Raw genomic sequence first — 57344 nt, 5'->3', positions numbered from 1 at the left:
AAGCCCAGGTTATCGACGACGTGGGCGCATTTTTCCGCGCCACCTGCAACGCCCACCACACGGCAACCCTTGATCTTTGCTATCTGGCCAACAGTGGCGCCAACCGGGCCGGAAGCTGCAGCGACCACGACAGTCTCGCCGGGTTTGGGCTCACCTATTTTCAACAAACCCGCATAGGCCGTGTATCCCGGCATTCCCAAAATACCCAAGGACCAGGAAGGATTTTGCGGGTTCTTGCCCAAGTTTACGACCATTGACCCGTCCGAGATCGCATAATCCTGCCACCCGCTACCAGCCAGGACGTAATCACCCGGCTGATATTCTTCGATATTGGAAGCGACGACCTCTGCGACGACCTGACCGGTCATTTCTTCACCAATCTTCACAGGCTCGGCATAGGATTTTGCATCGTTCATCCGGCCACGCATGTAGGGATCAAGCGACAGATACTCTGTCCGCAGCAGCATTTCACCCTCACCGGGGACCGGCACGTCTGATGTTTCGAGACGCAGTGTATCGGCATCCGGGGCACCAATCGGACGTTGGGCAAGGACGACCCGGCGGTTTGTGTCGGTAGTTTGTGTCATTGGAGTCTCTTTTCAGGATGAATGGTTGAGATGCAGGCGGACATCGACGTTGCCGTGCAAGGAGTTGGAGTACGGGCAAACCTTATGCGCGGCGGTCAGGAGAGATTGTGCCTCGGTTTCAGACAGGCCGACGATGTTTGCATAGAGATCAACATCAAGCCCAAAGCCACCGCTTTCGAGGTGCGCTAAGCCAACTTCAATTGTTGTCGAACCCGCGGTTGGCACCAATTTCATGCACTGCGCCACCCTCAGCATCGCATTGTCAAAACACGCGCTGTAGCCAAGCGCAAAAAGCTGCTCGGGGTTCACGCCTTCTGTCTTGCTGCCTGGAGGCACTGTGTCGACCTGAAAGCTACCGTCATCGAGTTTGCTGACGCCAGAACGCCCACCAGTCGCTGTGGCACTGGTTTTGTATAAGATTTTCAAGAATTTTCCTTTGAGTTTTGAGAAGGCGGAGGCAACAAAAGCTCGGTTGTTTCCATGGCATTCAGAAACGGGTCGCGTGTACGTGACAGCTTCGCCATCAGGCTCGCGCCCAACCACATCTCGTACAGCGCCGGGCCAAGCAAATCCGGCTGGACGGATTGAGATATTGAGAGGTCCGCCTGCCCGTCGATAATCGCTTGAGAAAGGCGTGCACCAATCTGTCGAGTTCCCCTCTCAAGTATGGAACGCATTTCATCCGAGACGTCTGATATCTCTGCGCCAATCTTCACGATCAGACATTGTGCGCAGGCATCTCCCGATGTTTGCGTGCTGATCCAAAGGGAACAGTAGTGCATCAATCGCGCACGCGCATCGGGGCCATCGACGCTTAGTATCTCGTCAAGCCGGAACAGGTATTGCGTCAGGTATTGCTCAAGCAGCTGGCTGCCAAAATCTTCTTTCGAAGAAAAATAGTGGTAAAACGACCCTTTGGGCACCGCCGCGTTTTTTAGCAACTCGTTCAGCCCCATACCCGCAAATCCCCGTTGGGCAACGAGGCCTCTGCCAGTGCTGAGAATGTGGTCTTTGGTGGAATCTGTACGAGATTGCATATGGCTTGATGCATGCAAATAGACCAGTCGTCTAGTACTTTCATTCATCTCCACGGAGCGATGCCGCGACGTGAAGTCCTGGACCGCCCTGATTGCGGCAATTACGCTGCGGGACAGCCAATAGGCGCCATACGAAGAGGCGGTGAGAAAACTCATTGCTGCGGTCTCTTGCGTTGAATTCATTTTTGCAGAACGGCCAGGACATCTTCCAGCTACGCCAGAGTTTGCGGATAATGACCACTTTCGACAGTTGTCGCTGACCAGCCGGGGTTTCCACACAGATTCAGGACAAAGCTTAAATTCACTGCACTTGCACAAATGGCAACTTGGCGCGCTTCGCTGACGTCAGAACAGTCCACCCGCGAGTGGGGCTTTAAAGCCAAGTTCGGCGTGAATTGCGGCGGTCGCGCCATCAATGTTCATCGGCTTAGCGCTCCGATGTGACACCAATATACTCCGGCAGATAGCGTGGTGGCATTGGCCCTTTGTTCCGGCCGCCCAGCTGCATCTGCTCCCAGCCATGAGACAAGACGCCGACCGAGCGGGAGAGACAGAACAGACCGCGAGAGAGCGGGGGTGGAAAACCCAGCTCGCAAAAGATAACAGCCGTGGCCCCATCGATATTCATTGCGATCTCGGTACCGCGCTTGCGTCCAATTTCCGCCTGAATTGCCTCACCGATGTCGGCAAACCGCCCATCCACCGTACCAGACATGGCAGCCTCGCGCACCAGCGCCATCAACCGCGGGGCGCGGGGATCGACGGGCTTGTGGAAGCGGTGGCCAAAGCCCGAGACAATCTTGCCATATTCCTCACGCCAGGCGGCGATACCGTCGCGGACGGCAGCGTCCTGTTCAGCGCCGTCATCGATCCGTTTAGCAACGTCGAAATAAAGCTCGGCGCATTGTTCACCAGCGCCGCCATGGACGTCACCCAGCATGTTGACCCCAGTGGCCATGACGTTGTTAAGCCCTAGCCCGCAGGTCGCGGCCATACGAGCGGCGGCAATCGAAGGCGCCTGCGGACCATGATCCACGCCCGCCACCAGCGCACATTCAAAAAGTGCCGCTTGTTCTGACGTTGGCATATCGCCCCGCACCATGAGCCAGATCATCTGAGCAAAGCTAACAGAACCTATAAGGTCCTGGATCGGGTGGCCGCGAAAGGCGATCCGCCCTGGCGCCATATCGATAATTGCGGTGCGCCACCAATGGCGAATGGCATCTGCATCACTGTTTCCCGCGGGCTCCGTCATATCGCACCTTCCTTTGCCAGTTTTTCAATGTCTTCTGGTGAAAGCCCTAACTCGCTCCAAATTTCAGTGTTGTGCTGCCCCAATGTGGGCGGTGGTGCATCGACGGTGGGCGCGCTACCGTCCAGTTTGATCCCGGTCGTGGCCACCTGAATGTCTCGTCCGACGCCGGGGACGTTTTCAAACTGGCCGAGGAATCCGCGGTCTGCCACCTGCGGCATTTCCAGTACTTCCGGTACTGTCAAAACCGCTCCCGACGGAACACCGATGCTATTGAGCTCTTTGGCCCAGTCGCGCGGTGGTCGGGTCTTTAACACGACCTCAAGCTCTGTTTTCAGAGCCAGCCTGTTGCGTTTGCGATCCTCACGCGTGGCATATTCAGGACGTTCGCGCAGCACGGCCAAACCCAGGTGGTCAGTCAGAAGCTCCCATTGCTGGTCCTTGTTTGCGGCGATGTTGATTAACCCGCCCCTGGCCTCAAACGCGCCGGAAGGCGCCGAAGTGGGATTCTCATTGCCGTTGGCGGTCGGATTGACGCCCGCGATCAGATAGTTCGACACCACCCAGCCCATTGTCGCCAGCACCGATTCCAGCATCGAAACATCAATGAATGTGCCGCGCGGATTGGCGTTTAGGGCAGATGAAATCGCGAAGGCTGCGGTGATACCACCCACGGTGTCTGCCACCGGATATCCAACGCGCAACGGCGCGCTTTCGCCATCCCCGGTGATCGACATCACACCCGACGTGCCCTGGATAATCTGGTCATAGGCCGGGCGGTGGATCCACGGGCCCTCTTGGCCAAAGCCGGAGATGGCACAGTAGATCAGCGTCGGATTGACCTCCTTTAGGGTCTCGTAGCCCACGCCTAGGCGCGTCATGACGCCGGGCCGGAAGTTTTCCACCACGACATCTGCCGTTTCGACGAGTTTTAGAAAGATCTCTCGACCCCGTGCGTTCTTCAGGTTGACTGTGACCGATTTCTTACCCGCGTTCTGGGCCAGAAAGGACACGCCCATGTTGGCCTTGTTCAGTTCTGGGTCGGCCCCCAGTTGGCGGGCAAGATCGCCTCGGCCAGCGGCCTCGACTTTGATAACTTCGGCCCCTAAATGCGCTAGGTGGTGGCAGCAGAACGGACCGGCCAGCACGTTGGTCAGATCAAGAATGCGAATGCCCTTCAATGGTGCCTGCCTCATTGCCCACGCCCCTCGTGCACAACCTTGGCTGCGGTGAAGAACTCGCGGCAATAGCTGCCTTTTTCTGGCGCGCCATAGGAGGATCCTTTTCGGCCCGTGAATGGTGCGTGAAAATCCATACCTGCCGTGGGCAGATTGACCTGTATCATGCCTGCCTCGGCGTTCTGTGAGAAATGGTCGATCTTGGCCGCATCCCGCGTGACGATACCCGCAGACAATCCAAATTCGCAGTCGTTAGCGGTGGCAAGGGCGGCATCATAGTCCGGTACACGCAACACGGCAGCAACCGGGCCAAATATCTCGTCACGTGCCACGGCTGCCTCAGGCGACACATCCGTAAACAGGGCCGGAGCAAAGTAATATCCGGGGGTTTTGGATTTGACCTCGCCGCCACCCGCAACAAGTGTTGCACCGTCATCCGCGGCTTGAGAAACGTATCGTCTGTCGATAGCCAACTGCGCCTCACTGGCCACCGGGCCTATCTGGGTTTCCGGCGCGCGCGCATCACCGATCCTGAGGTCATTTATTGCCGCACAAAAACGGTCGACAAATGCGTCGTGAATTCCCTCTGTAACGATCAGGCGGGACGAGGCCGTGCATCGTTGCCCGGTAGAGTAAAAGCTGCCCTGTAAAGCGCAGTGAACCGCCAGATCCAGATCTGCATCATCCAGCACAATCAATGGGTTCTTGCCCCCCATTTCAAGCTGCATTTTGGCCCCGCGGGCGAACAGCGCAGCCCCCATATTGCGACCAACAGGCGTGGATCCGGTGAACGTGACCCCGGAAACTTTGGGGTGTGTCACGATCGCTTCCCCGACCTCACGGCCTTTGCCCATCACAAGGTTGAACACACCCTCGGGCAGGCCTGCACGGGCAATGATGTCCGAGAGCATCCAAGCTGATCCGGGTACCAGCTCGGCAGGTTTGAACACGACCGAGTTGCCGTAGGCCAGAGCGGGCGCAATTTTCCATGCTGGGATCGACAGTGGGAAATTCCAAGGCGTTATCACGCCGACAACGCCAATTGGCTCGCGCAGAACTTTGAGAGACACACCCTCGCGCAGAGATTGGTAAGTGTCGCCGGTTGCACGATACGCTTCGGCTGCGAAATATTTGAACAGATGTCCAGACCGATGTGCTTCGGCCTTGGCCTCGGCCAAGGTTTTGCCCTCTTCGCGGGCCAGCATGTCGCCCAGCTCGTCCACACGGGCAAGGATCTCCGACCCGATCCGGTCCAGCGCTTCAAACCGGGCCAGAGGCGACGTCGCGCGCCATTTCGGGAAGGCGGCAGCGGCGGCCTCAATCGCATCAACCGTCTGGCTGGCACTCGCCTGCGCGTAATGGCCAATCGTATCGTTCAGATCAGACGGGTTGATATTTAGGGACGCATTGCGGCCAGAGGCCCATGTTCCGGCGATATAGTTGGGAAAGGAATCTACAGTCATAACACTTCCTCAAGAACTGGTCGCCACCCGATATCTTCATGCCGGTGGTCCACAGTGTTCACGTAAAAATAGGTCGGGCCATGATAGCCCCGGCATACCCGCCCATCGGCGCGGTTGGCGACAGGTTCGGCCGTCCAACTGACCGCCCCGAACCAGTTCCACAAACGGTTATGAGGCGAGGTCAGGTGATCCGGGCTAAGCGGGTCTGCACTATTGGCCGGGCCCGGCTGAGGCGCGTTCGACACGGCGGTACCGCCCACCAACGCATCCCATTCATTGGGCCCGGTCGCCCCCTGAAAGGGGTCGTCACAGGGCATATCACCGCCGGTAAGCAACCGGCAACGAAACGGCCTGCCATCAATCGACACTTCTGTGCCAAAGACATACCCTGCTTCATCCAGATCCTGCCAGCTGATGCGGCTCATAAGCATACGGTCGGCCACCATCATCCGTGTTCCATCACCCTGAAACACATGCCAGTTCAGACGTTTGGTCGGGTCTTTGGGGCTGTCGGTGAGCGCCCAGTTGTCCCAATCAGGGTCGCGTTCAAATTCCGGGAGGTTACCGGGTTGCAGACCCTCGTATGGGCAAAGCGCTGCAAGATCCGTGATCCAAGGACGTGTTGCCGGGGCAAGGATTTGTCCTGCATGTGATAGCCCGCCCAGTTGGCGGGTTCCAATATATTCCATCATTGCCCCGTCACCGGCTCAGTCACAGGTCGAGTGCGGAAGCGGCGCAGAATCCGGAACAGCATTTCCGCCGACAGGAATTCCGTGCGCTGCGAGGGATCAAGCGGTGGTGAGACCTCGACAATGTCCAACCCGCCCAAAGGTGCCTCGGCCAGTCCATCCAGGAGATCGTAATACTGACGCGGTGTAATGCCGCTGTGCACAATGGAGCCTGTGCCGGGAAGGTAGCCGGCGTCCATCGCGTCGATGTCGATTGACAGATAAAGCTCGTCGCAGCCCTGCATGGCGTGCGCAAGGGCCTGACGCATCACCTCAGCCGCGCCGAGTTTTTGCACATCGCCAGATGAAAACACCCGTCCGCCCCGCTCTTCGATGAGCGCGAGATCGCCGCCATCGACCCAGCCCGTGATGCCGATCCAGACCATATTGGACACATCGATGTTGGGCAGTTCGGAAATCCGGCGTGCGTTAGTTGCATGGTTGTGGCTGCCCCACGCGCCCAGCCGGTCGGAGAAATCGAGATGACCGTCAATCTGGATATATCCGAAGCGCGCGTTTGGCGAACGTTTGGTCAGCCCACGGGAATAGCCCAGACAGGCCGGGAAGCTGTTATAGTGATCACCGCCCAGTGCCAGAGGGATCGCCCCTGCAACGGTCAGCGTTTCGGTCATCGCGGCGATGGCTTCGGTCGTTGCATCAACGTCTTGCGCTGTGATCTCTGCGTCGCCGCAATCGATCAGCCAGTCGGTTGCAGGCACGGTACGGCGGCCTGTATCAGGATCGATGCTAGCCCCTTGCGGACGAATAGATTGCAGAAGACTTGTCGCCTTGCGCAATGCCTCGGGGCCGAACCTTGTGCCAAGGCGGCTGGAATGTGTCCAGTCGCTCGGCATGCCCACCACGCCGATCTGGTCCGCACAGACGTCGGTCACGTCGCGCAATGACCCATCAAACAGCCGATATCCCGGTTGAGCCAGGGGCGGGCGGAATGTTGTATTAGCTGCAGTCATGTCAGTACATTTTCCTTGGAGGTTAGGCGACCCGGATGCTCAATACCAAATCCGAGGCGCGCATAGATAAATGCCAGAAGAGCCGTGACCATAAGTCGTTGACCAACCTTCACCACACCCATTCCGGGCCTGCTCGGGTTCAGACCGGTCAACATGATGGCGCTGACCTCGTGCTGTCCCAAGGCGCTAAGCCATTGCACCACTGTATCAAGATCGCAGCCACCGATCCGGGGCTGATCACAAAGCGCGCTGATCGATGTTTCAAACACGGACAAATCAAACCGCACAAACAGCGGCTTTGATTCATCTCGCCACCTGAAAAACGCTGCAAGCTGTGCGGCAGTATCCACGGTACGAGGCGTGCCCCGCCCATTTGGCAAGGGCGCCACATGAAAATCGCGCGCATCGCCCGACGGGCCGCCAAGCTGCACGGTCTGACAATGAGGGAGCGCGCTCTGCACTGTCTCGGACATGCGATCCGACCCACCCAATATTATGGCACAGGCACCATTGCGGCTGATCTGACGCATTGCCGCCTTCAATGCTGCATGGATCGCGTCCTCAGACTCCGGCGATATATCTCCAAGGTCACATAGCCGCTCGTGCAGGCCGTCGGTACTGATGTCCTGACGTGCATCGATATCTACGGGGTGACTGAATTGCGGGTTTGCATGCCAGCCGAAATAGACCGAGGTTTCGCGCAATGCACGCGGCGCCAGGGATTGCCCGGCATGCGGCGCGCTCGTGTCTTCAAACGGGACGCCCAGCACCGCCAGATCGCCGGACCTGACATCATCGATTGCTTTGGTCTGCGCGCGCATGAACGACAGATGCCCTGCCATGCGCGGCAATGGTGCCGATCGTAAGGGCATCAACCCGCTCCTTTCTCAAGACGCTCAGTCACCGCCTGCAAGATTGCCAGCGCGGCGCGGGTCTCAGCTCCGCCGCGATTGTCTAATTCCGGGGCAAGTCCGAAAACTGCTGCGGCGATGGCATTGCCTGGTGTGGCGTCAATTTTCGCGATCATCTGGGCGGGTGACATCCCGTTCAGGCGACGCGGGTGCGATACCCATTTGCCCGCAAGCTCTTGTAAATCCACAGACAGAATCACCGGTTGGTTGTGGGACAATTGGCCCGCAACGCCCCCCGTGACTGGAATGACAGGAACAACCGCACCTGTGAACTTCTGTGCCGCAACGCCAAGCGCTTCCAGACCGCTGGAATCGCCGCCAACCAGCACCATTCGCGCACCGGTTTCCAAAACGGCTGCACATTGCGAGGCAACTGCGGGAAAGTGTTTTTCCGGCTCAAGCGGAAATACATTCACGTCCCCCAAGTCAATGGCATTCGCCGGAGTTGTCTCAGGCCGGGAGGCATATCGAAGCTGCCGTGCGAGGTAGCGTTGCCCTGCTGCTGGCCGATCGAGATTGTCACAGAAATACCCTGCTATCGCGACCTGCCCGGGCACGAGATCTTCCAGATCGCCAATTGATACGCCCAGAAAACTGGGAATCGTATCAAACCGTATGTGCGCCGCTTCACCCATTGTGCAACGCCGCGTTCAGGGTTTCGATGGCTGCCAGTTCCGACATGCCCCGCGTGTCGAGCGCTGGTGCGAGGCCAGTGATCACAATCGCCTGCCAGTTACAGGACATGGCCCCGATGACGGATACCAGCGTTTCGGGTTTCACCCCGGCGGGATTAAGGCCGACGCTTCCTGCTGCATGCCCCAGATCAATGACCGACATGTCAATCCAAAGAACGGCGCTCTCAGGGCACTCTGGAAGACCTGTCAGCCCTTCATCCAACTGCCGCGCGGTACGCCGGAACATCGAGCGCTGACTGATCTGATCCCATACATCGGCAGGTTGCCCGCCGTTCAAACCCAGCCAGATCGTGTTTGCTGGTCGGTCTGTGAGATCACGCCGGGCCAGCGGCATGGCCGCGACAACAGGCAGGTCTGGTAAGGTCTCTAGCAACGGCGTTGCAACATCAGACGCGCCTCCCAGGACAACTGGCACAACGCCGTTTTCCACCATTTGCGTCACAAGCTGTTTCAATGCGTCGGACCAATCGCCCGACAGGTCCAGGTTTCCCAGATCCCGGCCATTTGCTGGCAGGGCGGTCCCAAGCTGACCGGTCATCTTGCGCAGCGCATCTGGAGCCAAGGAAGTGCCCGAACGCGGCCCGCTATCGACTTCGCTTGGAACACCCAAAACCCCGACACATCCTGCCTCACATTGCGACAAACCGCCAAAGGGCAGACCGGCATAACCAGCTGTAATCATTCGTATCTGCGCGCTATTCATTGCCGGCCACCTTCATTATTTGCGATTTCCAATTGCGTCCAAAACAGCTATAAAAAGCCACGGATTTGCGTTGAAAGGTCTGCCTATGTCCGACAAGCCCCGAACCGTGGACACCAATGGTGGTGTCGAAGCGGTCGAACGCGCCTTGCGTGTGCTGGACAGCTTTGAGCCCGGCGACGCGGGGCTGTCTCTGAAAGAGGTTGCGGACCGAAGTGGCGTCAATAAAGCGACAATCCTGCGTCTGAGCGTCTCGCTGGAAAAGTTTGGCCATATCACGCGCGACGCCGAAGGCCATTTTCACCTCGGGCCATCTTTGTGGCGTCTTGGTTCCGTATTTCGTCAGAACCTGCGCATGGGGCCTATTGTGCGCCCGGTGTTGGCGGACCTCGTGAATGCAACGGGGGAAAGCGCGTCGTTTTACGTGCAACGCGGCAACTCCGGCGTTTGCCTCTACCGTGTCAATTCGCCTAGGCTCGCGAGGGATCATATCCAGGAGGGCGAGATCATTCCGCTGAGCACGGGCTCCTCGGGCCGGGTGCTGGATGCCTATTCTATCAGGCAAGGCAAACATGCTGCCAGTATCCGAAAGGCCGGGTACTATCTCAGCCTTGGTGAACGTGATCCGGACGTTGCCGGGTTGTCTGTTCCGGTTCTTGGGCTTGAGGGCGAGCTGCTGGGTGCAGTCAGCCTGTCGGGTCTGCGCGTTCGCTTCAGCGAAACCGCTGTCGAAGGCTATCGCGCTGCGGTGCTTGATGCCGCCCGCCAGATTCGGGCCGAGATTGGTCAGATATAAAGAACGCATCATTTGTCAGCATTCTTGTTACGGCCAATCAACTGCACGCCGATGAGCGCCGAGACTGACACGATAATCAGGCAGGTCGAGATTGCGGCAATGGTCGGATCAAGCTGATCACGCAGCGAATTGAACATGCGGCGGGTGATTGTGGCTTTTTCCCCGCCCGAGACCAGCATCGAAATCACCACCTCATCCAGCGATGTGATGAAGGCCAGAAATGCCCCTGTCTGGATCGAGAATTTGACTTGCGGCACAGTCACCGTCCAGAGCGCATAGGCTCGGGATGCACCAAGGCTGCGGGCCGCCAGTTCCTGATTGAAATCATAGTTTTGCAAACCTGACATCACGGTCACGATCACAAAAGGCAGCGCCAACGCGGTATGGGCGATTACAATTCCGGTCAGCGTGTAGTTGAGCCCCAGCTTGGCATAAAGGCTGAACACGCCCACAGCGATCAGGATCACCGGTACGACGATGGGCATGATCACGAGGATCTGCGCCGCGCTCCTGATCCTTGGGGCGGAGCAATGCAAGCCATAAGCGCAAAGTGAGCCCAAGGGTGTTGCGATCGCCGTGGTCAATACGGCCGCGATCAGCGAGGTCTTTGTGGCACTCATCCATTCTGCGGAAGTGAAATAGGCCGTGTACCAGCGAAACGAAAACGACGTTGGGGGGAACTCCAGATATGAGGCCCCCGAAAACGACATCGGGATCACGATGAGCGTTGGCAGGATCAGAAAGAACAGCACTGCGATGCCGACAACCATCAGCCACAGTCCGTCAATTTTACGTTGTCCGACTTGTTCCATTGTCAGTTCCTCAGCGCATAAAGAGTTTGTCGAGCCCGAAGACACGGTTCATCAGCCAAATCATCGCCAGAGCCAGCAGCAGCAGGACAACGCCCAATGCGGAGGCCGCACCCCAATTGGAATAGACCGTGATTGTGCTTTCGATGCGTTGCGCCAGCATCTGCACGCGGCCACCGCCCAGCAAAGCTGGTGTTACGAAGAACCCAAGGGACAGAATGAAAACCAGCACGATGCCCGCAAAAAGGCCCGGCAGCGACATTGGAAAAAACACCCGCCAGAAGGCCCCACGCGGCGTAGAGCCTAGCCCCACGGCAGCCCGAACCAGGTCGGTATCAATGTTGCGCATGGTGGCGTAGAGCGGCAAAACCAGAAACGGCAGCATGATATGTACCATGCCTATGATGGAACCCGTGAGGTTGTGGGCCAGCTGCAGCGGTTCCTCGATAATGCCAAGCGACATCAGCGACGAATTGATGATGCCATTGCGCTGCAACAGCACCAGCCAGGCGTAGGTGCGCACCAGAACCGACGTCCAAAACGGGACCAGCACGAAAACCATCAGAATGGCCGCTGTCCTGTTCGGCACCTTGGTCAACCAGTAACACAGCGGATATCCGAGAAGGACACAAATCACCGTCACGGCGATGCTGATCTGAAAGGTGACAACGAAAGTCCGACGGTACAAAGCGCTTTCAAAGATTCGCGCATAGTTTTCCATGCTCAACTCGCCTGCCGCATTGTAAAATGAGAGCGAGGACAGCCAGAAAATCGGTAAAAAGACGACAATCAGAATGCCAAGAACCGCGGGCATCGAAAGCCCCAAAAACGTCAGTCTTTCGCGGCGTTCTTCAGTTTTGAGCGTGCTGGCGTTCTGAAGCGTCCCAGCACCTTCATAGACCTCGGCGATACTCATGCCACATGCTCCGGTACGATGATCGTGTCTTCGGGATGCAGGGCAAGGCCAATTTGCTCTCCTTTGGAAGGCAGCCCGGTCTGGCCAGCGCGATTGGCAGGAACACGCAGGTTGATCTCGCCTGCACTGTCGTGCTGAACGATCACCAGCACACTGTCGCCTTGATAAATGATGTCTTTGACCCGGCCGGACAGATCATTGGCAGTTTCGGGCACTGCACCTGCAGTGACCTCCAGCAATTCGGGCCGGATCACCAAGCGATGGCCACCTCGACCTTGGGCTATGGGCAAATCAGACTTCAGCACGCGTTCGCCAAGTTGTGCCGCGTTGTTGGCCACCTTCACCGGCGCCGAAATGGACTCGCCGATAAAATCTGCCACAAAGAAACTGTGGGGCTGGCGATATAGCCGCTCGGGTGTCTCGACCTGCTCGATCCGACCGTGATTGACCACTGCAATCCTGTCGGACATCGTCAGGGCTTCGCGCTGGTCATGGGTTACATATACAATGGTTGCATCCAGCTTTTCATGGAGTGCCTTCAACTCAATCTGCATATGTTCGCGCAGCTTTTTGTCCAGCGCGGACAGGGGCTCATCCATCAGGATGATCTGTGGCTCGAATACCATGGCGCGGGCAAGAGCCACACGTTGTCTTTGGCCGCCTGACAATTGGGTGATGCGCCGATCCCCATAGCCACCAAGCTGCACGGTATCAAGCGCACGCTCGGCTTGGGTCTTTTGATCGCTTTTGGATACCCCGCGGATTTTCAGCGGATAGGCCACGTTTTCAGCCACCGTCATAAAAGGAAACAACGCATAGCTTTGAAAAACCATACCAAGGCCGCGTTTGTGTGGCGGCGTTGCAATCATTTCCTGACCGCCAAAACGCAGCGATCCGCCATCAGGGCGTACAAAACCGGCCAGTGCCATCAAAAGCGTCGTTTTGCCCGAGCCCGATGGTCCAAGCAGTGTCAGGAATTCACCTGCGGCAATATCCAGCGATACATCATCGAGAGCTTTGACCGATCCGTAGGCCTTGCAAAGATTGGAGATGTCGATGGGAAGGGATTGGGCATTAGACGACATGGGGGCACCTCACCTGTCAAAAAATGGGCGCAGTGCAGAATGCACTGCGCCAAAATGGATTATTGCTGGATCAGCGTGTCAAACTCTTCAGTCAACTCACCCAACTGGCCGATGTAGAAGTTCGGGTCGACCAGAAGTTGCTTGTCGTAGTTGCTGGGATGTGTGTTGACCGTCAAAGCCTGCTCTCCCGAGATAATCCCGGTGTCAAATGCACCAGTATTCACCGGGCCCAGCGGCATCGTGACCGCCAGCCGCGCCTGCGCTTCGGCACTCAGCAATTCATTGATCAGGCGCATGGCGTTGTCTTTGTTCGGAGCACCCTTGGGCACCAGCAAACAATCGACATCCATCGTTCCACCATCAAATGCATAGGCAACTTCGATGCCGGATGCGCTCACACTCTCCACGCGGTTATGGCCCATATGGATCACATCCACCTCACCATCACGCAGCAATTGTGCGGATTGTGATCCGCCACGATACCAAACGGTGACTTCGGGTGCGATCTCTCCCAGTTTGGCCCAGGCGCGCGCCATGCCCTCGTCCGTGGCCAAAACGTCGTAGACTTCTGCCATAGGCACACCATCGGCCATAAGGGCAGCCTCAAGGTTGTAGTTCACCTTGCCGTGCATGCCGCGCTTGCCCGGGAAGTTTTCCAGATCCCAGAACTCGGCCCAGTTGGACGGACCATTGTCGCCAAAGGCATCTTTGCGATAGGCGATCACCTTGGTGAAGTTGATGAAGCCGATGTAGTTGTCGTGGATCAGCTCTTCGGGAATGCCGGTTGTGTCGACAATCGAATAATCAATCGGCTCAAGGCTGCCCTCTCGGCTGAGTGTTTCACACGAGGGCAAATCCTGCTCGGTTACATCCCATGCGACGGCACCCGCTGTGATCTGGGCGCGCACATCCTGAATGCCGTTTGTCGTATCTTCCTTGACCGTGACGTTCAGTGCCTTGGCCGCAGGGTCCAGCATCGCCGAGCGCAAAGCATCCTGAAATGAGCCTCCCCAGGATGAAAACACCACCTCGCCTTCTGCGAAGGCAGGCGCAGCCATTGCCAGGCTGCTAACCACGAGACCCGCGGTAAGCGTCAATTTTCCGTTATCTTTAATCATGTCAGGCTCCTCCCTAACTGTTGGTTGGCTTGCGGGTTCGCGACATGAGCGTCCCCATCTTCTACTTTCTCAACATTTCACTCTGCAAAACGCCGTTTCATTTCTACTAATGCCGATACTGAAGCTGGTCAAGGATTCTTTTGAACCCTCGGAATTCGCCCTCCCGTTTCCGCTGCCTCAGAGCCGGGCAAAACGTCGTATTTCGCGATTATGCGATGTGTTCATCTCGTTTCGATCTTGCGCATATGGCGTCGAAAGCGATCTTTACCTGTCCCCAAGTTCATTGCTGCTGAGTGAAGCTTTTGGGGTAATAGGCGGAATGCAATTTCTCACCTGCATACCTTTGATCCGCAAATTTGAAGGGCAGCTTCATAACAATATGCGCCACGTGATCCTGGCCGCAGCATTGGTCAATTTGGGCTCTCTCGGGCCATTCTCTGCGCTGATCGCAAAGGTCCGCTATATCAATTTTATGGCTCCGCCAGCTTCAACCACCCAATAGCTCCTCGATGAAGTCCTCCTGCCGATCGAGTGCCGCTTCCCATTCCTTCGGCACAACCGCTTCCCGTTCGAGCGTCTCCGGCTCAGGCCGACCGCGCCCGGCCTCCATCGCCATCACGCTCATCGCCCGCGCTTCGCGCCGCTGTGATCGATCCCGCACAGGCGCGCGTTCGGCTGGTTTCGCCTGCTTGTCTGCGCCGGCCTCTTCACCGCCGTCGCTCCCCCAGGGCCCCACGCCCTGCACACTCGGCGGATAGGGGAAGGGCTTGCCCTCCTGGCGGGTCAACATCTCCTTGAAGAAGGGATCGTCGTAATACTTGATCCGGCTCGCTTTGATCGGATGCTGGGGTGAGGCGAGGATGATCACCTCGTCGGGGTCCATCAGACGCGCTTCGGTCTCGGAAAGCAACGGCCGTTCTTCCAGACGCGCTGAGGTCGAGGTCGCCCCGAGGAAGCCTTTGTTGCGTCCATACATCCGGGTCACTGCCTCGCGGGTGGTGCTGCCGACGGCTGCGGAAACCTCCTTCACCGTGCGCTGGTCGCGAGGCGTAATGTAGAGCTTGAGCCCTGCCCCATTCTCAAGACTTTCGCGGCCCTCGGGCCCGTAAATCCGGTCGAGCGAAGCCAGCGACTGCGCAATCATCGCGACGCGGCCGCCATAACTTGCCAGAGAATGGATCGCGCGCTCGAGATAGGGCATGGCCCCCATCTGTTGGAATTCGTCGATCATCATCATGACGGGCCAAGGCTCGTCCGGGCCCGGTTCGTTCAACCGGATCGAGGCGATGAGATCGGCGAACATCAGGCGCAGGAGCGGCGCCAGCGTCGCGATATGATCCTCGGAAACGGCGATGTAGAGCGATTGCGGGGTCTTCCGGAATGTCGAGAAATCAAAGTCGCTGTCTTGCGTGGCCGAGCGCACAGCCGGGTTGTCCCACTGCTTGAGGCCTGCGGTCATCAGCGCCTGGATGTTCGAGGTCAGAAGCCGCGAGGAGGCAGAGGCCGCGTTGGTCCAGAGCTCGCGCAGGATGTCTTCCTCGGCCTCGTCGGCATAGGTCTTGTACTGGGCGTTCTTGTACTCGCCCCCGGCGACGATCCTGTTCACCTCGCCGAGGTTCGGGGTGCCACGCTGTATTGCGAGCAGGCAGGCCGCGACAAAAATCGACTTGCCAGCCTCCGAAAAGGTGTCGAGCTGCTTGTTGTCCTTGTCGAGGAAGAGGTCGGCAAGAATCGAGACCTCGGTGAAGCGCTGCGCGAATGTCGGGGCCTTGGCGATCCGGGCCAGCGGGTTGTAGCGATGCGTGGCATTGGCCCAGTCAAAGGGGCTGAAACGATAGACCTCGTCGCCGTTGAGAGCCCGAAGCCGCGCGGTCTTCTCGAAGTTCTCGCCCTTCACGTCGAGCACCACTACCGAACCCGCGAAGCTCAGGAGGTTCGGGATCACGAAACCCACACCCTTACCAGCCCGGGTGGGTGCCACCATCATCACATGCGGGATCATGGTCGAAGAGATGAACTCGGCCTTCGAGGTTGGCGCGCCAAGCTTGCCGCAGACGAAGCCCTTGCCCGGGGCCTGCAACATATCATTCTTCTTCAGCTCCGCCTTGGTCTGCCAATGGGCGGAACCGTAATCGTCCTGCTCCTTCTTCCAAGTCCAGGCGAGCGCGAGAGCGCCGAGGCCGACGGCCCCAAAGACGACGGCGCCGAAGCCAACCTTGAAAGCCTCCGGATGGGCAGCGCGGGTGCCGGTGCTGGCCTTCCAGAGCGCCAGCATGTCGAAACTGGCAAACCCGGTTTTCAGGGCCAGGGTCAGGTAGAAGGCGGCGACGATGGTGCCGATGACGGCGCCGCAGATCACACCGAAAAGAAGCGCAGCCCAGAGGGGAAGTGTCCTAGTCATGGTGGTCATCTCCCCTTTAGAATTCCATCTCGTCATCGAGGCCGCGGTCCAGTTCTCTGGCACGGCCAAGATCGCGACCCAACTCTTGCGCCTCCTGCTGACCGCGTAGCCGCGCGACCTCGGTCGCCTTGTCCTGCTGCAACCCGGCGGCGCGGTCGGTGAAGACCTGATCGCCGGTCTCCTCAAAGGTCATCTCGAGGAACTCCTGCGTGACAGTGATCTGGTCGAGCTTGCTCGGAAGGACTGCGTTCAGCACCTCGTAATTGCCACGGCGTAGCTCGGCCAAGCCCTCTTCACCCAACTCCTTGAAGAGCTCGGATTGCAGGGTCCGCTCGACCGTCTCTTCCTGTTCCTCGGTGAGCTTGCCGTCCCGCAACATGTCGGCGAGGTCCTGCAGGTAGGGATTGGGCGTCCGGTCATCCTCGTCGATGAGGTGCAGCGTCGCCTCTTCCTCGTCCGCTATGGTCCGGCCGATTTCGACGCCCATCTCCTTCGCCCGTTCCATCAGTGCGTCCATCACCCCGTCGACCTTCTCGAGCGCGGCATCGAGCTGCTCGTCACTGGCGGCCTCGACGGTGAGACCGTCTTTCGCCAGCACCGCGTTCATGTCCCGCTCGACCCAGTCCTGTGCCATGCCGTAGTTCCGCGTGCCACCTGCAGTGATCCGGGCCACCAGCTCCTCGCTGTCCATTCCGGCCTCCTCTGCGCTCTCGAGTACATCGCGCAGCCCTTCGTCATTGCCGGACTGCAACGCGGTGATCAGCACCTCGCTGCCCGCCCCCGGCGGATAGGGTTCTTCAAGCTGCTTGCCAAACCGCGCGCGCAGTTCCGGGTCCGGGACCATCTGCGAGAGGTCCGCGATGATCGGCGCGGCCTTCGCCTCGAAGGCGGCGCGCTCGGCCGGGTCCAGTTCCTCGGCCTTGAGCCTCAGCGCCTCGATCGTGCGCCCGGAATAGTCGATCGCGTCACCGACGGTCTTGATGTCCTTCATGTCTATCTCTCCTTGCGCGTAGTTCCACGGCGTGCCCGAGCCAAGCCCGTCCGCCATGCCGCGCAGGGCGCGCGCCATGTGGTGCCAGTCCATCCGGTCCAGCAGGTCGGCGAGGGTCTTGTAGTCCTTGGCGAAGCCCACCACCTGCGCCTGCGCGATGGCGGATTCCTGGGCCGTCATGACGATCTCGCGCGGCAGGCGGGCCTCTTCCTTGGCGCGGTAGATTTCCTCGATCCCAGCGGGTTTCTCGAAGATGCCGCGCTCGAGCCTGGTCGTGGCGTCAAGGACAATGCCGTAGCGTTCGGCGATCTCGGCTTGCTTCTCGCGCATGAGTTGCGGCGACATCACGCCCTCGGCCCAGCAGGAAAACCAGGTGCCGTTTTCGACGCCGCGATTGTTCAGGATGATATGGGCGTGCTTGTGCGCCCGGTCGTCATGAACCGCGAGGACGTAGTCCCATTGGTCGCCGTATTCGCCGCTCTCGAAGAAATGCTCCGTCCAGTCCATCGCGATGTCGCGCGCCTGGTCGACCGTCACGTCGGTCGGGAAGGACAGCAACATGTGCGAGGTGAACCCGAGCTTGGTCGAGCCGCGCCAGGTCCCGGCCCAGTCCTCGATGATGCCCTCTTTCTGCTCCTCGGAAAGCACCGCCGCATCGGTCAGCGCATTGGTCATCGTCGAGTAGGTGTAGACCGCCTTGTCATTGATGTAAGAGATTTGTGCCCCGAGCGAAGCACGAGTCTTGCAGCCTCCCGCCCGGATCCGTTTAAATACCGCCGCGCGGCTCTGCCCCGACGCCGCCTTCAGCGCATTGCGCGCCGACATGGCTCCGACGCGCGCGAAACTCCGCCCCTGCCGACGCCCTGCGAGACGCGCGTCGATCCGCGCCGCGGCCTGACCCCGGATGCGCTCATCTTCCCAGAGCCGCCCCATGACCGAGGTGTAGAGAGCGAGCGGATCAGCCATTTCGAGAGTTCCGGTTCTTCAGAAAATCATCGGGTATCACCGTTCGCGTTCGAGGCTTGCCGAGAGGCAGCGAAGGGCGATCCAATTCTGAACCGGAACTCTCACGCACCAGCCTCAGACTGCTCCCGATCGCGCGCGGACCATCCTCCAGAACCGCGCTCTCCGCCCCCTGCTCTTTCTCCTTTTGTGGCCACTCCTGATGACGCAGCGCCTGCGCCGCATCTTTCATCCGGCCCATCTCACGGCTCATGGACTGCGCCAGATCAAGGAGTTCGATCAGCACCGCGCGATCCGCCTCCGAGACCTCCAACCGACCGCGATGCACCGCCTTGGCGAGCACCAGTCCGGCGTCACTCACATCCTTCGCCTGACGCCACGCGGCGCAGAATTCCGAGACCAGATCGCGCGGCACATCGAGGAATCCACACCGTCCGCGTAGCACTGCATTCAGCGCCTGAGAGCGGTTGGCATAGCCCCGTTCGTGCCACTCCGCGTCGAACGCTTCCAGCTCGGATCGACTGGCCCGGAACGCCACTGTTTCGCTCGGATCGCGCACCGCGATCCCCTCCCCCGCCTCCTCTTTCGCCAGCCTATTCACATGGCGCGGAGAGATGCCAAATGCCGCCGCCAGCTCCTTCGCGCTCTCGCCCGCTGCAAAGCGCCGCGCCACTTCGATGCGCTGCTCAAGCTTCAGGTTTTTCGCTGGCCTCGGCACGGGTCAGACCCCTCGGACAAAATGTGCAAACATTGGCCATATCCTGCCAACGTCTTCCTTCTCTCCTTCGTTTATACTTCAATAAACTATTTTGCGCAATATGATGTATTGCATGGTGTATCTTTTTGCCTGCCGTTTCTGGCACATCTCGATCAACAGAGTGCAGAGAGGCCCGACTATTCAATGCACTTCAAACCGACACCAGTCGGGGAACAATGAGGCCTTCTTTTTCGTCTGGGCCCCGCCCAAAATTTCGTTCAGCTTTGTTCGCGTGGGATCATGAACGAAACAGAAAAAGGCCGCCCAGAAATGGGCAGCCTCTTCTTCTGGATGCTATGCGGCGCGCGACCGTCAGGCGGCAGTACCTTCATGATCCGTCAGAACCATGTTCGCGGTGACACCAACAAAAAGCGGCGTGATTTGATACTCGCTCTCGTCGCTATTAGGCGGCGTCACCGCGACGATTGCCACGGCTGGTTCGCCATCAAGGAAGCAGGAGAACAGCACGAAATTGTCGTGGTCTCCTGAAGTCAGCGCCTCAAAGGCGCTGATGTGTTCAGGACGAATGTTGGTGCTCACGTGACGATCCCTCCGGCTTCGCGAGCGCGTTCCGCATAGGTCCTGAGCGGTGCCTCGGCTTTGAAGTGGAGGTCCCGCTCGATCGGCAAGCCAAGACGGCCACGGTGTGCCATGAGGACGCTGAGCCGAACCGAGCCCAGTTCCGGATAACCGAGGCCAAGATCGCAGAGCCCGAAGGCGATGTCAGGGTCTTCTGGGTCGGTTTCGCTAAGGAGCCAGGTGGCACCGCCGTCTGGTGTGAAGAGTTTGACCACCGGGTGGTGGTCGATGGTGTCCTCACCAGCTTCGATGCGCGTCTGGTTGGCGCGGCCATTGGCGGCCAGTTGGTCGAGGATGGGTTGAGGCAGAAGTTCCATTGTGTCTGTCCTTCGTATGAGATGTCGGAGGGGTTTGGCGGGAGGGGCACGAGGCCCCTCCCCGGCCGGGTCACTCGGTGGCCTGGACGTCGTCGCTGTCGGGCTTAGGCTCGAAGAGGACGAGCTCGCCATTCACCGGGGTTGCGAAGAGCTGGATGGTCATGAAGGACTTGGCGCCTTCGTTCTGCGGGAAGGCGACGCCCACCTTGTGGAAGCGGGTTTTGCCATCCTTGCCGGTGTCGGGGGTGGTGACGGTGTAGTACTTGGTCATATCGGTTCTCCTTCGTTTTCGATGCAAACGAGAGACCGTGACCGTCCGGACCGGCTGTCAGGCGGAACTTTGTTGCGCGAGGAATGGGCGCAAAGCGCACAGGGGACAGTTCTGCTTGAAGGGGGTGGCTGAAAGCCGCGCCCGGCAGACGGGCCAGGTCACGGAGATTGCATCAGGAAAAAAACGAGAGGGGAACAGAGATGGCCAGGCTGCGTGACGATCACGCCGGACCGCAAGAGAGATGGATACGTTCACGATGGTTGACGCCTGAAGTTGGATGAACCTGCCACGACCGGAATGACATTTCCCCGCGCAACCTGATATGGCGGGGCATGATCAAGCTTCGACCTATTGCCGACGACGACCCTGTCCTGGACCAGTCCCGACTGCTTCAGGCCATGGAGCTCGCCTTCGACTATGCCGACAGAAACGGCGGGATCGGACTAACGCAGACTAAAGCCTTCAACCGGAAATTCGCGCACTGGATGGCCGAGAACTCGCCCTGGCCGGACTACAAGGCAGAAGAGCTTCTTCGATTGAACAAGGTCCTGAACGAGTGGGATGTCGCGCCGGCCATGGTCGTGCATGACCTCATGATCGTCATGAAGCTGGGTCGGCACGTGAAGGGCAAGTTTCAGGTCTCAAAGAAGGCCAGGGCTTTGGCCTCAAACCGCGGCGCCTTCTTTGCCGACCTCGCCGAGACCTACCTCTTTCGCTACAATCACGCACGCACTGCCAGGTCCGAGTTCACGGCGCCGGGCAACTGGGACATCTTCCTCAACATCATCAATGTCGAGGCGGAGCAAGGCCTGACCGAGCCGCATCTGGTGAAGACGCTCTACGGCTTGGAAAAGCACGGCGTCTATGATCGGGAATACTACGATCACGCGGGGTTTCTATTCAGCCACGTCTTACTGCCCCTGAGCTGGATCGGTTTTCTTGTGGAGACACGCGAGAGCACGAAACGGTCCGACGAGGTCTATTGGAAGACGCCGCTTTGGCACGCCTGTCTCGAGCTCAGCACCGATGACATAGTGGAAGCGCCGTCGCGGCATTGAGGCATTTCGGGTAGCCGTTGGCTTGAGCACCGCTTCCCGACAGCGGCCATTCGTTCTGAACGCAGAGATCGGTTGGAGTGAACCATGTTTGCCGGTTTTACGTCATGCGACTAACGTCAGTTTGTGACCTGTATGCACTACCAAAGACTTTCGTTCCGCATGCATTAGCGGCTATTGACGGTTTAGATTTACCGAGACAGGGCAAGTATAAGAGTAGGTTCCTGGGCAATGTTTTCAAAACGACACGGGTTCGCAACACCCCCGGCCATCCGATTTCGTCATGACGCTCCAGAGGGATTGCGCCACGCGGTTATTCAAGCCGCTTACGACCATCTCTCGTATGAGCAAATACGCACCTCTATTTGCCGCACCCTTTACCTGGCACCAGACAAAGGAAACTGGAGCGAGATCCCAAATATCCGCGATGAGGTCGAACAGATCATTCAGGACGTAGAATGGTATCGTGTGTATGATGCGATTGAAGGTCTTGTATCGTTCATTGAAGGGACATACGGCTACCACGCTACGGTAGAGTTTGCTGATCGTATCAACTCAGTATTCGTTGACACTGGGGCAGGCTGGCAACTCGTTGCAGGCGATGGCATTGTTATGCGCGGTGATGCTGACTTTGAAGAAGCCGTCCATTCTTCCCAAACCGCCTTGGCACAGACCGGTTTCGATGTGGCAGCAAAGGAAATCCGGGAAGCTTTGAATGATCTTTCGCGGCGTCCAGAGGCGGATTTGACCGGCGCAATTCACCATGCTTTGGGCGCCCTTGAGGCAACCGCTCGTTACGTTTCTGGTACCAATGAGGACCTTGGAAAACTCGCTTCAAAAATTGGATTGCCAGCTCCGTTGGACGGGGCTTTAAAACAGATGTGGGGCTTTTCATCCAATTTTGGTCGGCATGTCAGCCCAACAAAAGTGCCTTCCCATGAGCAAGCTCAGTTGATCGTACACTTGTCGAGCGCCTACTGCCGCTATCTTGCCGATTGCAACAAATAAACAATCGGCAGGTAGTGACACTGCCACCAATCCGCACTTGCAGCGGCAATCAAGATTTACGGCGCAGCATAGCTGTTGGCTGGGGCTGCGGTGAAGGTCCTCGATTGGTGAAATCAACTCGAATTGAGGCCGCCTATGCGGCGACCTCATCCGTGTTTGGTTGCAGCCCATGCAGGTAATCAACGGCTTTCTGAGCGTGAGCAGCAGCCTGGAAGATGAACCGCTTGTCGTTGCGAAGGCCTTCGAGCCAATGCGCAATGTAGGACGCGTGTTCGTCACGCGGTTCCGGTGACAGTCCGAGATCAGCGGCCAGAAACGCTGCGCCAAGCTCAGCAACCAATTCGTCCTGGGCATAGCCTTCGTCACCCCAGCGTTTGCGACCGAAGCTGCGATCAAGGCGTTTGGGGTGACGAGTCCAGTGGCAAATCTCATGGCCGAGGGTTGAATAATACGCCTCGGGGAATTCAAAGGTTTCGAAGGGCGGCATCTGAACGTAGTCGGGATCGACCGCATAGAAGGCTTGATTGCCGCCATGACGAATATCAGCCCCGCTCGCAGCGAAGAATGCTTCGGCGGCGGCATCGCGCTCGTCGGCCTCTGGCATCAGTTCGGCCACAGCGTAATACTGGTCGGGCAACCCCTCGATCTGATCGACGTTGAAAACCGTATAGCCCTTCATGAAGGGGATCTCGATCTCGCGGGCCTGGCCCGCTTCATCGGTCTCGGTCTTGCGGAGCTTATCGGCGTAAATGACGAGTTGACCCTTGGAGCCTTTGCGGACCTGACCGCCGAGCTCGAATGCCTGGCGATAGGTCATCCAGGTGGGGGCGGCGTAACCATGGGCGACAGATGCGGCCCAGAGCAGGATGATGTTGAGGCCACGGTAGGCGATGCCATTGTGACGCAGAGGCCGGGTAATGCGACCGGCGAGATGATCGGCACTCCAGGGCTTGTGCCAGGGTCGGGTGCCAGCGTCGAGATCGGCAATGATCTTCTCGGTGATGCGGGTGTAGATATCGGGCTTTGCCATGTGATCCTCCATTTTCTCGTCCCCGTGCGGGACGCGGGAGGAAATGGCGGACGCAACAAGCCGCCCGGGCATGGTCAACACGGGAGCGTCAGCGAATGGAGCGGGCAGACCATTGCGCGGGCGGCGGCGTCCGCCAAACCCGCGATCCCCTTGCTCGTACGGGGATGAAATGGAGGAGGTTCTTGGGGTTAGAATTCTGCACCCATCATTCGCACAAACATGTTGCACGCCTTATCAAGTCCACTGTGCCAACGTCTGGCATCCATGTTGAGATGGTCCGCCTTACCGGATCCGCGTGAACCTGACCAAAGCCACAGTTTTGTAGGGTTCCTCAGCGGCTTTTGCCCTCAGGTACTCGTCAAAGCAGCAATCAATTTGTTGCAGCCGGGTCAGACTACAGTCCGAGAGCCGTCTCCATCCTCTCATGCTCAAAGGCTGGCGCGCATCTTCTGTGCGCGGCCCCGGTAATACCATGCTGGCGGAGCGTTTCGCCCCAGATCTCGGTTACCGTATTTGCCATTTCCCTGGCCATGGTCTTGGCATCAGCTTCCTCAATATTAAAAAAGGGTGCGGCTTCGACAACTGCTTCCACTGAGGGTTCAAAACCGTGAATGTCGCTGATCCCCGTTTCCAAAGTGGGTTGCCTGCGTGGTTGCGGGTTTACGTCAAACATCGGTGACAGGCGCCATCGATTGTCGCGCACATAGAGCAATCCATGATTTTTCAGGTGATCATCGGTGTTTGTGATCAGCACGGTGAACAACAGACGCCGCCACAGCTCCAGAATATCCCTGTCAGGCAGAACAGACATTTGACGAAGAGCATCTGCAATGTCGGTGTAATAACCATGGGCGGAACCTCTTTTCCCCAAAGCGGTACGGGCCGACATATATGGCAGACGACCACCTTGACGGCGATCAAAGCGCTTGATTAGTCCGACAGGGTGCCTGCTGGCCGCCAGTTCAAGCCGGGCCTCCGGTGTTCGAATACCTACCGCACGCGCCATTGCGAGGGTGGCAATTTCCAACCTTTCGACGGGCCATGTATCATCAATCGAGGTAAACTTAGCGATCCACAGGTCATCGCCATCCTCGACATTGGCTTTGGGGCGCGCACCGCCAAGTGAACCTGCCGCACCCACAAGATCACGCGCTTCGGCTTCAGCCCCATCCGGATCCCGCTCATACCGTGCTGCGATCGCACGAAGCTCTTCAATATTTGCCAGGCGTGGCACAGGGGGCTGACCCGGGTGGAACACCTCACCCTTTTCATTCAAAAACCGCAACGCCCCCTGGCGGGCCCTGTCATCTGCGGCAACCAGATAGTCAAACTCTGTCGCTCCCTCGCCATGCACCCGGCGAATGAGTTTACGTCCCCAACTATCAGGCGATGTATCTGTGAAGGGCCCCGCCAGGACATCTCGACGACGGCTGTCGCGCCCCTCAGACGAAGAATGAAAAGGCGCGCGGCCGCGCGGCATGTCCGGCGCGAGATCAAATCCTATCGGGTTTTCGAGCCATCGTTCATCATAGATGAACGTGGAATGAGACCGGCGCCCATCAGTTTCAAAAATCAAACGCCCGACGGGGATACAGGCATCCCCAAGAACAACAAAAGCCTCAGGCATTAAAATGCTGTCCCTTCATCATCATCAAAAACGACTGGCCCCTTTGCGGTGTCTTTCAGGTTAACTGGGGTGGCCATTGTGCCCTTGCCGGTCCGCACGGATGCCGATGAACCGCGCTGCCGAATGCGCTCTGGGAGTTTCTCCCTGTCCAGTCCGATGCCGGTAGAATCCGAAGATGGGTCTGCGATCTCGGCCAACCGTTCCAGCATTCCCAGAGCCAGAAGCGCCATAGCAAAGGTCTCAAGCCGGACGCCACCATCGCCCCGCTCAAGCTTTGCAAGAGTCTTGTCGCTGACACCAATCCGGCTACAGAAATCCGCAACCGACATGCGGCGCCTTTTGCGCGCCGTCTGGATATCGCGACCGAGCTGCGACAAAGCGGATTTAACTTGTAACGAGCCCACAACACTCTCCAAGGGTTACACCGGATATTTTTCCGGCTTGAAAGACTTAGTCCGGAATTTTCTCCGGTATATAGCCTAAACTCACATAACTCAAGGTTCCACACCGTAATCCGCCTGAAACTCCGATCTAAAACTCTTAAAGAGAACTTTTCTCCGGGTTATTAGGGGTGCAACCCGCATCCCCTGCCCCATAATCCACTGCAGAGCACACAGACGGGCCCTCGAAAAGCTCGGACTCATATTTGCTAAACCCTGCAGATTCACTGTTCAGTAAACCTGCGGACATCGACCGGCGAACCGCCATCGTCATGCCGCCTGCCCACTGAGCCTGCCATAGAAGCTGCGCTCGAGATGCAGCTCCCCTGCCCCGGCTTTCTGGACAATACCACGCAGATATCCGCCTGGGGACGCCACTTCACCGGCGCAATGCTTGTCAAAAGTCAGAACCAGCGCTGCTGTCGCGATTTGAGGCCCAAGACGGGCCTGTGCGAGATTCCAGGCGTGCTCGGACACGCCGATCATCGGCCTAAGTTGCCCGGCAACGCGATGAAGATCACCCCAATCCTTCAGATACCCGCCCATATTACGTGCCCAGGACGCGAATTCTGGACAAGCCTGCATCACAGTCGGCAAATCAAGTGCTGCTCCTCGTGTCTTGCGGGTCTCAGAAACCCAATCTTCCAACTCCCTATCCACCTGCTCTTCGGGTGGCGCATTGGGCACCACGCGCGCCGCTTGCTCAGTTTCTGAGCGATTACAGGTTACAGGATTAAGTTGGGTTGTAATTAGTATATGAGGTTCAGAATTGACCTCCCTGGGGTTCAATTCTTGAGTCTTTTCACTGACTTGTTCGATGCTTTCAGCGCTGTTATCCACAACCTCATTCGTCCGAGTTCCCTTAAGATAAGCCGCCTCGACACGCTCCTGGAGTTCTTTGAACCATGCCAGAAGCCGCTCAAGCGTCTCAGAACCCGTGTTCCGACGCGGAAGGCGGTCCAGGAGATCCTCAAACAGCCCTGAAAGATGCTCCCAAGGCCCTCTTAGAGCGCTACTGGCGGCCGCTTCGATCCGGGCGCGGATCATCCGGCGCGCAACCGTGATTTGGCGCTTCAAGCGCTGACAGAGCTCCCGTTCGGCCTGCAATTCGGCCTGTAGCTGCTCGAATTCCTCGACACGCGCTGACAGCGGCGACAGATCGAAGCCATAGGCCTCGATGATGCGCCCGTCAGCGTTCCTGTGGCCCCACCGCTTGCCATTGGGGCTATCCTTGAAGGAGATCACGCCAATTTCGGCCAGACGCCGCGCATGGCGCTTGAGCGCAGAGAGCGAGAAGCCCGTTTGCTCCATCAGGTAGGCGTTTGACGCCCAGACGATCGGACGCTGGCCCTCCTCCCAGTCCTGGGCCTGTGTGAAGGCGCCAAGGGTATCGAGGAGCAGCATGTCACCGGCCTTGAGGCCGATATGAGCGCCAACGCGCTTCACAGCTACAAAGGCCTGTGCCTTGGGAACGGCTGCTCTCTCACCCGCCTGTGCGTGCTGTTCAGCGACGGCAAGTCCAACCGTTGCCTTACGCCAACCCGAGGGTTGGTTGATATTGGACATACCTCCACCGTTCTGAGGCATGCCTGTCCCAGTCACTCCATCCGGAGCATCATTGAATTTCTTCATTTTTCTATGCAGGCACAGAAAACCTGTTCGCCCGAAGACGTTTTTCGTTGTTTAGCGATTCGCGGGCTGCTAGGATTGTGGTGTCAAAACAAATCGCGCCTTGTGCGCAGCAGCCCTCGGGACTTCGGTTTCGAGGGTTTTCTTTTTGGTGCCGTTCTCCTTTCTGCTCTTTGCCTCCGTTTCGGCGGTTAACAACTGTTAACCGCCCCTATCCTTCCTGGTTTTCTGATTGAAACCGCTCGAAGGAATCCTGAATGAGCTGGTCCAGATTTTGGTCCAGCCAGTTTGCGAATTTCGTGTTGTCCCCTGCCCTCTTGACGGTCACCGAGAGGCCCGACTTTCCACTCTTGATCTGAACGCCAGGAAGTGGCGAGCGTTGCTCAACGGACCGTTCTTGCTTTCCGCGTTTTCCGATCTCCTTGAGTACAAGCTCCAAACGGGTGTCGGATTCCAGCTCACCGGATCGGCCAAGAACTCCCAGGGCTGCTTGCTCGGTCAACTGCTCCTTCTCAAACGCAGTTGCGAGGGTTGTCCATTTCGGGCGCCCTGCCCCCGGAGCCGCGCCGATTGCTTCACCGACGGCGCTGGGAACCAGGCGATAGATACGTTCAAGCTGAGACAGCGTATTTTTGCTGATCGCCAAGGCCTGGCAAACTTCTGCGCGGGAGTATCCCTGCTCCAGGATCGCTTGCGCAAAACGAACACGTTCATAGTAGCTCAGTTCCGCGCGGCCTGCGTTTTCAAGCCCTTTTGCCATCAAGGCGTCTGTATCGTCGAGCGTTCGGATCAGAGCCCGCACCGGGATACCAAGCTGCCGACAGGCAAGTATCCTTCGCTGGCCGTAGATCACCTCGAAATGCCCATCGCGATCCTTAGACGGACGAAGAAGAACGGGCACTTGCTGTCCGGCCTCGGCAATACTGGATGCCAGGTCTTGGATCGATTCATGCGGCTCCGCGCTGTTAACAGCTGTTAACTCGATATCGAGCCGGTCCTTTGGACCCCATGCCAGGATGAGGCTTGTATCGATATCCTGAATTCCGCCGAGACCTGCGCGAACAGACCCAATGGTCCCTTTGGGCAAGGTCCGATGCGCCCGTTCTGAGCCACTGTCTTTCGCGGCTTCGGTCGCCGCGGTAATCGCGGCCATGATGCCGGTTTTGTTTTTTCCCATTGCCATGATTACCGCCCCCATGCCTGTTGAAGCATTCCTGCGATCTCAGCACCAACCGCATCCATGCTGTTTTTAGCGCGATCGTAGGTCGACCGCGTCATCTCGGACCGCGCGACCTCGTAGATCGACATCTTGAGCATCGATGCGTCGCCAATAGCTGTACTGCGCAGGCCCGTCGCACCAACCACGCGGTCCTGGAACAATGCGCGCATCAGACTCACGATCTGCTGACTTGGAATATCGCTCGGGTCATCGCGCGTTATGAGGAAGGAAAAGAAATCATGGTCCAGTTTGACGCCTGTGTCCTCGATCACGCCCAAATAGGCTGAGGTCATCTCGACAAATTGCTGTGTGGAAGCCAGGTCAAGCATGCTCGGTGTCATCGGCACAATGACGGAGGTGGCCGCATATAGGCCCGTCAAAGTTAGAAACCCAAGTGCTGGTGGGCTGTCGATGACTACCACATCGTAACTGCTCTCAACGGACTGGATCGCTTTGCTGAGCTTCTCAAAGAAGGCAACGCCGCGGCCCGCATTGACTGCGGTCTCAGTTTCGAATTCGCTCAGCACAAGACGGGCTGGCGCGAGGTGGAGACCCGGGAAGTAGGTTTCCACAATGGCCTCGGACATGGGCACCGGATCCTCGTAGCGAAGCGCGTCATAAATTGACGCGCCTTCAAACTCCAGTTCCGTCTGAATCCCGCAGAAACCCGTGAGGCTTCCTTGCGGGTCTAGGTCAATCGCCAGGACTCTATAGCCGCTCAAAGCAAGGTAGTGGCAAAGGTGGATGGCGGAAGTGGATTTGGCGGAACCACCTTTGAAGTTCATCAGCTGAATGACCTGGAGTTTGTCACCCTCGCGACGCCCGGGAAGGTATTTTCCAGGTTTGCGTGAGCTTGCTTCCAATAGGTGGCGCGCTTGCAGAATCTCTTCACCGGAATAGAACCGCCGCCCGTTCTTGATGACTTCGGGTTCGGGCAGGGACCCTTCGCTGTGGCACTTGCGCAGAAACTGTCCCGTCACGCCGAGCAGTTCAGCAGTCTCTGTTGCGCTGAATAGTCTCAAAATTTTGCGCTGATCGGGTGCATAAGCCTGCTGAAGATGCGTGGTAAGCGCCGTGTGTAGACGCGCCGCCATCTGGCTGGTAAGTTCTGATTGAGAGGCCGCTTCGATGGGTGCCGTCTGAAACATAGTTGCAATTTCTCTGCTCGAACGCGCTTATTTGCGCAACTTGACTCTAAAGGCAGTGATTCACCCTTCTAAGTCAAGGATTTTTCCACAATTTGTGCTGCCCAACCAACGGGCTACTAGGGAAGCGATACTGCATCGGCGAGTTAACAGCTGTTAACAGCGCCAGGGGAATGGGTGCACCGGGCCGGGAAATGGCCCGGTGCAGGTCTTATTGAGCTTCCTTCGGACCCCAGGGAATGACAGCCTGAAGCGTGTCATCATCCTGATTTGCGGCCTTGCCGAGATTGGCGTTGAAGCCGAAGTCCCGGATCGTCAGCGTGAAATAATCGGCGCCGGTATCGCGATTCTGCTTCTTCCAGATCCCGCCGCATTCGACCAGGCGACCACGGGGAGAACGCCCAAGAACACGGTGCGTAGGAGCCATCGGATTGTCGCTTGAGATGGGCTCAACGGTGATGTCGATGTCGAATGTCAGGGTAGAGATCGAACCGCTGCCTTTGGCGTTTTCGATTTCGGAGCTGTCGAAGTGAATGCAGTTGGTGGTCATCGCCAGGTTCCTTTCTATGGTGTTGCGATGATGGTCCGAGGGCAGGGACCATGGCCAAAACCACACCGAAGGCGTAGCGAAGCGGAGAGGGGTAAGGGACCAGAATTCTGTTCCGCGAGGAATGCATGGTAGGGCAGGGGAGAATTCTGAGAACCGCCCTTTGTGGTTTTGGCAGGACCTGCGACCAGCATTCTAAGCAACACCAATGAAAGGTCTGTGCGACTGCGTCACTCAGCATAGACCGACGCCAATATCTGACGTCAAGCTGCGGCCAACGGATCAGACCAACGGGTCGAGTTCTTCGACCTTGCGATGTGCCCATTTCAACCAGTCAGCGGCTGGCATCCCGTCAATCTCCTCAGCCAGGCTATGAGGGTTCGCTTCAAGTGCGGCGAGAAAGGATCGAAGCCTTTGCGCCTCCTCCCAGTCCTTCGCCCGGTCCCGAAACAGACGCCATTTCTCTTGCTCAAGCTGAGCCAGATGACGGCGCTCTTCCTCTGCGACCCGCTGCGCTTCAATGCGACGGTCTCGCTCCGCAAACTCCTCGCGTCGTGCGACCAAGGCCGGCCCTGCCAGCAAGAATCCCGCAATCACGGTTGGAAGTAAATCCTCGCCATTGAGCTTACTCGTTTCGACCCATTCTTTCTTCACACCCGTTCCGAGGTAGGTCGTGATCGTGAAGCGCAGGAACCCGGTAGGGGCCAGAGCGCTGTTGTGGTGATATGGAAAGGCCGTCCAGCCCTTCGGCTCATCGGACGGCCTTCCATGAAACTGGTACATCTTTTCGACAACTGCGATTTCGAACTTTTCTCCTGAAGCCTCTAACCTCAATTTGCCGCGAATACTGCCTTCAAGCGCGCGACCTCCCTGGGCTTCAAACCCTTTCAGGAGCGCGCTGGTGACCCGGAAACGATACAGATCCCGTTCGGTCAGATCGGCCAGTGTTTCTTCACCCCACCAAAGATCATCCGGCTGGCGAGCACGAAATCGAGCGCGCCGTTCAACTTGTTCCTTTCGATGTTCGTCCACCCAAGCCGCAACAATCGGATGGAGATTGCGCAACGTCCCCGGTATCGAGATTTTGCCGACATTCACCACCACCCTCGCGACACGCTTCGCGCTTTTGCGAGACTTTCTTTGGAATTGGCCGCTTTGCGGGAACAGGATGATGCTGGCTGTTCCCGCAGGGCAGGAAGGAAGCTCATGTTTCTGAACCTCCTTGCCCGCTTCCAGCTTCGCCCAATACCCCCGGGGTGGCCTTGGGATTGCATGGCGCGCGCAAATCTTGGAAAGGCCCTGATCTGACAGGCCAAATTCCTCCGCAAGCTTTGTCATTGGTTTGCGCCAGACGAGTTCATAGAGTTCCTCTCGCGATATTTGCTTCATGGCCGAATCCAGTCAATTTCTCAATTTTTCATATAGTTACGCCTGACAGTGGAACAACTCTGTGAAGTTCTGGCTAGGAATCTAGGCCAAATCGCACCGCCGATGCGGTGCTCCCGCGCGGACAGCGCCGGTCCGGCGGCAGGGCAGGGGGCTTGTCCTTCTGCCCCGCCGCCGGACAATTTTCCAGGCCCTGCTCCTGGCCAATCACTTGGCAAAAAAGAAGCCCCGCCGAAGCAGGGCCAGTTGGGTCTCCCCACGAAGGAGCCATCAGGTGCAGTCGGGCACCCATTTGTCGAGTTTGGCTTTTTGATCCGTTGTCAGGCCCATGAGCTTCTGAGTGGTTGGATCGCTCACGAGCTTTTCCATCTTCTCGGCCTTTTCCGCCTTTTTGAGCTTGGCGAAACCGGTGACACGTTCGTCACGGGCATTGCAGTCGAGGAACTCGCAAAGCAGATCGACCAGATGACCGGCTGACACGCGCGAGAAGAAATTCTCTGCCGTGGGCGTCCAGTGCTTTCGGATATCGGCTCCGGCTTCGTCGGCGATCAAGCCGAAGAATTCCGCGCCGCCAGCCCGATAGGGCAGGGTGCGTGTGATCGCCTCGGTGATCTGGGCGTTGCGGGCTTTCTTCCCGTCCTCGCGGAAGGCGGCGAAGGCCTCGGAGAGGTCTTCGATACGGGTGCCGTTCTGCCAGTATTCGCTGGCATCGATCCCATGCTCCAGACGCGGCTCGCGGGTAAAGCCATTCTCAACGCTTGGCGCATTGGTCGGGCGGTCCAGCCGAATGCCGAACACACTCTCGAAACTCCCTGATGCCTCCGACAGGCCGAACCCCAGCAGGTCCAGAACCAGCTCGGGTTTGGCGAGAAGGGCGGTCTGCACTGAGGCCAGCCGGATCGCCTGCATATCCGCCACCAGTTTTTGCGAGTAGGGGGATTTCGGGGTGTCGGGTTTGGTGGTCTGCGGCGCCTGCAGCACACTGGCCTCGATGGCGGCCTTCTTGTCGTTGGGGCGGACCAGACCGGCTGTGACCTCAAGCTCGCCCGATCCGTTGACAAGAATGATACAGCCCGCATGGGCTTTCTGATCCTCGGAATAGTCGCCGTCGAGAATGGCCTGCAACTCGGAGAGCCGCGCTTCACCATCTTCGTCCAGGACCCCGCCATTGGCGAGGTCGGCCAGTTCGTCGTAGTCCTCGGCTTCTTCCTCGCTCAGATCACCTTCGATGGGGTAGAGGCGGGCCAGCTTCATCTGGTCCAGCTCGTAGTAGTTGAGCCAGGCCTCGCTGCGAGCCTCGGCCCATGCCCAGCCTTGGGTCTCGACCAGATCGGCACGGGCCGCGTCCAGCTTCTCAGTGAACAGGCGATCCAGAAGGGCAGGGGAGGCGAGGAAGACCTCATCGGAGAAGAGATCGCGCGTGACCGTGCCACCCTCGGCCTCATAGGCTTCGATCCCAACGAACTTGGCGCGGCGATCCGTGGCCTTAATGGCGTCGGGATGTAGCGCGTTCTTGATTGCACTCTCTGAGACGGCTTGACCCTTGACTTGCTCCAGAAGGCTCAGGGCGAGCGCTTCATCATCAGAGAGGGTGAAGGCCTTGGCGGTGCCAAGGCTGATCTCTCCTGCGGCCAGTGCGTCGAGCACGGGTTCGGGCAGGCCCGCCAGCGCCAGCCGTTGGTAGACGCGGGCCTCGGTCACGGCAAAGGCGAGGGCAATTTCCGGCACGGTTGCGCCACGTGATTTCATGCGACCGAAGGCGCGGATTTCGTCCGCCGGGGTCATGTCCTCACGGGCAGCGTTCTCGGCGCTGGCCCAATCCTCGGCCTCGGCGGCATCTGCGGCGAGCTTGACCGGCACCGTGGTAAAGGGATGGGCTTCGGACCGCTCCGCGATCATCTGGATGGCGCGGAACCGGCAGCCGCCCGCGACAATCCCGACTTTGCCGTCCTCATCCATGAGGCCCGCGAGATTGTGGATGAGGCCGAAGCGTTCGATGCTGTCTGCAAGGCTTTCGATATGGGCCTCAGACACGGCTTTGCGCGGGTTCAGATCGGAGATGTAGAGCATCTCCAAGGGGATTTGCAGGATCACGGCGCTGGCGGTGTCAGCTTGGATGGTCTGTTGCTTGGTCATTGGATTGTCCTTTCGGATGGGTTTCAGGCCCGCTCGGAGCGCGGCATGGGCGCTCGGCGGGTGCTATTTTGGGTGGGGTAGGGGATGGGGCCGGAACGTCTGAGGCTCCGGCCCCGAGGCGTCACCACCAGCAGGAGTAGATCACGGTTGACCCTCGTGCGATTTCGGCCCGCGCCCATGCGCAGAACTCAAGGTCGTAGTCGCGGTATTCGGTGGCCTGTTCGTCTTGGAACTGGTGGCCATAGAAGAACCCGCCCTCACAATGGGGCAGGGCGCTTCTCTTCACGGCCTGTTCCAGCGTGTCGATGTCGGCGGTTTCCAGTTTCAACTCACCGCAATTCAGATCGGACGCCGAAAGCCCGGTCCGCTCGGTGTAGAGCGCCTCCATGAAGGTTTGCAGCTTGGAATGCTTGCGCCAGACGAATTTCGGGCTTTCGCCCTCGTCGCCGCTTTCGGGGGTTTTGACATATGCGTATTGATCAAGGCCCATGGCCTGCTCCTTTCGTGGTTAGAGCGGCGCGGAATATTCTTCTTGCGACCTCTCGGGCCTGTCCGCTTCCGCCCAGTGGCGGAGGCCTCGACTGATCTGTCAGTCCGAAAAGCCCCCGTGCTTTTCGGCTAGGCAGAGCAGGTGAGGGCGATAGCCCGTCCTGCGGCCGGACGGCGACCCGACACAGGGGGCCGGAGCGGTGAAATCGGGAGGGACCCGCGCAAACCGCGCGGGAGGAACCGGATTTCTCCCGTGGAGGCTGGCGCGGAACGCGACACCAGAGCCCCTGTTCGGGACGCCGGCCGGATGGCAGGCGGAATTCAGCATTGAAAACCTGCCAGCCGAGTTAGAGCGGAGCGGAGACCCCGCTGACCGCTGGTTCAAGCGATCGCGGTCTCGCCCGCGATCTCATCTGAGACATGCACGAAGGATCGTGTCCAGAATTGGCGGAGACGCCACCAAGCGGCTCCGGGCGCAGCCAAGAGCCTGGTCAGCGCCATGCGCTGGCGTGCCAAACCAATCAGGCAACGCACGCTCTATAAGGGATTTTGACACGATCACATCATATGATATGTATTATCATGTCATATGGAGTTAATCATGCCTGAACCCATCCAAAATGCGCCTCAACCGGCATATGTCCAGCCAATTGACCAACAGGACAAGATCGCTGCGATTATCAAAGGCGTTGTTCGGACCGCTGATGCCTGGGGGTTGTCGAATGCCGAGGCCGCAATGCTGTTCGATGTCCCGACAGCCACCTGGGGGCGCATGAAGGCTGGCACCTACAAAGGTGTGCTGGACCAGGACAAGGTCACCCGCGCAAGCCTGCTGATCGGGTTGTTCAAGGGATTGAGACTGCTGTTCAACGGCCCGCTTACATATGGCTGGCCAAAGACCGCCAATACAGGCCCGGGCTTCAACGGCAAGACCCCGGTTCAGATCATGTGCGAAGGCGGCATTCCGGCGATGATGAAAATGCGCCAGCATATCGACGCGCTCCGAGGTGGCGAGTGATCAGAGCAAGTGACCTGACACAGGTCGAATTCACAGACCCCAAAACTGTCCGGCTGATTTCAACTGCCTATATCGACGAGCCCGCGATGGCACCGCTGGTCGATGATGACGATGAGTTGGCGATCCTTAAAGAAATCGAAGGGCTGACCTCCGCACGCCGGTCCGTCACCTTACCGATCCCGGGAGGCCTTCATCCGGGTGAGCTTCTGACCGAGGCCGCCGGGTATGGCTGGACGCTGGTGAATGCAGCATTCTGCTATACCCGCCCGATAGGCAACAGGTTCAATGGCCCTGACCGGGGGGCGTGGTACGCGTCCTATGGAGATCTTGCGGTCGAAACCGCGCAAGCCGAGGTGTCCTGGCATCTGACGCGCGAACTCGAAGCGACCGGTGTGTTTGAAAACACCACGTCCTACAGGGAGCTTTTTACCGGGTTCACGTCTCAATTCCACGAACTCGCCCCGGGAACAGAAGACGCTGCATTGCATGCTGACCCTGCGACCGCATACCCGGCGGGGCAAGTCCTGGCACGCGATGTGCTTGGCTCAGACGGCAATGGAATCCTTTACCCATCCTCACGACTGCCGGACGGCCAATGCCTGGTCGCGCTTCGCCCGCACCTTGTGCAGAATATCCGACAGGGCGCGGCTTGGGATTTTGTTTGGGACGGCGAGCCTACCCCCATCATGTCCAAGCGCTAGCCGCATGATGCTCTGCATATCGGCGACTTGGTGACGATTTCACTCGTATTCGGCGCTCGGGTGGACTAGTGAGTGCAGCAAAATAGGGCGGGTACGGGCTCTTGTTTGCCAAACGGTTCAACCAGCAAAGAAACCGAGGCAGAATAGCCAAACAGACATTGACTTCCCGTCAGACTTCCATAGACTTCCAGCGTAACGGCTGGGGGTTCTCATGAGTGGCAATTTCTACAATTTTGCGGCCATACGCGGCGTCCAAGCTGGGACCGAGTATTATGTGATCATGGTACCGCTTAAAATGGTGCCAAAGATTTTCGAGTTCGACAGCCAGGAATTACCGGCTGACCTGCGCGCTCAGCGCGTTTTGTCAAATGTCCGCGTCCCGCAAATCGCATCCTATCTTTCGGACAACTTCGAAGAATACACGCTCTCCTCTCTCTGCGCATCCGTGGACGGGGATCTGGAGTTTTCGCCCGCCAGCGACAACCTTCAATTCCGCAACGTTGGCGAGCTGCGGCTTTCGATGACGGCTCGCATTATCTTGAATGATGGGCAACACCGCCGCGCGGCAATTGAAGAGGCCCTGAAAACGCGACCCAAACTCGAAAACGAAACGATCTCAGTTGTGCTCTTTGTGGATGAGGGCTTGGAGCGCTGCCAGCAAATGTTTGCAGACCTCAACAAGAATGCGGTGCGCCCATCAGGGTCTTTGAATGTCCTCTATGACCGCAGAAACCCTTTGGCGCGTTTAAGTACGCGCGTGCTGGAAGGTATTCCGTTCTTCCAGGAATTCACCGAGCTCGAAAAGACGTCGCTCTCAAACCGAGCCAAAAACCTCTTCACCCTTTCCAGTCTAAATCAAGCCAACAAATGGCTGGCGGGGCCAGACGCGGGGCGGTTCGGTGAAAACACCGAAAACACGATCATCGCGTATTGGCGGCAGGTATCCGAAGTCATGCCGGACTGGCAGAAACTGATGCGAGGCGTGACCACGGCTGGCGATTTACGCAAAGAGACGGTTCATGCCCATGGCGTCATGCTGCAGGCCTTTGGCGTCTTGGGGGCACGGCTGATCGCAGCCAAACCAGATGGATGGGCGGAAAGTCTCGCTCCCCTTGCAGAGATTGATTGGAGCAAGCGCAATGTCCAACTGTGGCGCCCTCGCGTAATGGGTGCCCGCGGCATGGATGGCAGTGTGAAATCCGTGCATCTGGCGGCAAACGTCCTGATTGGGGCTGTGGGCCTACCCCTGAACGAAAAAGAACAAGCGAATGAAGACGACTACTTGGCGTCATTGGCTGAGGAGAAGGTCGTCACATGACATCAAAAATAGATAATTTAGCGAAAAAGGCAGGCCTCGACGTGGGCGCTCTGCAGGAGCACATTCGCGCCGTCTACAAGTCAGACGACCGGCCATGGGTGATCGGATATAGCGGCGGAAAAGACTCAACCTGTGCTTTACAGCTGATCTGGGGTGCCGTTCGCGCGCTTCCGGAAAATGAACGAAGCAAGCCAATTTTCGTCTTGAGCTCCGATACGCTTGTGGAGACGCCAGTCATCGTGAACTACATCGACGACACATTGGCGGCGATCAACGAAGCAGCGGCAGAACAAAGGATGCCGATCACAGCACAGAAAGTCGTTCCGGAGATTTCGGATAGCTTCTGGGTGAACCTGATCGGTCGCGGATATCCCGCACCATCAAAACGCTTTCGCTGGTGCACCGAACGGCTGAAGATCGATCCGGCAAATGCCTTCATCAAGAACCGCGTTGCTGAATACGGCGAAGTCGTCATGGTCTTGGGCGTGCGATCCGCTGAGAGCGCGACTCGCGCTCAGGTCATGTCGCTACACAAGATCGATGGAACGGCATTGTCGCGTCACTCGACCTTGCCGGGGGCTTATGTGTTCACGCCAATCGAGGCGTTTAGTGTGGATGATGTCTGGGCCTTCCTACTGCAAAACCAGTCGCCCTGGGGATCGGATAACCGCGATCTGCTTGCCATGTATAGGAACGCGCAAGCTGGCGAGTGCCCGCTTGTGGTGGATAAGCAAACAGAAAGCTGCGGCAACTCGAGGTTCGGATGCTGGGTCTGTACAGTCGTCACCAAAGACAAAGCCATGGAAGCCATGGTCGATAATGGCGAAGAATGGCTAGAACCACTTCTTGATCTACGTGACGAGCTGGCCGAAACGCAAAACCCTGACAGAAAAAGGGAATTCCGAGATTTCAAGCGGCGGGACGGTTCTGTCACGTTCGTTGGCGACTCCGAGACATCAATTCCTGGTCCGTACCTCTTCGGCTATAGAAAGGAACTCCTTCGCAAGGTCCTCGAAGCCCAAGAGCAGGTGAACGCCAAGGCACCACCAGGGGAGAAGACGGTCCTCATTCAAATCGAAGAGCTTAAGGAGATCCGTCGTATCTGGCGCAGTGAGCACGGTGACTGGGGCGATTCTGTTTCGGAAACTGTCAAATCGGTTACGGGTAAAGAGCTTCCAGCTGAGGCGACTGAAGGGTTTGAGTTTCAAGGTGATGACGCGAAGGTCTTGGCTGACGTCTGCACTGCACATGATCTGCCACCACGTCTCATGGCCCAGCTTCTCGAGGCCGAACGTTCTGTACGTGGCCTCAAGCGACGCACCCTTATTCACAGAAAAATCGCCTCCATCCTTGAGCAGGAATGGCGTGACGAAACAACAGTTCTGAACGAGCGAAAAACGCGGCTGGAACAGAACAAGTCGACAGCGGCCAACCCACTATTTGAGACTAAATTATGATTCTTGAGTCCCTACGTCTCGTTAACTTTGGTCTCTATGGCGGTGAGCACCGATTTGAACTGGCCCCTGATGCCGGCGGCCAGAAGCCTGTAGTTTTGGTGGTTGGCCATAATGGGGCGGGGAAGACTACGTTCCTGGAGTCTGTGCGTCTGGCGCTGTATGGTAAACGCGCGCTCGGTGCCCGTATTGGCCAAGCCGAGTATGAGCGGCATCTGCTCAAACGGATCAACAATTTTGCCACGGACCGGACTGCCTCTGTCGAATTGTCCTTCAAGAGCCAAAACCTCGGCAACGAGGACATATACACTGTGCGCCGTGCTTGGGCCGCCCGTGGCGCAAGTGTTGTCGAAAGCCTCGAGTTTGAACGCAATGGTGCGCCAGTCGATGATATCCCGACCGAGGATTGGAACCACTATCTCGAAGACATCATTCCAGCGGGTGTTTCGCAGCTTTTCTTTTTTGACGGGGAAAAGATCCAAGACATTGCAGATGATCAGGAAAATACAGGACTGACTGATGCAATCAAATCTCTGCTGGGCATCGACATTCTTGACCAGCTTCGGGGTGACCTCGCTCTCTACAAGTCGCGCAGTATGGACCGGGAAGGCAGCGCGGACATTGAGAGTCTCCAGCGCGATCTCGAAATTGCCAAGTCTGACCTGGTCTTGGCTGAAGAAGAACTTGGGGCTTTATCAGCAAAACGCACTCAGCTTGCGCGCCGAAGCGAAGCTTCACAGAAGGTTTTTGAGCAAGAAGGCGGCAGCATCGCATTGAGCCGCGATACTCTATCGGAGGAATTTAAGCGTGCAGAGACTGAACTGACCAAGCAAACCAACGCCCTTAAGTCGCTCGTGAACGGTGTCGCACCTTTCGGCTTGGCTCCAAAGCTCTTGGCAAAGTTCTTATCCGATGTGGAGCATGCTCGAAGTCAGCAGTCTGCCCTGGCAATCGAGGCCTTCGTTTCGAGTTTCCAGCAGACCGTGGGCAATGACGCGACATGGACGAAGACCCATTTTGCACGGCTTCGTGATTTCGCTGAAAGCCGTCAAAGCTCCGGCCCCAAAATGGCTTTGAGCACGGAACCAGATTGGGTCATCGAGAAACTTGCTCGGGTGCCGGACGAACGGGTCAAGGTGGCCAAGCTTGCTGCGCAACTGGCAGAGCTACAAAAGAAACGCGCGACCTTGAAGGACCAGTTGAAGAACTTCCAGCCAGGTGCAGCATCCGGTGCTTTTGAGGATTTAAAGAAAGCCGAATTTGAGCTCGGCGCCGTTGAAGCCGAACTCAAGCGTAAACAAGATGCGGCAACGCAGGCCCGTGCGCTGATCGACCGCTTGGAACGCGAGTTGCGTAAATCGCGAGACGCCGTTTTTGCTCTGGCAAAGGCAGAAGAAAAGCGTGATTTGGCAACGCGGGCGCAGGCCGCGCTCAATGATTACGAAGAGCGGATTGTTCAGCTGCGTCTCGCCTCGCTTTCAAAGCACTTCATTGACGCCTTTAGCGGGCTCGTCACGCGCAAGTCCCTCGTGCGCGAGGTCATAGTCGACCCGAATTCGTTCCAGATGAAGCTTCTGGGTGAAAAGGGCAGGGAAATTACACCGTCGGAACTCTCCGCCGGCGAACGGCAGCTGTTCGCGATTTCAATGCTTTGGGCGCTTGGTAGAACAAGCGGAAGAGAACTACCTATGATTATCGACACGCCGTTGTCACGTTTGGACCAGCAGCACCGCACGAACCTGATGGCAAATTACGTACCGCGTAGCTCTGCCCAGGTTATCATGCTGTGCACCGATACCGAGCTGACACCGGATCTTTCGGAAATCATCACGCCTTACGTGAGCAGACGCTTTGAAATCGGTGCGGTCGTCGGCGGGCGACGCACGGAGATCACTGTGCTGGACCATGCACGGGATGCACACCTCCTGGAGATGACCGATGCACATTAACAAGTTTCGGATTTCATCAACGGCCACTGGCCAGGTCAGGATCATCTCACAAAGATCAGGCCTGACGCCAAACCTCGTGTGTCGTTTGGCGATGTTATCATCATTTGAAGCCGGACCCGTTTCTGGCGCGGCTGATGACACGAGCGAGGGACAGGAATTCAACGCCTACACGCTGTTTGGGGACTTCCAGCCTCTCTTCATCGATCTCTTAAAATATGTCGAGCTTGGCCCAGAAGAGAACGAGGCCGACGACAATGATTTGCTGGAGCGCCTGCGGATGCACATTGATCGTGGCGTTCGACAACTCTCGGTCCGCTTAAAGTCCCCGGCTGATGCGGCCGAACTGATCGCAGGAAGTGCGTAACACGATGTCGGCACCGATTTATCTCGATCACAATGCTTCAACGCCAATTGATCCGGATGTCTTGGAGACAGTTATACGGGTCAGTCGGGACAGCTATGCCAACCCGTCAAGTATTGAACATAGTCAAGGCTCGGCAGCGGCACGGATTGTCGAGACTGCGCGCGGGCAGATAGCGGCCCATGTCAGCTGCAAGGAAACCGAGCTTGTTTTCACAGCTGGGTCCACCGAAGCAAACAACCTTGCGATCCTCGGTGCATTTCCAATTCTGAAGGCGGCAGGACGGCCCCACCTGATCACCACGAAAATTGAGCACCCATCGGTTCTGGCCTGTTTTGACTTTCTCGAAGGCCAAGGCGCACGAGTCACGCGACTGGGCGTTGATGAAGGTGGCCAGATTTCGCTAGATGAGCTGGCTCAGGCTTTAACCGATCGGACTGGCTTGGTCTCTATCATGGCCGCCAACAATGAGACGGGCGTTTTGCAACCCATCTTGGAGGCAGGCCAGCTTGCAGAGGAAGCCGGGGCGCTGTTTCACACAGACTTCTCGCAGGCTTCTGCTCTTGTGCCACTTGATCTCAAAAACGCGCCCATCCATTTGGCGAGTTTTTCCGGACACAAGGCCTATGGACCGAAAGGGATAGGGGCCCTTTACAGGTCGATCCGAAAGCCACGGGTGAACTTGGCCCCAGTGATGTTTGGCGGCGGACAAGAGAAAGGTTTAAGGGCAGGGACCTTGAACACACCTGGCATCGCGGGGTTGGGACATGCATTTGAACTCATTTCAAAGCACATAGACCATGACCGGGATCGTATTGGTGCCCTGCGAGACCAACTCGAAAAGGAACTCAAAGGAGCCTTATCCGTGCACGTCAATGGGAACACTGAAGCGCGGTTGCCAAACACAATGTCGCTCACAATCGACGGCGTTGTCCCACAGGCGCTCATGCAGAAGCTAAGGAACGATCTTTGCTTCTCTGCGTCGAGCGCCTGCGCCACGGAACATGTCGAAACCTCCCACGTCCTGCTAGCAATGTTCGGCGAAACTCCAAGGGCGCGTGACGCCTTCCGGTTAGGTTTAGGGCGGCAGACCAGTCAAGAAGATATCTCACGCGTAGCTGATTTCTTTGTTCAAGCGGTCCAAGAGCTATTGCTCTTACGCAGCGCATAGAGCCGCATAAATGGTGATCGCTACTAAAGATCGTGGATGAACTTTTGATCCATGAACAAGCCTGGCGCATCTGTGTCTTCTTCGGTGTCATCAAACGCATCTTTTGGTATTTCCTTTTGCAGCGCAAAGATGAGCTCCCACACATGAACTCCATCACCAAACCACACATCATGGTCGGCCTCCACTCGAGCGATGATGGCTTGCAACAGAAATAGCACAAGGCGGATCTGAGCGTGGAAGAGTTCCGTTTGAGCAGCAAGGGTTCCAGACATGAGATCATCCGACTGCGCGCCATAGTCGTACTCGTGAGGGATCATGTTTTCGATTTTCCCATGAAGCATACCGTTTCGGAACTGACGCAGCAGCTCAGCCGATATAGCTAAGTCGCTGCCCGAAGCGATGGCCTCCTTGAAAGGTTTTTCCCTTGAATTGACACACGCTTTTGCAGTGCGGTGTGCTTCATGCATCGCTTCCTTCAATCCGTAGCACGGTTGGAAGCTGAATCTCTCTAACTTGTGGCGAACGGCCGTCGTCGAAACCCTCTCCCTTTCCTGCGGGAAAAGGGTCTTACCGGCAATCTCAAAGGCGTTCCATGCCCCGTGGAAGACAAGTTGACCGGCGACAAATCTCTCTTTCATTTTTGAGATGGCATCGTCATGGGCGCCAGCCGAACTGCACATCGTGCTGTCGTTAAAAACATCAGTGTATAGGCCAATGCGTTGCAGCGACAATGCTTGATGAAGGTTATGATACACCCCGTCCCACGCAGAGCTGTTACCGCCTCCTCCTGAAAGACTGGATATCACCCGAAGAACTCGTAGGGCGTGGGCTCTCAGGGACGCCAAGTACGCGCCATCAGAGACCATGGTGCGGCAGGCCCAAAGGGCGTCGAAAGGTTCACTTTGCCGCCGCAACTGATCTTGCAATACGTCTTCCAGACTGTTCATTTACTATCCAAGGATCTTTCCCAATAATCATCAACCATAGCGAGCAGCATTCTGGGCCAACACCCCTCAAAACACATAGCATTTATTGATTTCAGTTGGTAGATTGAGGAGGAAAGGGGGCTTTTTTTTGGCGCTTTTCTAGAGGGTTATCGGAGGCCGTAAGCGGGCAACATGCTTTCAAGACTGGGTAAGAAACTCAAAGCTCTCGTGAGCAGGGAAACAGTGAAGACTGTTTCAACGGCTCCATCTGTCGCAACAGATGGACAAGATCATTCGGCCGCATCAGTCACTAAGGACACATCAACGAGTTCGACAGTTGAACCAGCATCAAGCCTCACCGCAACGGAACCATTACAGACCACACAACCGGCTCCCGTGCATGAGTTGGAGAATTCGCCCAGAGCCTTTGACAGAATAGAAGGCAACAAGTTTGAATTTGCGCTCAACGCTCCTGAAGCGGATCAGACAGACACCGCTTGGGCGCAGGCTGCTGACAAAGCGCCCGATGATCAGCTGGAAGCTCGGGCGAATTCTGACGATGATTTAACCGTGTTGCAATTGGCCTTGGCCATCGACGAGCCGAGTCAGGGTAGCCCCTCCAAGAGGCAAGCTACATACACTTCTAGCAGCCGGCCACGTCAGCCAGTTCGGCCTGCTTCTCAAAATGCACTGGAAGAAGAACACCTTCTTGATCTGGCGATACAGAGTTTCGCATCAACGCGGCTGATCAATGTGCTGCGAAGTCCTGAAAATGAACTGCCAGTGACGACGCTCAACGACTACATGTTGGCACCCGATTCAGCGCGCGAGAGCTTCGAGCAGCTCAAGAATTTCGGCGCAAAGCTAGCGAACGAGCTTGATCGGTTGGTGCGCAAAAGCGCAGCTGAAAAACAAGCGAACGAAATCAACCGAAAGAAATGGGAGGATGCGCCAACTAGTATTGTCGAGATAATACGAGAGGCTGATTGCTCTGTTCGACTTCTCAATGCAATCACCGCAAATTCTGATCGGTTACCCATAAACACTGTACGAGAATACATGGAAGCACCGGAAATTGCTCGAAATGCGTTCTTAAAGCTACCAAACCTTGGCAAAAAGTCAGCATCTGAACTCGACGAGATTGTGCGAAGCGTTGCTGCTTTTTCGACCAAAGAAACGGGTAGAACAACAGGGGCATTTGATGAAGAAACGACCTACAAGAGAGCAAACCAAGTAGCTGAGTTGTTTTTATCCGGGATGCAGTATCCTGACGAGCTCTTTGAATGGTCGCCACCGACCAGGCTCGCGAACCTTTTGAAAATTGATCAAAAAGAAAATCGAAGTAGCTTTGGAGACTTCTTGAAGACTTACGATGAAACCTCCTTGCGGATCCGTTCGCTACCTGGCTGCGGACGTAAGAGCATCGAACAGCTCAACCAGATTGTTTCTCGTGTGATTGAAGCGCGCCTTTCAATTTGTGGCGCTGATACGAGGATTGCGCCCGAACTAAGAAGCTTACTGCATGGCGACATACTCTCTGATTCATCGCTGGCTAAAATCATAGAACTCGGAAACATCAAGCCTGAAGACATTAAAGCTTCCGAGAGCAGTTCAATCGAGGAATTGACGGTAGCTGAAGTTATTGCAGGATCCGTCTCTTCACTCAATGAAAGACAACAAGACATCCTGCATCGGCGGTATGGTATCAATAGCGGCGAGACCGAAACGCTCGAACAAGTCGCCTCTAGCTATGATGTGACCCGAGAGCGCATTCGTCAGATTGAGAAGAAGGCAAAGCAAAAGCTCCAAACGAAGCGCACAATAAAAATACTGATCGGCGCACTGGAGCAAGAAGGCTCCTTGGAAAAGCTCTTCAAGAATCGGAAAATCGTCTCTGAGGAACAGATAAGTGCTGTGAGCAAGTTACTGGCTCCAGAGGAGCGTCTTGCGGTCGACCTGGCGTACGGCGACTTGAGGTCGTACCTCGACGCTGAGAGCATTCGAACCGATGCAGGTTGGGTGCAAGAACATGACTTGCTCACGATGAGCCATGAGCCGGAAGACTTGTCTGGGTCACTTCGGCAGCGAATTGTGTCCGCAATCGGCGAACAAAAACTGCCGATCCGTTTGTCAGAAATTGCCGCCTCACTACCCGACTATCCGCTTTCGGAAATTAAGGGCGAGTTGTCAGCACGTTTTGAGGCTTCTCTCGAAGGAGATCTTGTAAGAGCTGCTCCGCGTTTGCCTAGTTCAGTGCGGTGTATTCTCATCCTTCGCGAAGCGGGGCACGCTATGCATTGCGACGAAATCCGGGCTCGGATGCACGAAGTCTTCGCAAAAGACGAGAGCATTCATCATATCGGGAGCACGCTTGCTGGGCTGGAAGAAGCCCTCATCGTCGAAAGAGGAACATATGATCTCTACGAGAACCTCAGTCTTACGGACAACGATCTTGAAGAAATTCGAGACCGTACGCTTCGTCACCTGGAGAGTGTCGGCGGGTTCATAAGCGCAAAAGTTCTGTTCTCCGACTTATTCCAGGGCGAGACTGAACGCTTTGGGATCTCGTTTGGACCTTACATGCTTCTGGGCATTGTACAGGATGACGAGCGTTTCGTGACCAAGAGAGGCCTGATGATCGGGCTCGCAACTGATGAAAACAAGTCTGAGTTCCGCGGCCTTGGCGAAGAAGTCTTGGCCGTACTGACAGAAGCGCAGCGATCGATGACGTTGGTGGAGATTGCCGAGGAGCTTGAAGGCCGAAGAGACGTTTTCACAACGTCGATATCAATTGGACTGGAAAACTCGCCTGAGGCGGTGTCGGTCGGCCGGGGCCGCTTTGATCTAGTGGTAAGGGCCATCGGTCAAGAAGAACGCCAAACAGACCTGATACTGGCTTGCGCAATCGCATTGGCGGGCGGTCCCAGAACGGCATTTGCTCTCTCAGAAATCTTGAGCCCCGTTTGGGGCGAAATTCAGACACGGCCGCTCCTGAGCTTCTTGAAAAACCGCGATATTTTCGACGTGAACCAAAAGATCGTTACAACAACTGAGCTGCCCGAAGTGGTTTCAAAATACATTGAACTTCGGGATCAAACTCTAGAACATGGGTGTGCAGGAGTGCCAGACCTTGAAGCGGTGCAAGATGCTCTCAAATCACAGGATGCGTCTGACCTGACACGTCTCGACCACTTGTTCACAATCAAGGAAGACGACCCGGGAGAAGGTGAAGAAATGCTCGGGATGATACTCGGGGACTTTGGTATTGATTGATGTCCCTTGAAACCCTGAAACTCCCTTTTTACGTCACGACGAGCGAGCATGATCCTGTAGCGGATTTTTTTGATCCAGTTCTTGAGCACGCGCATCAATATGACATTGCTGTCGGGTACTTTAGCAGTGCGTGGTTGCGCGATGCAGCTCATGGCATGGCAAGCTTCGCACTCAACGGTGGCAAAGCCAGGTGGGTGATCTCACCCGAAATGTCTGTTGAAGATTTCAAGAGCCTTCAGATTGATGGTCAGCTGTCGGATGAACTTGTCCAAGATTTCATTTCTCGATCGTACGACGATCTCTATGTGCACCTTACGCAACATACGCGCGAAGCGCTTGGCTGGCTTCTCTATGATGGCGTACTGACCTTTAAAGTTGGTATTCCGAAGAACAGGCTTTCCGGAATTATGCATGCCAAACAGGGCATCTTCACAGATGAGTTCGGAAACCGAGTAGGCTTTCAAGGATCGTACAATTTGACCGGCGGAGCTGGTACAAATTGGGAAGCTTTCAGCGTGTTTTGCGATTGGAAATCAAGCGAAAGCCTCGAAAGAAATAATCATATCGCAGCGTCCTTTGACCGAATGTGGAGAGGACTAGATCCGAACTTGGCGCTGTTTGATCCATCTTCAGCCGATCTTGAGCGGTTTGTCAGTGCAGCACGAGATAGCTCCAGACACTACGAATTGTTTCCGCCAGAAAAACCGAGTTCTCCCCGTGTACCTGAACACTTCCTGACTGACGGTCGCCTACGCGGTTACCAAGAAGAGGGGATACGCAAGTGGTTCAAGAACAATGGCCGCGGGATTCTCCACATGGCAACGGGAACCGGCAAGACAGTGACTGCTTTGACAGCAGTGACGAGGTTGAATGATTTTGTTGCCCAGAAGAACGGTCAACTTTGCATCGTTGTAACGGTTCCCTATCAACATCTTGCAGAACAATGGGCCCGAGAGGCTGAAGAGTTCGGGTTCAAGCCTGTTTTGTGCTACGGCGGCGTCCACCGCTGGATGGAAGAATGCCAAAGGCGCCTGAATGAGCTGCGCTCGAAGGCAACGCAGCATGTAATGCTCATCGCAGTCAATGCCTCTATGGCAGACAAGCCATTCCAGTCTGTTCTTGGATCTTTCGGTGGCAACATCCTATTTGTTGGCGATGAAGCGCATAATCTGGGTGCGCCGTCTAACCTACAAGCGCTCCCGGAGAGCGCTGCATTTCGTCTGGGATTGACAGCGACGCCTGATCGCTACGGGGATGAAGAAGGTACTGAGGGTCTAAAGAGGTATTTCGGCGAGATTGTTTTGGACTACGGCCTAGACAAGGCGATCAGCGGAGGTCACCTCTGCCGATATCTTTATTACCCGATCCTCGTGCACTTAGACGAAGACGAACAAGATGAGTATGCAGAACTCTCCACGCGTATTGGTAGGCTATTCGGCCAGGCAGCCAAGCCGGATAGCGACAAGAGCGAACAGTTGAACCGATTATTGATTAAACGGGCCCGGCTGGTAGGCAAAGCGCGAAACAAACTACCGGAACTGGTCAAGCTTCTTAAGCAGCAGGGGGAGATCTCCCATACTCTGATTTATTGCGGCGACAGCAAGGATGATGGTCAGCGATATATCGATTCCGCTCTTGCGAGGGTAGGGGGTGAATTAGGGCTGAGAGCAAGCCCGTTCACTTCAGAAGAGAACAACGACGAGAGGTCGAGACTGCTGAAACAGTTCGCAGCTGGAGATATACAAGCACTGCTCGCTATCCGATGCCTAGATGAAGGCGTCGACGTTCCAATGACGCGGACTGCGTACATCTTGGCTTCATCTTCAAACCCAAAAGAATTTGTCCAAAGACGGGGGCGGGTCCTTCGGCGCTCTGAAGGGAAGAATCGTGCATATATCTATGACTTTATCGTTGTACCGGATCTGGAAAAATTGTCAGATCAAGCTCCATCCAACGTAGAGCGGTCTCTGATGAAACGAGAACTGGCGAGGTTCAACGAATTTGCTACGCTTGCAGAAAACCATGGAGAAGCGCTCTCAGTGATCACTGAGATCAAGAAGAGCCTCAACCTCCTTGACCATTAGCAGGTATGACCCACGAGATTTCAGAAAGACGTAAGAAATGCCCGAGCACAGTAAGTCCCCAAAGCAAATCCTCGAAGCGGCTTCTCCGAAGGCGAGAAAAGTCGTGAATGAAATTCTATCCATTGAACACGAATATCAGAGCTATCGAAATCTTGGGGCCGCGGGTAGTGCTGAAAAAGAGATTGCTGCGCGGATCAAACAACTCATCGAGCGTGAGGTAAAGCGGTGAGAATACTTCGTCTAAAAATCAAAAATTTCCGTCAATTCCACGGAGAGTGTGAGCTCGAATTCCTCTCTGACGACACCTCAAGGATTACCGTCATTCATGGTGAAAACGGTTCTGGGAAAACCTCACTTTTGAACGCCTTCAAGTGGGTTCTATACGGCAAGACAGATTTCGACACCGGCGAGCAAACAATCCTTAACGAACTTGCTTTGTCTGAAGTCGCTCCGGGAGCGGTCACGGAGCTCAGCCTTGAGCTTGAATTTGAACATGAAGGATCGACATATACCGTTCACCGAAAACAGGAATTCAGGCGTACAGGCGAAGCGCTAGAAGCCGAGCCTATTGGAAAGTCTGTCCCGACTCTGTCTTGGATAGATGAACGGGGCAAATATGAAACGGCAAAAAACCCAGCCAACCGGATAAACCAATTGATACCTGAGCAGATGCACTCATACTTCTTCTTCAACGGAGAGCGCATCGAAAAACTGGCGAATGTGTCTGCTTCCGGCGAAATCCGAGATGCCATCAAGACCTTGATGGGCTTGGAAATCATAGACCGTGCAAGTGATCACCTTGGTCGCCTGGTGATCAAGGATCTTAGGAAAGAAGCTAGTGAAACGGCTTCAGCTGACTACCGCAATCTTCTTGAGAAAGAGTCGAGGATCAATACAGAAATCGATCAACGCAAACTGGAGCGGAACACTGCGTCGAAATCAAGCAATGGCTTCCAAACAGAACTTGACGCTATCAACGCTTCATATGAACAGATTGCTGATGTAAAGGCAAAGGCCGAACAGAGGCGAAGTTTAGAGGCCGAGAAAGGCACCATCGAAGGCGACCTCGAGAAGCTCAGCCAAGAGAGAATGGAGCTGGTCTCGCAAGTGGGCGCACTGGCTTTTCTAAACGATACAGTAGCCTCAGTCTCAAACGTTCTGGAGGATTGTCGTAAGAAGGGTGAGCTGCCTTACAAGATCAGAAGGACATTCATTGATGACTTGCTGCACGATGCGAAGTGCATATGTGGAACAGAACTACAGGAAGGCTCTCAAGCTAGAGCCGCGATTGAAGGTTATCGCGATCAAGCCACTGGTGAGGATCTTGAGGCCGCTTTCACAGATGTCGTGAGCAACCTGAGAGCTATGCCTCGTGAGAGGAACAGGCTTTATGCACAGCTATCTGCTTGGTCAGCAAAAGAGAGCGACTACGACAAGCGTTTAAAAGCGATTGCAGAAGAGCTCGACGAGATTAGCAGTAGCTTGGGGTCTTCTGATATCGAAGATGTCAAGCGGCTCGAAGAACGGCGAAACGAGCTGACAAAACTACAAGCTGACGAGCGTCTTAAAGTCGTCAAGGCAAAGGATGCGATCGAACTGCTGAACGACGACCTAGCCAAGGTCAAAAAAGAGATTGAGAAGGTCCAATCCAAATCTCAAAAGGAAGACCTGGCCAGACAGAAGCTTGAGTTTGCCGAGGCCTGTAAAAACCTGGTCGACAACCTGCACGAAGCGCTGGCCGAAGAGACACGCCACCACCTTTCCACCAAGGTGAATGACACATTCCAAAGCATTCTCCGCAAGGATTTCTATGCAGAGATTGATCGCGACTACACTCTAAGAATTTTCAAGGACGTTCCGGGGGTGGGGAAGCAACCCGTCTCTGAGAAGTCGACTGGCGAGAACCAGGTCATCAGCCTGAGTTTCATTGCGAGCTTGGTTAACCTCGCAAAGGAACGCAACAAGGCGAAAACGACCTTTTTCAAGGGTGGTGTTTACCCACTGATCATGGACTCTCCGTTTGGCGCTCTGGATCGCGAATACCGTGAGAAAATCGCACAACACATTCCTGATCTAGCCGACCAGGTCATCGTGTTTGCGTCTAACTCACAATGGAGCAAGGAAGTCGACGACAAGTGCCGGCCGTTTATCGGAAAAGAGTATAGCTTGGTCTACCACGCTCCGAAATCGAAAGGGCGCGAAGAGGACACAGAGTACGTAAAACGTACTGATGGTCCTGAGTTCACAAAAATTGAGGAGGGCTACCTTGGCCACTAGAGTAAGACGCCCCGCCGAATTTGAAGAGATGCTGAGTGAGCTTCGTGACGAAGGCATTTTCCAAACCTTTAAGGACGCTCTTGTCTTTGCGGCTTCTTTAGGGTTCCGCCGAGGAAACCGGAAGCCGTTTCAGAAGAGCTCAGAACCTATCGATCTTGAAGTGTTCAGGGGTGACTTTGATCGAACCATCATGAGCATGATTGCCATCGAAGAGAACAATGATCCGAAGATGCTGGCTCCATCCAACGAAGCCGAGCGTGTCCTATGCTTTGAAGAATATGCGAATGGTGGCCTTGAAATCATGAAGCGCGAAATCTCAGACGGCAAGCAAGACTGGCGAGAAGGTCTACTGACCCTCATTCACAGGGAGGAGAGCGACCAAACGATACTTGACGACATAACTGAACTGGCAAATTTTTAGCATAGTGCTTAAACACAGCGAATGCAGTACAGCAAAAAAATTGTTCCAAACGAGCCACTTCTTAGAAAAAGAATCTTAAGTATTCCGCAGTGAGGGAGAGTATTTTGACCAAAACCAGTACTGACGCAAATCAAATGGGTGATTGGCAGTACCTCGGTCGCGAGATTCGTCGGCGCACTTTCGCCCCATTCAAGAGTGTACCTTTCGTCTTTTACTTTATTCTCGCGATCGTCGTTTTGGGTGGGCTGGGGATATGGGTTGAGGTTGCGAAGAGCCAGCTGAATCAAAATTGGAAAGTAGATGGTCTTCTAACTGCCTTATCTACCTTTTTTCCCGCCTTGATCGGCTCTGCATCGCTTCAGTTAATTTTGAAATCAACCGATAGGTCGGACAAGATCTTGATTTCATTCTCGTTGTTAGTTTGCTTTTTTTCCTTTGTAGGAATTGGCATCATCGCAGCATTTTTTTCACTTCACCCAGGACTTTGCCTAAACGCTGCATTTGGCTTTGGCATTCTAGCAGTTTGGTTTTGGTGGTTTACCAACGGAGACGACCTGACCTATCGAAATGCTCCCATCGATGCTGCTACAGGCGGCAGTACCGACCGAGCAATCAAAGGTAACTTGAACGAATTTAAGGTAGATTAATGGATATTCAGTTCCCTTTCACAGTACCTGCTCTCCGGGTCGACCAGCGTCTCGGCAGTTTCTATGTTGCCGTACTTCCAGCCGAACTTTTACTTCGCGTCTGCGCAAGCGACAGAATGAGCGCGTCTCTTAACCCAGATGGAGTGGGTTATTCGCTTGAAGGAACACAACGGGTGATACAAGACAAACGCCTGTCGGAAATTGCTGCATACATTAATCGTGTCGACTCAGCCTTTCCAAACTCAATTATAGTCGCTGCGAACTACGACCGTGAGACCGGCTTCGATCAATCCGAAAACGAAGACATCGCAGCGGAGGAAGGCGAAGAGCCCAATGGCGTATCAAGTGCATGGAGTGTTCAAGTATCAGATGATGGTTGTCACAAACTGACGATCCCGTCGGAAGCCAAACTTGCAGCGGTGATTGATGGCCAACACAGGCTGTTTTCTTTTGCAAAAGCGAGTCCGGAAGCACTGCGGAGCATGAACCTGATTTGTTCTATCTTCATCGACCTTCCCAAAGCTCTGCAAGCCCAGATTTTCGCAACGATTAACTCTACTCAGAAACGGGTTGACCGCAGTTTAACGTTTGAACTGTTCGGGTATAATGTTTCTGACGAGCCAGAAGAGTACTGGACTCCAGACAAGTTGGCTGTCTTTTTTGCTCGTAAGCTGGCAACGGACAAGGACTCACCTTTGCGAGGCCGCATCATGGTTGCGCCAAAACGGGACTCGAGACTGGAGAAAATTGCCGCTGAAGCCGCATGGCGAATTTCGACTGCCGTTGCGGTTGACGGAATTATGAGGCTCTATTCGAGCAATCCCAAGCGAGACGCCAATCTAATGCGAGAAGGCGAAGCCCATACCAGAAATGTACTCTTGGAAGGCCCAAAAGATAAATCTCCCCTAAGAAGCGCTTACATCGAAGGCAACGACGCAGTGATCTTCAAGATGGTTCTAAACTATCTGAAAGCGGCAGACCGAGTTTTTTGGGAAAACGCGAATGAGAGTTCTTACATCTTTCGGACCATAGGTGTGCAAGCCATATTCGACATTCTGCGAAAGCTAGCGTCTGGTGCATTTGAAAGAAAGGACATCAGCTCAGGCTACTTCGAAGAGATTTTGGAACCGGCTGGACAGATCGACTTTTCTTCAACTGAATTCCAAAATGCTTCAGGTTCCGGCCGGACCTTCATTCGAAAAGCGATTGAGGCGTCTATTGGACTTACTTAAACGGCCCAGCCTAACCTTCACCGAGGCATTTGGCTTCAGGTGAAGGTCAGGTACGTGGTTCACTTGTGCGAGGGCCTTTGGCAAATCCTCAACTAAGGAGTGGCCTGACAAGCACAACTCCAGCATGAACTCTACTAAATGGCCTTTCAGAATTACCATAATAATCCTTATCAGCTCTTTGGGTGAAGCAGGGGCACATTCTAAAGTGGGTTGCGAAAACTCCCCCTCAAAGAAAAGGTGGTCTGAATAGTAAAAGACATTCGATCTGATTTGGATCACCACTAGACTAAGAAGCCTTGACGTGGTTCCTGACCTCCTTAGACAGGTTGTCCTTAAAGATCCCTGCGGCCATTCCCAGGGGGCGCGACTTCCTGTGAATCAGGTAGCAACCATTCTTCACGCGACCCCCGGGGATCGGAAGTTCCCTTATTGATCCTTTGTTCACCCAAAACTCTGCAAAACGCAATGGAACGAATCCGAGGTATCGGGATGATAAAATCAATAGCATCCGGGAGAGAATGGTTGGTGCAGAGGCCAAGAAACTGAGCCCTGATAGGAAGGTTCTAAAATCCTCGTTCTGTGTGACGTCGGTGTGGACAAAGCTGTGGCGTTGCAGCACTTCATAGCTTAGCTCGGATCCGGGCACGTCGAAAAGCGGGTGATCTGCTCCACAAAAGAGTCCCATTTCCTCTTCAAACAAGGGCGTGAGATCCAGAGCATCACTTGTCTGTATCAGCGCGGTAAAACCGAGGTCGGCGTTGCCCTCGAGTACGGACTCCAACACTCGGTCAGGGGCCGTCATCCTTATCTTCAGACTCAACTCCGGATAATTCTCGTTCATCTTTGCTATAGTTGCTGCGATGGGTTGCTCCATCTCGAAAACAAAACTGTCGTCGATCATCACACTGATTTCACCCTCCAGCCGGTGGGAGGCAGAGCCGACAAAATCGGAGAACCGATTGATTTCGTTCATCAATTGCTCGGTCGCTGTGTGGATGAGGCGGCCCTGCTCTGTCATAGCGAAGCCAGACCGGCCGCGTTCGCAGAGACGCACTCCCAGACGTTGTTCGAGCTTGGAAAGCCCAATACTGATGGCTGATTTGCTTTTGTTTAGACGAGCCTCTGCGGCCGTAATTCCTCCGGCCGATACGATCTCGAGAAATTCACGCAATAACGAGACATCAACGTCCGATAGGTTTCCGCTGAAGGGCGAGCGGTGTCGCATCGTGGGTACTCCATCAAGGCCGCTTAGTTCTGTTATGTTTAACTTAAGTTATTCATGTTAGAATTTATAGCCGCCGAACCAACGCATACAACCTCTTTCACGAAACTAAGGGGTATCTATGCACAATCCAGACGACCCATATGACGTGGCAATCATTGGTGCGGGCATCATCGGCCTTGCGACTGCTCATTTTTTGCACCAGTCGGAGCCTGATCGGAGAATTGTCATCATCGACAAGGAGGCCGGACCCGGCCAGCACCAAACTGGGCATAACTCCGGTGTCATTCATGCCGGAATCTATTATGCGCCCGGCAGCCTCAAAGCCAAACTGTGCACCGCCGGTGCCAAGGCTACGAAAGCATTCTGCGACACCCATGAGATCGCATATGAGAATTGCGGGAAGCTGATTGTTGCGACCGACACGTCTGAACTGACCGCATTGGACGAACTGGAACGTCGCGCCACCCAGAACGGGCAGGTTGTCCAGCCAGTTGGCCGCGAAGAGCTTGCCGAGCGCGAGCCCATGGTCCGCGGCGTGCGCGCTCTGTTTTCCCCGGCCAGCGGTATCGTCGACTATGGCGAGATCTGCCGGGTACTGCACAAGACCTTAGAAATCTCCGGGGTGAATTTCCTGCTCGGGCAGGCCGTCACGGGACTGGAGGAACGAACGGACGAAACCGTAGTGGCCACATCTGGCGGTGAGCTGTCGACGCGTCTTGTTGTAGCCTGCGCTGGCTTGCAGGCAGATCGGATCGCTGCGCTGTCCGGTGTTGGCGATGATTTCCGCATCATTCCCTTTCGCGGGGAATATTATCGCGTCGCAGATCATTCCAAAGTTCAGGTCAACCACCTGATATACCCCGTGCCCGACCCCTCACTTCCATTTTTGGGGGTTCATCTGACCAAGATGATCGGCGGCTATTCCACTGTCGGACCCAATGCGATGTTTTCGCTGGGGCGAGAGACCTATTCGGCCAACCGTCCAGTTTGGCGCGACCTTGGGCAATCCCTCGCTTTTCCCGGCTTCTGGAAACTGATGGCGCGCAGCCTGCAGCCAGGCCTTCATGAGCTCAGCGGTTCGCTGCTGAAATCCGTTTATCTGAAGCGTTGCCAAAGATACTGCCCGAATCTCTCTCTCAATGATCTTGAACCCTATGAACCCGGCATTCGAGCGCAAGCTGTCGATGCCAGTGGCAAGATGATCGACGATTTCCTGCTGCGTGAAACACGCCGATCGATCCATGTCTGCAACGCTCCATCGCCAGCGGCAACCTCAGCATTCCCGATCGGGGAAGAGGTCGGAGCACGCATACTGAAAAAACTCAGAGAATAAATTCACCATCCAAGGGAGGAAAAAATGAAACTTGGTGCCAAACTAATGGGCGGTATTGCCCTTACAACACTGATGGCCACAACTGCTGCACAGGCCCGTGATCTGACGGTCATCAGCTGGGGCGGGGCCTATCAGGAAGCACAGCGCGATGCTTTCTTCGAGCCCTACATTGCGACCTACGGCGCTTTGCGCGACGAGGCCTACAATGGCGAGTTGGCAAAGATCAAAGCGATGGTCGAAACCGATGACGTCACCTGGGACGTCGTGCAGATGGAAGCGCCCGAACTGGAGAACGCCTGCGACGAGGGCCTGATCGAGCGGATCGACTGGGACCGGCTGGGCGGCAAGGACCAGTTCATCGACAGCGCCGCCATGGGCGATTGCGGCGTGGGCGCCATCGTCTATTCGGTGATCCTGGCCTATGACGAGGCCAAGCTCGGGGCCGACGGTCCGCAAAGCTGGGCCGATTTCTGGGACACCGAACGCTGGCCTGGCAAGCGCGCTCTGCGAAAATCGGCGAAGTTCACGTTGGAGATCGCCCTGCTGGCCGACGGAGTTCCGGCGGACGAGATCTATGAAGTGCTTTCCACGCCCGAAGGGGTCGAGCGCGCCTTTGCCAAGCTCGAAGAGATCAAGGGTGACATCCAGTGGTGGGAATCCGGCGCGCAACCGCCGCAATGGCTGGCTGCGGGCGATGTGGTCATGACCAGCGCCTACAATGGTCGCATCTCGACCGCCGTGGCCGAGGGCCAGGACTTTGCCACCATCTGGGACGGGCAGGTCTATACGCTGGACGGCTGGGCGATTGTCAGTGGGTCCGAGAACCTCGATGCGGCCTATGATTTCCTGAACCTCGCCAATCAGGCCGAGCGTCAGGCGGTTCTGTCCAATGCCATCCCCTATGGCACGATCCATCCAACTGCTGCGACAGTCGTCGCTGCCGAGGTGCAGCCGCAGCTGCCGACAGCCCCTGGAAATCTGGAAAAAGCGCTGCACCAAAGCACCGATTTCTGGATCGACCACATCGAAGAGCTGAACGAGCGGTTCAACAACTGGGCCTCCCGGTAACCTGATCACCGCTCCCAAGGGCTGGTTGTTGTCTCCCCGCGACCAGCCCGCCATTTCTGTTGCTCCAAAGGCATCATCATGACCTCAATTTTCTCGTCCACCGAAGCGAGGCCCCACCCAGTTGCACCGAAGGCCTCCAGCCTCAAACGGGAGCTTTTCCGAGCAAATCGTCGGAAAACCCGCTCCGCCGCGTTTCTGGTTCTACCACTGCTGGCATTGGTGCTTGTGTTCTTCGCAATGCCAATCATCGGGTTGCTGACCGGTGCGGTGCATAGCCCGACCTATGCCGACAACTTTCCCCGCTCAGCTGAACACCTTCAAGCCGGGCATCCTTTCGACGAGGCCTTTTACGAAGCCTTGTTTCTGGATATCCGCGCGGCCGATGACGCCCGGACCACGGGCAAAGTGGGCCGGAGACTGAACCAGGATCAGCCAGGCTTTTCGACCATGCTGAAAAGCACGACGCGGGCCAGCCGGCGCAATACGCCCACCCAAGGAGCATTTCGCGACTGGTTCGCTACGCGCGACGCCCGTTGGGTTGATCCCGAGTTTCAAGCGGCGATGCACCGCTCCGCCCAACCTTATACCGATTTCTTTCTGCTCAAGTCGCTGGACCTGACACGTGACACAGAGGGCGCCCTTGTCAGTGT

The 57344-nt window shown here is 56.2% G+C and carries 53 protein-coding genes and 1 pseudogene (1 of these 54 running past the window's edge); 21 read left to right on the top strand and 33 right to left on the bottom strand.

Annotated features, from left to right (window positions below):
- The 11 genes from ACR0C9_RS20585 to ACR0C9_RS20535 all read right to left on the bottom strand — a co-directional run.
- Positions 1–587: the 5' portion of an NADP-dependent oxidoreductase gene (locus ACR0C9_RS20585; RefSeq protein ID WP_170627199.1), read on the bottom strand. It extends 451 nt beyond the left edge of the window; only the first 587 of its 1038 coding nucleotides appear in the window; the start codon lies at positions 585–587; its stop codon lies beyond the left edge, outside the window.
- Between the two features lie 12 nt (positions 588–599).
- Positions 600–1013, bottom strand: coding sequence for an organic hydroperoxide resistance protein (locus ACR0C9_RS20580; protein WP_170627201.1), 414 nt, complete (start codon positions 1011–1013; stop codon positions 600–602).
- Positions 1010–1780, bottom strand: a complete 771-nt coding sequence (locus ACR0C9_RS20575; protein ID WP_480504034.1) for a TetR/AcrR family transcriptional regulator — start codon at positions 1778–1780, stop codon at positions 1010–1012. Before ACR0C9_RS20575 ends, ACR0C9_RS20580 begins: the two co-directional genes overlap by 4 nt.
- A 271-nt stretch (positions 1781–2051) precedes the next feature.
- Entirely contained in the window at positions 2052–2879 is an 828-nt protein-coding gene (locus ACR0C9_RS20570; protein WP_170627203.1) for a citryl-CoA lyase, read from the bottom strand.
- Positions 2876–4072: a CoA transferase gene (locus ACR0C9_RS20565; protein ID WP_170627204.1), complete on the bottom strand. Its 1197-nt coding sequence runs from the start codon at positions 4070–4072 to the stop codon at positions 2876–2878. Before ACR0C9_RS20565 ends, ACR0C9_RS20570 begins: the two co-directional genes overlap by 4 nt.
- Positions 4069–5517, bottom strand: a complete 1449-nt coding sequence (locus tag ACR0C9_RS20560) for an aldehyde dehydrogenase family protein (RefSeq protein WP_170627206.1) — start codon at positions 5515–5517, stop codon at positions 4069–4071. Before ACR0C9_RS20560 ends, ACR0C9_RS20565 begins: the two co-directional genes overlap by 4 nt.
- Entirely contained in the window at positions 5514–6209 is a 696-nt protein-coding gene (locus tag ACR0C9_RS20555; RefSeq protein WP_170627208.1) for a hypothetical protein, read from the bottom strand. The genes ACR0C9_RS20560 and ACR0C9_RS20555 overlap by 4 nt, the downstream gene beginning before the upstream one ends.
- Positions 6206–7216, bottom strand: a complete 1011-nt coding sequence (locus ACR0C9_RS20550) for an agmatinase family protein (protein ID WP_170627210.1) — start codon at positions 7214–7216, stop codon at positions 6206–6208. Before ACR0C9_RS20550 ends, ACR0C9_RS20555 begins: the two co-directional genes overlap by 4 nt.
- Positions 7213–8088 carry an arginase family protein gene (locus ACR0C9_RS20545; protein WP_170627212.1) on the bottom strand — a complete coding sequence of 292 codons (876 nt, stop codon included), beginning with the start codon at positions 8086–8088 and terminating at the stop codon, positions 7213–7215. The genes ACR0C9_RS20550 and ACR0C9_RS20545 overlap by 4 nt, the downstream gene beginning before the upstream one ends.
- A complete protein-coding gene (locus ACR0C9_RS20540; RefSeq protein ID WP_170627214.1) occupies positions 8088–8762 on the bottom strand; it encodes an arginase family protein in 675 nt (224 codons plus the stop codon). Before ACR0C9_RS20540 ends, ACR0C9_RS20545 begins: the two co-directional genes overlap by 1 nt.
- Positions 8755–9504 (bottom strand): arginase family protein, encoded by a 750-nt coding sequence (locus ACR0C9_RS20535; RefSeq protein WP_480781916.1) that lies wholly within the window; start codon positions 9502–9504, stop codon positions 8755–8757. The genes ACR0C9_RS20540 and ACR0C9_RS20535 overlap by 8 nt, the downstream gene beginning before the upstream one ends.
- Before the next feature lie 106 nt (positions 9505–9610).
- Between ACR0C9_RS20535 and ACR0C9_RS20530 the strand changes: the two genes are divergently transcribed.
- Positions 9611–10318, top strand: a complete 708-nt coding sequence (locus ACR0C9_RS20530; RefSeq protein WP_170627218.1) for an IclR family transcriptional regulator — start codon at positions 9611–9613, stop codon at positions 10316–10318.
- An 8-nt stretch (positions 10319–10326) separates the two neighbouring features.
- Here ACR0C9_RS20530 and ACR0C9_RS20525 read toward each other — a convergent pair whose 3' ends face one another.
- Genes ACR0C9_RS20525 through ACR0C9_RS20510 form a run of 4 tightly spaced genes read right to left on the bottom strand, consistent with a single transcriptional unit; the run spans position 10327 to position 14186 of the window.
- Positions 10327–11130 (bottom strand): ABC transporter permease, encoded by an 804-nt coding sequence (locus ACR0C9_RS20525; protein ID WP_170627221.1) that lies wholly within the window; start codon positions 11128–11130, stop codon positions 10327–10329.
- 10 nt (positions 11131–11140) lie between these two features.
- Entirely contained in the window at positions 11141–12043 is a 903-nt protein-coding gene (locus ACR0C9_RS20520; protein WP_170627223.1) for an ABC transporter permease, read from the bottom strand.
- Positions 12040–13128, bottom strand: a complete 1089-nt coding sequence (locus ACR0C9_RS20515; RefSeq protein ID WP_170627226.1) for an ABC transporter ATP-binding protein — start codon at positions 13126–13128, stop codon at positions 12040–12042. The genes ACR0C9_RS20520 and ACR0C9_RS20515 overlap by 4 nt, the downstream gene beginning before the upstream one ends.
- A gap of 59 nt (positions 13129–13187) precedes the next feature.
- On the bottom strand, positions 13188–14186 hold the full coding sequence (locus tag ACR0C9_RS20510; protein WP_480781915.1) for an ABC transporter substrate-binding protein: 999 nt from the start codon (positions 14184–14186) through the stop codon (positions 13188–13190).
- 169 nt (positions 14187–14355) lie between these two features.
- Here ACR0C9_RS20510 and ACR0C9_RS20505 point away from each other — a divergent pair, with 169 nt between their 5' ends.
- Positions 14356–14748: a hypothetical protein gene (locus ACR0C9_RS20505; RefSeq protein ID WP_480781914.1), complete on the top strand. Its 393-nt coding sequence runs from the start codon at positions 14356–14358 to the stop codon at positions 14746–14748.
- Here the strand turns inward: ACR0C9_RS20505 and ACR0C9_RS20500 are convergent.
- The 6 genes from ACR0C9_RS20500 to ACR0C9_RS20475 form a co-directional block, all read right to left on the bottom strand.
- Positions 14734–16647 (bottom strand): type IV secretory system conjugative DNA transfer family protein, encoded by a 1914-nt coding sequence (locus ACR0C9_RS20500; RefSeq protein WP_170627233.1) that lies wholly within the window; start codon positions 16645–16647, stop codon positions 14734–14736. The two genes, ACR0C9_RS20505 and ACR0C9_RS20500, sit on opposite strands and share 15 nt — an antisense overlap.
- Before the next feature lie 16 nt (positions 16648–16663).
- A complete protein-coding gene (locus ACR0C9_RS20495) occupies positions 16664–18604 on the bottom strand; it encodes a relaxase/mobilization nuclease domain-containing protein (RefSeq protein WP_170627235.1) in 1941 nt (646 codons plus the stop codon).
- Positions 18597–19319: a helix-turn-helix domain-containing protein gene (locus tag ACR0C9_RS20490; protein ID WP_480504040.1), complete on the bottom strand. Its 723-nt coding sequence runs from the start codon at positions 19317–19319 to the stop codon at positions 18597–18599. The genes ACR0C9_RS20495 and ACR0C9_RS20490 overlap by 8 nt, the downstream gene beginning before the upstream one ends.
- Positions 19320–19670: 351 nt before the next feature.
- Positions 19671–19898, bottom strand: coding sequence for a hypothetical protein (locus tag ACR0C9_RS20485; RefSeq protein WP_170627237.1), 228 nt, complete (start codon positions 19896–19898; stop codon positions 19671–19673).
- A complete protein-coding gene (locus ACR0C9_RS20480) occupies positions 19895–20254 on the bottom strand; it encodes a DUF2958 domain-containing protein (protein WP_170627239.1) in 360 nt (119 codons plus the stop codon). Before ACR0C9_RS20480 ends, ACR0C9_RS20485 begins: the two co-directional genes overlap by 4 nt.
- A 70-nt stretch (positions 20255–20324) precedes the next feature.
- Complete coding sequence (locus ACR0C9_RS20475) at positions 20325–20525, bottom strand: hypothetical protein (RefSeq protein WP_170627241.1); 201 nt, start codon at positions 20523–20525, stop codon at positions 20325–20327.
- Positions 20526–20857: 332 nt separating this feature from the next.
- Here ACR0C9_RS20475 and ACR0C9_RS20470 point away from each other — a divergent pair, with 332 nt between their 5' ends.
- Positions 20858–21583 (top strand): hypothetical protein, encoded by a 726-nt coding sequence (locus ACR0C9_RS20470; RefSeq protein WP_170627243.1) that lies wholly within the window; start codon positions 20858–20860, stop codon positions 21581–21583.
- 228 nt (positions 21584–21811) lie between these two features.
- On the top strand, positions 21812–22588 hold the full coding sequence (locus ACR0C9_RS20465; protein ID WP_170627244.1) for an AbiJ-NTD4 domain-containing protein: 777 nt from the start codon (positions 21812–21814) through the stop codon (positions 22586–22588).
- A 133-nt stretch (positions 22589–22721) separates the two neighbouring features.
- Here the strand turns inward: ACR0C9_RS20465 and ACR0C9_RS20460 are convergent, their stop codons facing one another.
- The 10 genes from ACR0C9_RS20460 to ACR0C9_RS20415 all read right to left on the bottom strand — a co-directional run bounded on the left by ACR0C9_RS20460 (position 22722) and on the right by ACR0C9_RS20415 (position 34237).
- The gene (locus ACR0C9_RS20460; RefSeq protein WP_170627246.1) at positions 22722–23618 is read right to left on the bottom strand and encodes a zincin-like metallopeptidase domain-containing protein; all 897 of its coding nucleotides are present in this window, start codon (positions 23616–23618) and stop codon (positions 22722–22724) included.
- 394 nt (positions 23619–24012) lie between these two features.
- Positions 24013–25245 (bottom strand): type II toxin-antitoxin system HipA family toxin, encoded by a 1233-nt coding sequence (locus tag ACR0C9_RS20455; protein WP_170627248.1) that lies wholly within the window; start codon positions 25243–25245, stop codon positions 24013–24015.
- Positions 25245–25649: a helix-turn-helix domain-containing protein gene (locus ACR0C9_RS20450; RefSeq protein WP_480504043.1), complete on the bottom strand. Its 405-nt coding sequence runs from the start codon at positions 25647–25649 to the stop codon at positions 25245–25247. Before ACR0C9_RS20450 ends, ACR0C9_RS20455 begins: the two co-directional genes overlap by 1 nt.
- A 306-nt stretch (positions 25650–25955) precedes the next feature.
- Complete coding sequence (repC, locus tag ACR0C9_RS20445) at positions 25956–27251, bottom strand: plasmid replication protein RepC (protein WP_170627306.1); 1296 nt, start codon at positions 27249–27251, stop codon at positions 25956–25958.
- Between the two features lie 274 nt (positions 27252–27525).
- A complete protein-coding gene (gene repB / locus ACR0C9_RS20440) occupies positions 27526–28497 on the bottom strand; it encodes a plasmid partitioning protein RepB (RefSeq protein WP_480504045.1) in 972 nt (323 codons plus the stop codon).
- 2 nt (positions 28498–28499) lie between these two features.
- Entirely contained in the window at positions 28500–29681 is a 1182-nt protein-coding gene (repA, locus tag ACR0C9_RS20435) for a plasmid partitioning protein RepA (RefSeq protein ID WP_170627252.1), read from the bottom strand.
- A 208-nt stretch (positions 29682–29889) separates the two neighbouring features.
- Positions 29890–30228: a DUF736 domain-containing protein gene (locus ACR0C9_RS20430; protein WP_165198698.1), complete on the bottom strand. Its 339-nt coding sequence runs from the start codon at positions 30226–30228 to the stop codon at positions 29890–29892.
- Positions 30229–30507: 279 nt separating this feature from the next.
- Complete coding sequence (locus ACR0C9_RS20425) at positions 30508–31614, bottom strand: hypothetical protein (protein WP_480781913.1); 1107 nt, start codon at positions 31612–31614, stop codon at positions 30508–30510.
- Between the two features lie 267 nt (positions 31615–31881).
- Positions 31882–33747, bottom strand: coding sequence for a ParB/RepB/Spo0J family partition protein (locus ACR0C9_RS20420; protein WP_170627256.1), 1866 nt, complete (start codon positions 33745–33747; stop codon positions 31882–31884).
- A 121-nt stretch (positions 33748–33868) separates the two neighbouring features.
- A complete protein-coding gene (locus ACR0C9_RS20415; protein ID WP_170627258.1) occupies positions 33869–34237 on the bottom strand; it encodes a phosphoglycerate kinase in 369 nt (122 codons plus the stop codon).
- Between the two features lie 600 nt (positions 34238–34837).
- Between ACR0C9_RS20415 and ACR0C9_RS20410 the strand changes: the two genes are divergently transcribed.
- From ACR0C9_RS20410 to ACR0C9_RS20380, 7 genes are all read left to right on the top strand, one after another.
- Complete coding sequence (locus ACR0C9_RS20410) at positions 34838–35254, top strand: antitoxin Xre-like helix-turn-helix domain-containing protein (protein ID WP_170627260.1); 417 nt, start codon at positions 34838–34840, stop codon at positions 35252–35254.
- The gene (locus ACR0C9_RS20405; protein WP_480781912.1) at positions 35251–35955 is read left to right on the top strand and encodes an RES family NAD+ phosphorylase; all 705 of its coding nucleotides are present in this window, start codon (positions 35251–35253) and stop codon (positions 35953–35955) included. The genes ACR0C9_RS20410 and ACR0C9_RS20405 overlap by 4 nt, the downstream gene beginning before the upstream one ends.
- A gap of 211 nt (positions 35956–36166) precedes the next feature.
- A complete protein-coding gene (gene dndB / locus ACR0C9_RS20400; RefSeq protein ID WP_170627263.1) occupies positions 36167–37273 on the top strand; it encodes a DNA sulfur modification protein DndB in 1107 nt (368 codons plus the stop codon).
- Entirely contained in the window at positions 37270–38730 is a 1461-nt protein-coding gene (dndC, locus tag ACR0C9_RS20395) for a DNA phosphorothioation system sulfurtransferase DndC (RefSeq protein ID WP_170627265.1), read from the top strand. The genes dndB and dndC overlap by 4 nt, the downstream gene beginning before the upstream one ends.
- Positions 38727–40676 carry a DNA sulfur modification protein DndD gene (dndD, locus tag ACR0C9_RS20390; protein ID WP_170627267.1) on the top strand — a complete coding sequence of 650 codons (1950 nt, stop codon included), beginning with the start codon at positions 38727–38729 and terminating at the stop codon, positions 40674–40676. Before dndC ends, dndD begins: the two co-directional genes overlap by 4 nt.
- Positions 40666–41040, top strand: coding sequence for a DNA sulfur modification protein DndE (gene dndE, locus ACR0C9_RS20385; RefSeq protein ID WP_170627269.1), 375 nt, complete (start codon positions 40666–40668; stop codon positions 41038–41040). Before dndD ends, dndE begins: the two co-directional genes overlap by 11 nt.
- Positions 41041–41044: 4 nt before the next feature.
- Positions 41045–42208, top strand: coding sequence for a cysteine desulfurase family protein (locus tag ACR0C9_RS20380; RefSeq protein ID WP_170627271.1), 1164 nt, complete (start codon positions 41045–41047; stop codon positions 42206–42208).
- Between the two features lie 23 nt (positions 42209–42231).
- Here the strand turns inward: ACR0C9_RS20380 and ACR0C9_RS20375 are convergent, their stop codons facing one another.
- A complete protein-coding gene (locus tag ACR0C9_RS20375; protein ID WP_170627273.1) occupies positions 42232–43155 on the bottom strand; it encodes a hypothetical protein in 924 nt (307 codons plus the stop codon).
- A 171-nt stretch (positions 43156–43326) separates the two neighbouring features.
- Here ACR0C9_RS20375 and ACR0C9_RS20370 point away from each other — a divergent pair, with 171 nt between their 5' ends.
- From ACR0C9_RS20370 to ACR0C9_RS20340, 7 genes are all read left to right on the top strand, one after another.
- Positions 43327–46407, top strand: coding sequence for a sigma factor-like helix-turn-helix DNA-binding protein (locus ACR0C9_RS20370; RefSeq protein ID WP_170627275.1), 3081 nt, complete (start codon positions 43327–43329; stop codon positions 46405–46407).
- Entirely contained in the window at positions 46407–48491 is a 2085-nt protein-coding gene (locus tag ACR0C9_RS20365; RefSeq protein WP_170627278.1) for a DNA phosphorothioation system restriction enzyme, read from the top strand. Before ACR0C9_RS20370 ends, ACR0C9_RS20365 begins: the two co-directional genes overlap by 1 nt.
- 37 nt (positions 48492–48528) lie before the next feature.
- Positions 48529–48720 (top strand): hypothetical protein, encoded by a 192-nt coding sequence (locus ACR0C9_RS20360; protein WP_170627279.1) that lies wholly within the window; start codon positions 48529–48531, stop codon positions 48718–48720.
- On the top strand, positions 48717–50768 hold the full coding sequence (locus ACR0C9_RS20355) for an AAA family ATPase (RefSeq protein WP_170627281.1): 2052 nt from the start codon (positions 48717–48719) through the stop codon (positions 50766–50768). Before ACR0C9_RS20360 ends, ACR0C9_RS20355 begins: the two co-directional genes overlap by 4 nt.
- Positions 50758–51189 carry a DNA phosphorothioation-associated protein 4 gene (locus ACR0C9_RS20350; protein ID WP_170627283.1) on the top strand — a complete coding sequence of 144 codons (432 nt, stop codon included), beginning with the start codon at positions 50758–50760 and terminating at the stop codon, positions 51187–51189. The genes ACR0C9_RS20355 and ACR0C9_RS20350 overlap by 11 nt, the downstream gene beginning before the upstream one ends.
- Before the next feature lie 134 nt (positions 51190–51323).
- A complete protein-coding gene (locus ACR0C9_RS20345; protein WP_480781911.1) occupies positions 51324–51836 on the top strand; it encodes a hypothetical protein in 513 nt (170 codons plus the stop codon).
- A complete protein-coding gene (locus tag ACR0C9_RS20340; RefSeq protein WP_170627288.1) occupies positions 51836–53068 on the top strand; it encodes a DNA phosphorothioation-associated DGQHR protein 1 in 1233 nt (410 codons plus the stop codon). The genes ACR0C9_RS20345 and ACR0C9_RS20340 overlap by 1 nt, the downstream gene beginning before the upstream one ends.
- A 286-nt stretch (positions 53069–53354) precedes the next feature.
- Here the strand turns inward: ACR0C9_RS20340 and ACR0C9_RS20335 are convergent, their stop codons facing one another.
- Positions 53355–54293, bottom strand: a complete 939-nt coding sequence (locus tag ACR0C9_RS20335) for a LysR family transcriptional regulator (protein WP_170627290.1) — start codon at positions 54291–54293, stop codon at positions 53355–53357.
- A 145-nt stretch (positions 54294–54438) separates the two neighbouring features.
- On the opposite strand from ACR0C9_RS20335, the gene lhgO reads away from it, so the two are divergent.
- From lhgO to ACR0C9_RS20320, 3 genes and pseudogenes are all read left to right on the top strand, one after another.
- Positions 54439–55626, top strand: coding sequence for an L-2-hydroxyglutarate oxidase (gene lhgO, locus ACR0C9_RS20330; protein ID WP_480781910.1), 1188 nt, complete (start codon positions 54439–54441; stop codon positions 55624–55626).
- A gap of 24 nt (positions 55627–55650) precedes the next feature.
- Positions 55651–56694, top strand: a complete 1044-nt coding sequence (locus ACR0C9_RS20325) for an ABC transporter substrate-binding protein (RefSeq protein WP_480504077.1) — start codon at positions 55651–55653, stop codon at positions 56692–56694.
- Positions 56695–56772: 78 nt separating this feature from the next.
- Positions 56773–57344, top strand: a pseudogene (locus tag ACR0C9_RS20320) (hypothetical protein); the annotation flags it as partial.

It is taken from the genome of Ruegeria sp. C12 (assembly GCF_056537745.1).
The sequence above is the reverse complement of the archived record's forward strand: the minus strand, read 5'-3'. Positions and strand labels throughout refer to the sequence as shown.

Excerpts from the sequence above, each read along its gene's own strand:
- ACR0C9_RS20365 (WP_170627278.1), top strand. The coding sequence starts at position 46,407 with ATGTCCCTTGAAACCCTGAAACTCCCTTTTTACGTCACGACGAGCGAG.
- ACR0C9_RS20325 (WP_480504077.1), top strand. The coding sequence starts at position 55,651 with ATGAAACTTGGTGCCAAACTAATGGGCGGTATTGCCCTTACAACACTG.
- repA (WP_170627252.1), bottom strand. The coding sequence starts at position 29,681 with ATGTTTCAGACGGCACCCATCGAAGCGGCCTCTCAATCAGAACTTACC.
- dndC (WP_170627265.1), top strand. The coding sequence starts at position 37,270 with ATGACATCAAAAATAGATAATTTAGCGAAAAAGGCAGGCCTCGACGTG.
- ACR0C9_RS20410 (WP_170627260.1), top strand. The coding sequence starts at position 34,838 with ATGCCTGAACCCATCCAAAATGCGCCTCAACCGGCATATGTCCAGCCA.
- ACR0C9_RS20545 (WP_170627212.1), bottom strand. The coding sequence starts at position 8,088 with ATGCCCTTACGATCGGCACCATTGCCGCGCATGGCAGGGCATCTGTCG.
- ACR0C9_RS20380 (WP_170627271.1), top strand. The coding sequence starts at position 41,045 with ATGTCGGCACCGATTTATCTCGATCACAATGCTTCAACGCCAATTGAT.
- ACR0C9_RS20520 (WP_170627223.1), bottom strand. The coding sequence starts at position 12,043 with ATGAGTATCGCCGAGGTCTATGAAGGTGCTGGGACGCTTCAGAACGCC.
- ACR0C9_RS20430 (WP_165198698.1), bottom strand. The coding sequence starts at position 30,228 with ATGACCACCAACTGCATTCACTTCGACAGCTCCGAAATCGAAAACGCC.
- ACR0C9_RS20540 (WP_170627214.1), bottom strand. The coding sequence starts at position 8,762 with ATGGGTGAAGCGGCGCACATACGGTTTGATACGATTCCCAGTTTTCTG.
- ACR0C9_RS20515 (WP_170627226.1), bottom strand. The coding sequence starts at position 13,128 with ATGTCGTCTAATGCCCAATCCCTTCCCATCGACATCTCCAATCTTTGC.
- ACR0C9_RS20455 (WP_170627248.1), bottom strand. The coding sequence starts at position 25,245 with ATGCCTGAGGCTTTTGTTGTTCTTGGGGATGCCTGTATCCCCGTCGGG.
- ACR0C9_RS20375 (WP_170627273.1), bottom strand. The coding sequence starts at position 43,155 with ATGAACAGTCTGGAAGACGTATTGCAAGATCAGTTGCGGCGGCAAAGT.
- dndD (WP_170627267.1), top strand. The coding sequence starts at position 38,727 with ATGATTCTTGAGTCCCTACGTCTCGTTAACTTTGGTCTCTATGGCGGT.
- ACR0C9_RS20335 (WP_170627290.1), bottom strand. The coding sequence starts at position 54,293 with ATGCGACACCGCTCGCCCTTCAGCGGAAACCTATCGGACGTTGATGTC.
- ACR0C9_RS20465 (WP_170627244.1), top strand. The coding sequence starts at position 21,812 with ATGTTTTCAAAACGACACGGGTTCGCAACACCCCCGGCCATCCGATTT.
- ACR0C9_RS20565 (WP_170627204.1), bottom strand. The coding sequence starts at position 4,072 with ATGAGGCAGGCACCATTGAAGGGCATTCGCATTCTTGATCTGACCAAC.
- ACR0C9_RS20570 (WP_170627203.1), bottom strand. The coding sequence starts at position 2,879 with ATGACGGAGCCCGCGGGAAACAGTGATGCAGATGCCATTCGCCATTGG.
- ACR0C9_RS20470 (WP_170627243.1), top strand. The coding sequence starts at position 20,858 with ATGATCAAGCTTCGACCTATTGCCGACGACGACCCTGTCCTGGACCAG.
- ACR0C9_RS20530 (WP_170627218.1), top strand. The coding sequence starts at position 9,611 with ATGTCCGACAAGCCCCGAACCGTGGACACCAATGGTGGTGTCGAAGCG.
- ACR0C9_RS20500 (WP_170627233.1), bottom strand. The coding sequence starts at position 16,647 with ATGACTAGGACACTTCCCCTCTGGGCTGCGCTTCTTTTCGGTGTGATC.
- ACR0C9_RS20555 (WP_170627208.1), bottom strand. The coding sequence starts at position 6,209 with ATGATGGAATATATTGGAACCCGCCAACTGGGCGGGCTATCACATGCA.
- ACR0C9_RS20360 (WP_170627279.1), top strand. The coding sequence starts at position 48,529 with ATGCCCGAGCACAGTAAGTCCCCAAAGCAAATCCTCGAAGCGGCTTCT.
- ACR0C9_RS20370 (WP_170627275.1), top strand. The coding sequence starts at position 43,327 with ATGCTTTCAAGACTGGGTAAGAAACTCAAAGCTCTCGTGAGCAGGGAA.
- ACR0C9_RS20525 (WP_170627221.1), bottom strand. The coding sequence starts at position 11,130 with ATGGAACAAGTCGGACAACGTAAAATTGACGGACTGTGGCTGATGGTT.
- repB (WP_480504045.1), bottom strand. The coding sequence starts at position 28,497 with ATGGCAATGGGAAAAAACAAAACCGGCATCATGGCCGCGATTACCGCG.
- dndE (WP_170627269.1), top strand. The coding sequence starts at position 40,666 with ATGCACATTAACAAGTTTCGGATTTCATCAACGGCCACTGGCCAGGTC.
- repC (WP_170627306.1), bottom strand. The coding sequence starts at position 27,251 with ATGTCCAATATCAACCAACCCTCGGGTTGGCGTAAGGCAACGGTTGGA.
- ACR0C9_RS20575 (WP_480504034.1), bottom strand. The coding sequence starts at position 1,780 with ATGAGTTTTCTCACCGCCTCTTCGTATGGCGCCTATTGGCTGTCCCGC.
- dndB (WP_170627263.1), top strand. The coding sequence starts at position 36,167 with ATGAGTGGCAATTTCTACAATTTTGCGGCCATACGCGGCGTCCAAGCT.
- ACR0C9_RS20535 (WP_480781916.1), bottom strand. The coding sequence starts at position 9,504 with ATGATTACAGCTGGTTATGCCGGTCTGCCCTTTGGCGGTTTGTCGCAA.
- ACR0C9_RS20550 (WP_170627210.1), bottom strand. The coding sequence starts at position 7,216 with ATGACTGCAGCTAATACAACATTCCGCCCGCCCCTGGCTCAACCGGGA.
- ACR0C9_RS20415 (WP_170627258.1), bottom strand. The coding sequence starts at position 34,237 with ATGGGCCTTGATCAATACGCATATGTCAAAACCCCCGAAAGCGGCGAC.
- ACR0C9_RS20560 (WP_170627206.1), bottom strand. The coding sequence starts at position 5,517 with ATGACTGTAGATTCCTTTCCCAACTATATCGCCGGAACATGGGCCTCT.
- ACR0C9_RS20475 (WP_170627241.1), bottom strand. The coding sequence starts at position 20,525 with ATGACCAAGTACTACACCGTCACCACCCCCGACACCGGCAAGGATGGC.
- ACR0C9_RS20345 (WP_480781911.1), top strand. The coding sequence starts at position 51,324 with ATGGGTGATTGGCAGTACCTCGGTCGCGAGATTCGTCGGCGCACTTTC.
- ACR0C9_RS20505 (WP_480781914.1), top strand. The coding sequence starts at position 14,356 with ATGCCGATACTGAAGCTGGTCAAGGATTCTTTTGAACCCTCGGAATTC.
- ACR0C9_RS20510 (WP_480781915.1), bottom strand. The coding sequence starts at position 14,186 with ATGGCTGCGCCTGCCTTCGCAGAAGGCGAGGTGGTGTTTTCATCCTGG.
- ACR0C9_RS20460 (WP_170627246.1), bottom strand. The coding sequence starts at position 23,618 with ATGGCAAAGCCCGATATCTACACCCGCATCACCGAGAAGATCATTGCC.
- ACR0C9_RS20340 (WP_170627288.1), top strand. The coding sequence starts at position 51,836 with ATGGATATTCAGTTCCCTTTCACAGTACCTGCTCTCCGGGTCGACCAG.
- ACR0C9_RS20495 (WP_170627235.1), bottom strand. The coding sequence starts at position 18,604 with ATGGCTGATCCGCTCGCTCTCTACACCTCGGTCATGGGGCGGCTCTGG.
- ACR0C9_RS20425 (WP_480781913.1), bottom strand. The coding sequence starts at position 31,614 with ATGAAGCAAATATCGCGAGAGGAACTCTATGAACTCGTCTGGCGCAAA.
- ACR0C9_RS20420 (WP_170627256.1), bottom strand. The coding sequence starts at position 33,747 with ATGACCAAGCAACAGACCATCCAAGCTGACACCGCCAGCGCCGTGATC.
- ACR0C9_RS20480 (WP_170627239.1), bottom strand. The coding sequence starts at position 20,254 with ATGGAACTTCTGCCTCAACCCATCCTCGACCAACTGGCCGCCAATGGC.